This is a genomic window from Kribbella polygonati, assembly GCF_050320105.1.
GTDB lineage: Bacteria > Actinomycetota > Actinomycetes > Propionibacteriales > Kribbellaceae > Kribbella.
In genome coordinates, this window is record NZ_CP190129.1 from 8,045,624 (window position 1) to 8,100,484 (window position 54,861).

The following is a 54,861-nucleotide window of genomic DNA, read 5'->3' on the forward strand; positions in this document are numbered from 1 at the left end:
GGCGGCGACTGGGCCAAGCGCAAGGGCCGCGCCCGCAAGGCGGTCCGCCAGATCGCCGGCGAGCTGATCAAGCTGTACGCCGCCCGCCAGGCGACCAAGGGCCACGCGTTCGCGAAGGACACCCCGTGGCAGCGGGAGCTGGAGGACGCGTTCCCGTTCGTGGAGACACCCGACCAGCTGGCCACCATCGACGACGTGAAGCACGACATGGAACGCGTCATGCCGATGGACCGGATCGTCTGCGGCGACGTCGGGTACGGCAAGACCGAGATCGCCGTCCGGGCCGCGTTCAAGGCGGTGCAGGACGGCAAGCAGGTCGCCGTACTCGTGCCGACGACGCTGCTCGTGCAGCAGCACTACGCGACGTTCGCGGAGCGGTACGCCGCGTTCCCGGTGAACGTGGCGCCGCTGTCGCGGTTCCAGACCGACAAGGAGTCGAAGGCCGCCATGGACGGTCTGGCGGACGGGTCGATCGACGTCGTGATCGGTACCCACCGGCTGCTGTCCGGCGAGGTGCAGTTCAAGGACCTCGGGCTGGTGATCGTCGACGAGGAGCAGCGGTTCGGCGTCGAGCACAAGGAGCAGCTGAAGCGGCTGCGGACCGCGGTCGACGTGTTGACGATGTCCGCGACGCCGATCCCGCGGACCCTGGAGATGTCGATCACCGGGATCCGCGAGATGTCCACGATCGCCACCCCGCCGGAGGAACGGCACCCGGTGCTGACGTTCGTCGGCGCGTACGACGAGCACCAGGTGACCGCCGCGATCCGGCGCGAACTGCTCCGCGAGGGCCAGGTCTTCGTGGTCCACAACCGGGTGAACACGATCGAGAAGGCGGCCGCCAGGATCCGCCAGCTGGTGCCCGAGGCGCGGGTCACGGTCGCGCACGGCCAGATGAACGAGCACACCCTGGAGAACGTGATCCAGGGGTTCTGGGAGAAACAGTCCGACGTCATCGTCTGTACGACGATCGTCGAGTCCGGCATCGACATCTCGAACGCGAACACGATGATCGTCGAACGCTCCGACCTGCTCGGCCTGTCGCAGCTGCACCAGCTCCGCGGCCGGGTCGGGCGTGGTCGCGAGCGGGCGTACGCGTACTTCTTCTTCCCGCCGGAGAAACCGCTCACCGAGACCGCGCACGACCGGCTCGCGACGATCGCGCAGCACGCCGATCTCGGCGGCGGGATGGCGGTCGCGATGAAGGACCTGGAGATCCGCGGCGCCGGCAACCTGCTCGGTGGCGAGCAGTCCGGGCACATCGCGGACGTCGGGTTCGACCTGTACGTCCGGCTCGTCGGCGAGGCGGTCGCGGAGTACCGCGGCGACACCCAGGCCGAGGAGCCCGAGGTCAAGATCGAGCTGCCGATCGACGCGCACCTGCCGCACGACTACATCCCGTCGCAGCGGCTGCGGCTGGAGATGTACCAGCGGCTGGCCGCCGTACGTGACGAGGACGGCATCGCCGAGCTGGTCGAGGAGCTGCACGACCGGTACGGCGACATCCCGGCCGCGGTGCTGAACCTGATCGAGGTGGCGAAGTTCCGCAACCACGCCCGCCGGGCGGGGCTGCACGACGTCACGCTGCAGGGGAACCTGATCAGGTTCGGGCCGGTCGAACTGCCCGATTCGAAGGTGCTGCGGCTGAACAGGCTGTACCCGAAGAGTCTGGTGAAGCCGCAGTTGCATACCATTCTGGTACCGAGGCCTGCCACCCGGCAGATCGGCGGGCAGCCGCTCCGTGACCAGGAGCTGCTGCAGTGGTGCACCCGGTTGATCGACGACGTGATCGCCGAACCTATTGTGGTGCCGGCGTAGACCATCAGTGAGATACGAGGAGATTCGGTGAGCACACGGCTTCGGGCACTCGGTGCGGTGGCGGCGATCGTGCTGCTGACCGGCGGTTGCGCGGCGGGTACGCACCCGGGCGCGGCGGCCGTGGTCGGCAAGACCGAGATCAGCGTCAGCGACGTCGACAACACCTCGCGCGCGGTCAGCTCCGCGCTCGGGCAGAACTTCAGCACCGTCGCGGCCCTGAACATCCTGGTCAGCAACACGCTGGTCTCCGAGATCGGGCAGCAGAAGTCGATCACGGTCACCCCGGCCGAGACCGCCGCCGCGGCACTCAGCTCGGTCGGTGAGGACGACTCGATGTACCAGAAGTTCCAGGGCTCCGCGGACACGCGCGACTTCCTGAACGCGGTCGGTACGGCGTCGGTGATCACGGTCAAGCTGGCCGGCGGCACCATCAAGGACCTGCAGAACCAGGCCAAGCTGCAGCAGGGCGTGCTCGCGGTCCGCGAGGCCTCGAAGGGCATCGACGTCTCGGTCGCCCCGCGGTTCGGCAAGTGGAGCGACGGCACCCTCGACAACACGATCTCCGGATCCCTGTCGAAGGAGTCCGACCAGACCGCCGCCAAGCGCAAGGCCGCCGAGAACGCCGCCCAACAGGCCCAAGGCCAAGGCCAGGGCCAGGGCTGAGCCTGCCCCCGTGACCGACGTACGACCGGCGGGCCGGATCACGCTCCTGGTAACCAGCCCGCGCGTAGCCCCCGGCCTCCTCACCCGCGCCGCCTGGCAATCCCTCGAAACCACCAACGAAATCGCCGCCGGCCGCACCCCGACCACCAGCGCCTCCGCAGGGGGTGTGCGGGGGGACGTGGAGGCGGTGGTTGGTTCTGGGTTGGCTGTGACTGAGGTGGAGGGTGGCGTCGCGGACCACTGGAGTTGGTTGGCGTCTGCTGCCGAGGCTGGGCGTGATGTTGTCTGGCTGGTCGGCGACGACGGGGAACCGGAGCTGCTGAGGGTTGTCGCCGCGCAGGTCGCACGTGACCCGCGTCCGCCGTACGAGGTCGAGATCCTGCACGGGTCGTACGACGTACCCGGGGCTCGGCTGATCGATCTGGTGCGGGTGATGGACCGGGTCCGCCGCGAGTGCCCGTGGACGCAGCAGGAGACGCACGAGAGTCTCGCGAAGTACCTGCTGGAAGAGACGTACGAGACCCTCGAGGCGCTCGACACCGGCGACCGCACCCACCTCCGCGAGGAACTCGGCGACCTGCTCCTCCAGGTCGCCCTGAACTCCCGCATCGCCGAGGAGGACCCCGACGACGGCTTCACGATCGACGACGTGGCCGCCGGCATCGTCGAGAAACTGATCCGCCGCCACCCCCACGTCTTCGCCGCGGTCGACGCCACCGACGCAGCCACCGTCGAAGCCAACTGGGAAGCCATCAAGGCCGCCGAGAAGCAGCGCACCTCCGTCCTCGAAGGCATCCCCCTGGCCCTCCCAGCCCTCGCCCTCGCCGACAAGGTCCTCGGCCGCGCCGCCAAGCTCCTCCCCGAAGGGCTACCCGCAGCCGACCCCGCCAACGACACCGACCGCATCGGCCGACGAGCCCTGGAGCTGGTCCTCGAGGCACGCAACCTCGGCGTCGACACCGAGCAGGCAACCCGCAACGCCGTACGCCGCCTGACCGACGAGATCCGCGCCGCCGAGAAGGCCGGTTAGGTCACACCCGGTCCGCTGCCACCACCGCGACCCGCGTCTCGTCGCCGACGAGTGCCTTGAGATCACCGGGATCGGACGTCGCGATCACCACCGGCCCCGCCTCGGCCAGTGCCGTGGCAACCAGGATCGCGTCGACGGCCTGCCCGGAGCCGAGGCGCGCCGCCCCGATCAACTGGCCGGCCCGTTCGCCGACCGCACGACTCACAGGTTCGACAACGATCCCGGCCAGCACCCGATACACCGCTGCATCCCGGCGCTCACCGCGCAGGGCCTCGGCCAGGATCGCCGCCGACGTGAGCACACGTCGGCCATCGGCGTGCGCAGCGTACAGCCGCACGTACATGGAACGGTCCGTCGCAGCCCGGGACAGGCCTTCGTTGTCGAGGACAAGGGTCCCCTGGGCCGACGTACGTACGCGCTTTCGAGGGCTCACGACTGCGGCCACTCCGCCCGGCCACGAGCGAGCTCGTCGTCCGTCACCGGACCATGCGTTTCCGCCAGCTCGTGCAGAAGGTCACCGAGCCGATCGTGTTCCAGTTGCCTGACCAGTGCTTGAGTTACGTACGCGGACACGTTGCCGCGGCCGGCCCGGGAGCGCAGTTCCTCGGCCAGGTCGGTCGGAATGGTCACGGACAGCTTGTCCGTGTGGGCAGGCCCGCTCATGCCTCGATCCTACTCCTGGTGGGATTGGGGAATCCAGCTACTGCGGACCGTCCAGAAGGGCGCGGAGGGCTTCGCGGTGGGCGGTGTAGGCGCGTTCGCCGGCCTTTGTCATCCGGTACGTCGTGGTGGCGCCGCGGCCGTGGCCGGACTTGGTGGTGGTGATGTAGCCGGCGGTCTCCAGGGCGGACATGTGTTTGGAGAGGTCGGAGTCCGCGAGCTCCAGGTAGTCCTTGAGGAAGCGGAACGTGACGGTGGTCGCGTTCGCCAGGACCGCCATCGCGGCCAGGCGTTTCGGGGCGTGGATGATCGGGTCGAGTCCGTCGATCACCCGAGACGCTCCCGGACCTTTGCGGCAGCGACCGCGTACCGGCGTTCGTAGTACCAGATCCCGGCCGTCACCAGCACGAACGCGCTCACCGCGGCCGCCGGTACGCCGGCCACCCACCAGATCGCGGCGACGACCACGACAACCACGACGACGCCGGCGAAGTACCCCTTCCAGATCCGCCCGATCTCGCGCGGCGGCTTGCCCCGCCCGGGGAACGGCATCGCGCCGTGGCGGCGCTGCATCCACACCAGGAACGCGATCTCCAGCCCGATCAGCACCACCAGCGCCGGAAAGAACAGCGCCGCGCTGTCCCGCCACCACGTGAACACGCCGATCAACGCGGCCACCCAGAGCCCGATCACCGGCGCGTACCACCCCGGCGTCTTCGGATAACTCACGTACGGCGCCGCCTCGGCCCGCTCGATGATCCGCAGCTGCTCCTCCGCATCACTTTCCATACCAGAAAGCTACCCGATCACTTTCCACTTCCGCAAGTGGAAAGTTCCGGGACCGGTGCGGGGTTACCGTGGGCTGCGGCTGCGCATTCGGCCGCAAGGGTCGTCAACGACTGGGGATGGTGGGGTTGATGAGGAGACTTGTCGCGCTCATGGGGCTGGTGGCGCTGGTTGTCGCAGGTGCTGCGAATCAGGCCTCGACTCCGACGGCCGCCGAGCCTGGATGCGTGATTATGGCGCAGTGGTGCTGACGGGCCGCTGAATCCCGCGGCGCCCGGGGAGGCGGCAGTGACCGCTCGCCGGGAAATGCGTGTGCGGTCGGGTCCTTCGGCTGGCAGGCTGCGCGGGTGGATGTTGCCGAGGTGCTGCGGGAGCACTGGGATCTGAAGGTTTCCGGGCTGGAGGTGCTGACCGGGGGGATGAACTCGGCCACCTGGTTGGCGAGCTGTGGTGCGGATCGGGTTGTGTTGAAGGCGGTCGGTGTCGACGACGAGTCGTTCGGGCCGGGGCTGGAGGTGGCGCGGCGGTTGGACGACGCGGGCGTGACGACCGGGCGGCCGCGGGCGAGCAAGCGCGGGCGGTTGGTGGAGCTGGTCGACGGGCGGCAGGTCGCCGTACTGGAGTATGTCGACGGGGCTGAGCTGGTGCCTTCGGATCAGGTTGAGATCGGGGATGTGCTGGGGCGGGTGCATTCAGCGGCGCCGCTCGAATCCGGGGAGACCGCTGATTGGCTGCGGTTCCTGCTGCCGTTCGAGGACTCGCTGGACCTCGAGCCGTGGATTCGGCCGGCCGTCTCGGCCGCGATCGCGGACGCGGTTGCGCTGGGGCCGGTCTCGTGGGCGTGGCTGCACGGGGACCCCGCCGCGGAGGCGTTCCGCCGGCAGGCAGACGGGCGGGTCGGGTTGATCGACTGGGGGAGCGCGATGCGCGGCCCGATCCTGTACGACGTGGCGTCGGCGGCGATGTATGTCGGCCGCGGAGTCGTACCCGCTTACCTGGCCCGCCGCCCTGACCTGACGGAGGAGGTCCGGGACGGCCTGGACGTCTACCTCCGCGTCCGGTACGCCGTACAGGCCGGCTACTTCGCCTGGCGGATCACCACCAACCTCCTCACCGGCATCTCCGGCCCCGCGGACAACCAGAAGGGCCTAGCCGACGCCCGCCGCTCCTTCGGCCTGTAGATCCCGCAGCACCGCGGCTTCGGTGGCCACCCAGGTCTTGAAGAGGTAGCGGTGGGGGACGACCGGGGTGATCGCCGCGATCACGTCCGGCTTGTCGTCGACGAAGTACGTGATGCCGAGGTCGGCACAGTGGATCGCCTTCTCCGGGCGACGGAGGCAGAAGCGGACGTGCGCCGGTGGGATGCCCGTGCGCTCGAAGAAGCGGTGATGCAGCAACCAATCCACCGACCGCCGCTGGATCCGCGGCCCACACTTCGACACCAACCACGTCTCGCTGAAGAGCGGCACGAGTCGCGCGATCGCCTCGAAAGCGCCTGGTACGGCGGGTGTGCGCAGCATCGCGGCGGTGTCGCCGGAGAAGAACGACGTGTCACCCGCGTCGGACCCGCCGGCGATGATCACCCGGCCGATGTCGATTCCCAATCTGTTCATGCTTCCAGCGTCGAGGTCTGAGTTATCCAGCAGAACTAGTTCTTATCGACATAGCTATAGTTTTCAGTGATGGAGTTGATCGCGGAGGATCTGCAGGCATTCGCGGTGTTCGCGCGGCACCGGAACTTCACACGTGCCGCCGAGGAGCTGCATGTGAGCCAGCCCGCGCTGCACACCCGCATCCGCAAGCTGGAGACGCGGCTCGGTTCGCGGTTGTACGAGAAGCAGGGCCGGCAGTTGCTGCTGACCGGCGCGGGCGAACGGCTGGCCGCCTTCGCCAATGACACGCGGGATCGGACGGCCGACTTCCTGCGGACGCTCGACGCCGCGCCACCGCGGCCGCTCGTGCTGGTCGCCGGCTCCGGTGCCTACCTGTATCTGCTCGGCGACTCGCTCAGGCGCGTGCTCGGCCGGGGGCTCGAGCTCCGGCTGCGCACCGCCGACGCCGCCGGGACCCTGGCCGCGGTCCGGGGCGGCGAGGCGGACGTCGGCGTCACCGCGCTCGGCGTGCCGCCGGACGACCTCGACTGCGAACTCCTCGCGCAGGTCCCGCAGACGCTCATCGTCCGCAACGACCACCGCCTCGCGGGCCGCCGTACCGTCCGTCTGAGGGACCTCCAGGACGAGGCCCTCGTCGTACCGCCCAAGGACCGCCCCCATCGGCAGCAACTGGAGCGCAGCATGCTCGACCACGGCATCCGTTGGTCCGTCGCCGTGGAAGCGGAAGGGTGGGAACTGCTGGTCCACTTCGTGCGTCTCGGTATCGGACCCGCCGTCGTCAACGGTTCGGTCCGTACGACGACCGCCGTCCGGAAGATCCCGGTGAAGGACCTGCCGCCGATCAGGTACTACGTGATCACCAGATCAACCCGCGACGCCCGGGTGGACACGCTGAGGAGGGCACTGCGATGAGCCGGGACAGCCGCGCCATCTCCAAACTCCTCCGCCACACGGCAGGTGAACGCCACCTCACGATGAGTACGGACGGTTGGACCGCGATCACCGACGTACTACGGATCCTCGAACTGACCCGTGAGCGCCTGGACGTCGCCGTACGGGAGAACGACAAGCAGCGGCTGCAGGTCGACGGCGAGCGGATCCGTGCGTGCCAGGGGCATTCGCTTGCCGGGATGCCGGTCACACGTGAAGCGTTGGAGAACAGTTGGGAACGGGTTCATCCCGAGGGCCTGCTCTGGCACGGGACCACTCGCGCCGCGCTGCCTGCAATTCGGCAGGAGGGTCTCAAACCGGGAAGGCGTACACACGTGCATCTGGCCGCGGCGAAGGACAGTCGGGTGGGGCGGAGGACGAGCGTAGAAGTCTTGCTGGGTGTGGATCCGGGGAATCTGGAGGTCTGTCGGGCGCCCAACGGAGTGTTACTGACGCGGGAGGTACCTCCGGATGCGATTGTTAGGTGTGACGCGGTCCACTGAGCCCGGTGGTCTGGGGGCTAGGCTCGGGAGCGATTCGTCATCGAGAACTTGGGAGTCAATGTGGCCACCATCGAGGCCGTCGGCGCGCGCGAGATCCTCGACTCGCGCGGCAACCCCACTGTCGAGGTCGAGGTTCTGCTCGACGACGACACCATCGCCCGCGCGGCCGTCCCGTCGGGCGCGTCCACCGGCCAGTTCGAGGCCGTGGAACTGCGCGACGGCGACAAGGAGCGGTACGGCGGCAAGGGCGTACAGAAGGCCGTCACCGCGATCCTCGAGGACATCGACAAGGAGATCGTCGGGTACGACGTCCACGAGCAGCGGCTGATCGACCAGGCGCTGCTCGACCTGGACGGCACCCCGAACAAGGCCAAGCTCGGCGCGAACGCGATCCTCGGCGTCAGCCTCGCGGTCGCGAAGGCCGCCGCGGACAGCTCCGGCCTGCCGCTGTTCCGCTACGTCGGCGGCCCGAACGCGCACGTCCTGCCGGTGCCGATGATGAACATCCTGAACGGCGGCGCGCACGCGGACAGCAACGTCGACGTGCAGGAGTTCATGATCGCCCCGATCGGCGCCGCGACGTACGGCGAGGCGCTGATGCAGGGTGCGACCGTCTACCACGCGCTGAAGGCGGTGCTGAAGGAGCGCGGCCTGTCCACCGGCCTCGGCGACGAGGGCGGCTTCGCGCCGAATCTGGACAGCAACCGGGCCGCCCTGGACCTGATCGCGGTCGCGGTCGAGAAGGCCGGCCTGCAGCTCGGCAAGGACATCGCGCTGGCGATGGACGTGGCCGCGAGCGAGTTCTACACCGAGGGCGTGTACGCGTTCGAGGGCGGCAAGAAGTCCGCCGACGAGATGATCGCGTACTACGCGGACCTGGTCTCGGCGTACCCGATCGTCTCGATCGAGGACCCGCTGAACGAGGAGGACTGGGACGGCTGGAAGGCCATCACCGGTGAGCTCGGCGGCAAGATCCAGATCGTCGGCGACGACCTGTTCGTCACCAACGTCGAGCGGCTGCAGCGCGGCATCACCGAGAAGTCCGCGAACAGCCTGCTGGTCAAGGTGAACCAGATCGGCTCGCTGACCGAGACCCTGGACGCCGTCGACCTGGCGCACCGCAACGGTTTCACCTGCATGATGAGCCACCGTTCGGGCGAGACCGAGGACACCACGATCGCCGACCTCGCGGTGGCGACCAACTGCGGCCAGATCAAGTCCGGCGCCCCGGCCCGGTCCGACCGCACCGCGAAGTACAACCAGCTGCTCCGGATCGAGGAGGAGCTCGACGACGCGGCGACGTACGCCGGTCGCTCGGCCTTCCCGCGGTTCCAGGGCTGATCTCAGGAGGTTTGCCGTATGCCGTCCCGTCGGGAAAGTGGTGCACGACCCGGCTCGCGTCCGTCGAGCCGGACCCAGTCGCGTCCACCGGCCCGGCGGGGCGACCAGCCGAAACGCCGTACGGCGGGGACCACGGCGGAGCCGTCGCGGACCCGCGGGTCGCGCAACCTGACCGGCCGGGCGGCCGTCGTACTGCTGGTGCTGGGCGCGCTGATCGTGTCGTACGCGCAGAGCCTGCGGGTGTGGTTCGACCAGCATCAGCAGATCAGCGCGCTGAACCAGCAGATCCGCGACCGGGAGAAGCGCGTCGGCGAGCTGAACGACGAGATCGCCCGCTGGCAGGACGACGCGTACGTGAAGGCGCAGGCCCGGCAGCGGCTCGGCTGGGTGATGCCGGGCGAGGTCGGGTACCGCGTGATCGGCGCGGACGGGAAGCCGGTCGGCGCCCCGCCGGAGCCGTCGACGCCCGCGGACGGTACGGCGGACGCGCAGAAGCCGACCTGGTACACCAAGCTCTGGGGGAGTGTGGAGGGCGCCGGCAACCCACCGGTACCGGCGTCACCTAAGGTGACCAAGTGAGTGTCAGTCCTTCCGACGAAGAAGCAGTCAGCAAGCAACTCGGCCGGACCGCCCGCGGTATCCGCTCGATCGCGCACCGCTGCGGCTGCGGCCTCCCCGACGTGGTCGAGACGGAGCCGCGACTGCCGGACGGTACGCCGTTTCCCACGACGTACTACGTGACCTGCCCGCGGCTCGCGTCCGCGATCGGGACCCTCGAGGCGTCCGGGCTGATGAAGGAGATGACCGACCGGCTGGCGGAGGACGAGGACCTGGCGGCCCGGTACCGCGCGGCCCACGAGTCGTACCTCGCGCACCGTGAGTCGATCGAGCACGTCGAGGAGATCGCCGGCATCACCGCCGGTGGGATGCCGACCCGCGTGAAGTGCCTGCACGTCCTGGCCGGCCACTCGCTGGCGGCCGGTCCCGGGGTCAACCCGCTGGGCGACGAGACCCTGGAAGCCCTGGAGGACTGGGGCCGCCGAGGCCCGTGTGTCTGACCCCAGGACGCCTGACGCCGGGACGCCTGCCGTCGGCGGTCCGGTGCGGGTGGCCGCTGTCGACTGCGGCACCAACTCGATCCGGCTGCTGATTGCCGACGTCGCTGACGGTCGGCTGACCGAGGTCGACCGCCGGATGACGATCGTCCGCCTCGGCCAAGGGGTGGACGCCACCGGCGCTTTCGCACCAGAAGCCCTGGCCCGCGTCTTCGCGGCCACGGAAGACTTCGCCTCCGTCATCCGTTCCAGGGCCATCAGTAGGATCCGCTTCGTCGCCACCTCCGCGGCTCGCGACGTCAGCAACCGCGACGAGTTCCTCACGGGCATCGAGCAGCGTCTCGGCGTACGTCCGGAAATCATCTCCGGAGACGAGGAAGCCGAACTCAGCTTCCGCGGCGCCACCACCGGCATCGACCTCCCCGAGCCTTACCTGGTGACCGACATCGGCGGCGGCTCCACCGAGCTGGTGCTGGGCGACAGGACCGGCGTACGGGCGGCCCAGTCCCTCGACCTCGGCTCCGTCCGCCTCACCGAGCGCCATGTCACCACCGACCCGACCGCCCCGGCGGAACTGGCCGCGATCGCGAAGGACATCGACGCGCTCCTGGACACCACCACAGTCCCGCTCCGCGAGGCCCGCGCCCTGATCGCGGTGGCCGGCACCGCCACCACCGTCGCCGCGGTAGCCCTCGATCTCCCGGAGTACGACCGCACCGCCGTACACCACGCGACCCTCACCACGGCTCAGCTCCGCGAAACAACCACCTGGCTGACCACCTCAACCCACGCCGCCCGAACCGCGGTCCCCTCGATCCACCCCGGCCGCGTAGACGTCATCGGCGCCGGCGCCCTCATCCTCCAACACCTCACCGACCGCCTCCAGGTCACCACCTTGACCGTCTCCGAACACGACATCCTCGACGGAGTCGCCCTCTCCCTCGGGTAACTCGACCAGGCCGCGGAGGGCAAGGTCCGGCCTGCCGTGCGGCCTGGCTACCGGCCGCGGATGCGGGCAGGTGACGGCACCGACAAGTTGGGCGACTCCCTCGCCGCACTGCGCGACGAGGAGCGTTGGTGACGCTCTATTACGTCGACACCTCTGCCGCTCTGAAGTTGCTGGTCGAGGAGACGCACTCCAAGGCGTTCGCGACGTTCTATGACGAGGCTGCGGGTGCCGCTTGGGTCAGCTCGGCGTTGCTGCGGATCGAGGTGATGCGGGCGGTCACACGGGTCGTCCCGGCCTTGCTACCGGATGCCCGCGACCTGCTGCTCGCGTTCGACTTCATCAGCATCGACGACGACATCGTGGATGCCGCCATGAACGAGCCGGATCGCATGCTGCGCTCGCTGGAGGCGATCCATCTGGCGACCGCTCGGGTGCTGGGTACGGACCTGACGGCGGTGGTCACGTATGACGACCGTCTTGCGGAGGCGGCGGAGGACGCCGGGTTCGAGGTTGTCAGCCCGCGCGGCTGAATGCTTTACCTGGCGCGGACGCCGTCCAGGGCTATGTTGAGGACTCGGTCGCGTTGGGGCTGGTCGACGAAGCCGGCGGCGGTGAGGCCGCTGACCATGCGGAGGAGGTCGTCGAAGGAGACGTCCGTGCGGGCCTCGCCGGACTGCTGGGCGCGTTCGAACAGCGGGGTGCCGGCGGCGTACATCGCGGCGCGGGCGGTCTTGAAGCTCTCGGACTCGCGGTTCAGCGACTCCCAGATCGCGCGCTTGGTGGCGGCGTACTCGACGAAGCGGTGCAGCCAGGTGGTGAGGGCCTCCCACGGCGGTAGGCCGGCCGCGTCCTCGGCGGCGATGCAGAGCTCCTCGATCTCGCCGAAGTACACCGCGTTCAGCAGGTCCTGACGGGTCGGGAAGTTCCGGTACAGGGTGCCGATGCCGACCCCTGCCTGCCGGGCGATGTCCTCCAGCGACGCCTCGACGCCCTTGCTCGCGAACGCGTCCCGGGCAGCGGTGAGCAGTGCGTCGAAGTTCCGCCGCGCGTCCGCCCGCTGCGGCCGCCGTACGTCGACCTGCAGCGCAGGCCGGATCTGCTCGCTCATCGGATCACCTTAACCAGCTTGGTACCGGAGGTACCCCTCCGCTATAGTGGAGGCATACCTCGACTTTATCAGGCCGAGGAACTCCGCCGCCGGATCCCGGCGAGCGACACCCCTTTGACGAAGGACTTCGGCATGCCTGAAATCAGGTCTGGCAATCCACGACTGACCCTGGCGGTTCTCGCCACGGTGGTCGCTTCGTTCTCCATGCTGCAGTCGCTGGTCAGCCCGGCACTGCCCGTCATCCAGCACGACCTGCACACCACCTCGGGCACGGTCACCTGGGTCTTCACCGCGCTCCTGCTCTCGGTCTCCGTCGCCACCCCGCTGCTCGGCCGGATCGGCGACCTGGCGGGCAAGGAGCGCACGATGTTCGTCGCACTGGCCGCGCTCGCGGTCGGTTGCCTGGTCGCGGCCCTCGCGCCGAACATCGGCGTACTGATCGCCGCCCGGATCTTCCAGGGGGTCGGCGGGGCCGTGTTCCCGTTGGCGTTCGGGATCATCCGCGACGAGTTCCCGGCCGAACGGGTGCCGTCCGTGGTCGGCGTGGTCTCGGCCGTCATCGCCGCCGGCGGCGGGCTCGGCATCGTGCTGGCCGGCCCGATCGTCGAGTGGCTCGGCTGGCGCTGGCTGTTCTGGATCCCGATGGCGGTCGTCACGGTCGCGACGGCGTTGGTACGCCGGTACGTCCCGGAGTCGCCGAACCGCGTCCCCGGGCGGATCGACTGGCTCGCCGCCGCCTTCCTGTCCGGCTGGTTGATCGCGTTGCTGCTGCCGTTGAGCACCGGGCGTACGTGGGGCTGGGGTTCGGTGCGTACGGTCGGCCTCTTCGCGCTGGCAGCCGTACTGCTGGCCGGCTGGATCGCGGTCGAACTGCGCTCGCGGAACCCGCTGATCGACATGCGGATGATGCGCCGGCCGGCGGTGTGGACGACGAACTTCGTCGCGCTGCTGTTCGGGGCCGCGATGTTCGCGGTGTACGCGTTCGTGCCGCAGTTCCTGCAGATCCCGAAGGCGGCCGGGTTCGGGTTCGGGGCGAGCGTGACCCAGGCCGGGCTGCTGATGTTGCCGATGCTGGTGACGATGGCGCTCGCCGGGTCGTTCAGCGGCCCGCTCGCGGCGCGGTTCAGCGCGAAGGCGCAGGTCGTGTCCGGGTCGTCGGTGATCCTCGTCGGGGCGCTGATGTTCGCCGGGTTCCATGACGCGCGCTGGCAGATCGCACTGTCTACGGCGCTGTTCGGCCTCGGGCTCGGCCTCGCGTACGCGGCGATGACCAGCCTGATCGTGCAGAACGTCCCGCGCGAACAGACCGGTGTGGCGACCGGCATGAACACCAACATCCGTACGATCGGCGGCTCGATCGGTACGGCGCTGGCCAGCTCGATCATCACCGGTCACCTCCAGCCGTCCGGCCTCCCGGCCGAGTCCGGCTTCACCGACACGTTCGTGCTGCTGTCGGCCTTCGCGGCGGCAGCCGTCGTACTCGCCCTGGCCATCCCCGCTCGCCAGGTCACCCGGACACCGCTGCCAGAATCCGCCCCCACGGCAGTGCACGCCCGTCGGTAGCCCGCGGTTCCAGCAGCTCCCACTCCACCAGCACCACCCCTGCCGCCCGCAACGTCGCGAGATGCCCGGCCCACGCCGGGTGTCGCGCCTCGCCGGGGCGGCGGGGATGAGAGCGCACCGGGAACTGCGTCAGCCGTTCAAGCTCCCACCGCTCGGCCGGCGCGAGCCACTCGGCCGCCGTTGGGGTGAGGGTGATCGCGACCTGGTGGCCGCGGTGCAGCAGCGGTACGACGAGGCCCTCGCGCAACTGCTCCACCCCGCCGGCGGCGGAGGCGACGACTCCTATCGTGCTCATGTCTCTAGTGTGGAGGGATGAAGCTGCGGCATCCGTTGACGGGGGAGTTGTTCGAGAGTCCGGTGCCGGCGGGGACGGGCTGGCCGGAGGACCCGGCTGAAAGAGAAACTCCGGTCGCGCGGGACGCCCGGGAAGTGGTCGAGCTGGCGGGGACGGGAGAGTTGCGGGAGCTGGAGGCGCGGGTTTCCGTGTGCAAGGCCTGTCCGCGGTTGGTGGAGTGGCGGGAGGACGTTGCCGTCAGCAAGCGGAAGTCGTTCGCGGACCAGCCGTACTGGGGCCGCCCGATCCCGGGCTGGGGCGTGCCGGACCCGAAGATCCTGCTCGTCGGCCTCGCCCCGGCCGCGAACGGCGGGAACCGGACCGGCCGCGTCTTCACCGGTGACCGGTCCGGCGACTGGCTGTTCGCCGGCCTCTACCGCGTCGGTCTCGCCAGCCAACCCACCAGCGAGCACGCGGGCGACGGCCTGCACCTGTTCGGCACCCGGATGATCGCCGCCGTCCGCTGCGCCCCGCCCGCCAACAAGCCGACCCCGGCCGAACGCGACACCTGCGCCCCCTGGTACCGCCGCGAGCTCGAACTCGTCCTCCCCAGCACGCGGGCGATCGTCTGCCTCGGCAAGTTCGCGTACGACGCCCTGCTCACCGCCCTGGTCGCCCTCGGAGCCGACGTACCGCGTCCTCGCCCGAAGTTCGGGCATGCCGTGGAGTACCGGATCCCCACGCCGTACGGCGAGGTCACCGTGCTCGGCTGCTTCCACCCGAGTCAGCAGAACACGTTCACCGGCAAGCTCACCGAGGAGATGCTCGACGCGGTACTGATCCGCGCCAAGGAGTTGTCCACAGGCGGGCCGAACGGGAGTTGACCATGCCCCCCGCCGTAATGGAGGCTCTTCACCATGCGAACGGGCGCTTATGAGTCGTGACAACCTGCCCGAGCAGTCTCGGGGCTTTCCGGCCGCGCAACGACCCGCGGGTGGCGGCGTCGAGCGCTCGACGGGCGGACCGGCGATGGCCGGCGCGCACGAGGCCAAGCAGCTGGGCTGGAAGGTGCGACCGGACCGGTTCCACTACTGGGCCGAGCTGTCCAACAGCGTGAAGGCGCACGTCGAGCGCCAGGTCGGGCCGGCGGTCGAGTGGTGGGCCGACTGGGACGACCGTGACCGCGACCGTCCGTACGCCGTGGTCCTCGGCCCGAAAGGGCTGGCCGTCACCACTCCGAAGGTGAACCAGCACGGGCAGCGGACGCAGAGCGTGCACGTCGACGCGTTCGTGCTGTCGAGCCTGAAGCATGCCGTCGTGCAGCAGCACGCGACGCCGCCGCGCTCCGGTCTGCGTTCGCTCATGTCGCGCGGCGGTCCTCAGCAGCCGCCGCCGGCCGCGCCGCAGCTCGCGCTCACCGAGAAGATGCGCGGCGTGCTCGGCAACCTGCCGCTGGAGGCGCAGCAGCGCCTGCAGACGCCGTTCCTCGGTTCGCAGGCGATCAAGCACTACAAGATGTACTACTTCGGCGGCGACGAAGAGCTCGACCTGTGGATGTACCTGGCCGGCGACCGGACGGTCACGTTCGTCAGCGGCCACCGGACCCTGCCGGCCGGCGCCGCCCCGCAGCAGGCGGCGTGGCGACTGGTCTGCTACCAGGCGGACGTCGCTCGATGAGCGGGGCCCGGGACTTTCGGGACCTCGACGGAGCCGATCCCTGGAAGTTGCTCGGCGTACGCCGGGACGCGGACGCCGACGAGATCCGCCGCAGCTACCGCAAGCTGTCCCGCACCACGCACGCCGACGTCGGAGGCAACTCGGCCGAGCAGGCGAAGCTGAACCGCGCGTACGAGGTGCTGTCCGACCCGGTCCGCCGCTCCGACTACCTGAGCCTGCTGAACGGCCCACCGAAGCCGCCCGAGCAGCCGGAGCCGGACGAGCCCGCCGAGGACCAGTTCGAGTGGTCCTCCGGCCCGTACACCCAGCAGACGCAGACGCCCCCGCGCCAACCGGGCCCGCAGTACCAGGACCCGTACACCGCGCCGACCTACCAGGATCCCTACACCGCGCCGCAGTACCGGGACCCGCACACGGCGCCGCAGTACCGGGATCCTCACACGGCGCCGCAGTACCGGGATCCTCACACGGCGCCGACGTACCGTGGCCCCTACGCGGACCCGTCCCGGAGCGGTCAGAAGCCAGGCGTGAACCGGTTCGCGATCGCCGCGCTGCCCACCGTGCTGATCTGCATGCCGATCTCGATCGGCCTCGCCATTCGGGCGCTGCGCACCATCCGCCGAACCGGCGAGCGCGGCAAGATGCTCGCCTGGCTCGCGCTGCTCCTCGACGCGCTCGTCATCGCGTACTACCTGGGTGTGTTCAGGAAGTAGCCGACCACAGTGCCCGGGACGGGATTCGAACCCGTACGCCTGTGAGGGCCAGGAGGTTTAAGCTCCCTGCGTCTGCCGTTCCGCCACCCGGGCTCCGGGGACGAGAGTACGTTACTGGTACGTCTTCCGCGGGTACACGGCGTGCGCCCCGGCGACCCGGTCGAGGAACAGTTTTCCGGCGCAGTGGTCGATCTCGTGCTGCAGGGCGCGGGCCTCGAACGCGTCGGTGGTGATCGTGACCTGTTCCGTCGTACCGGGCAGGATCCCGGTGACCGTCAGCCGGGTCGCGCGTTTCACGTCGCCGGTGAAGTCCGGCACCGACATGCAGCCCTCGCGGGCCTTCTCGTTGCGGGAGGCCTCGACGACGACCGCGTTGCAGAGCACGAAGACGCCGTGGCAGGTGCGCGTCTTCGGGTGCCCGGTGACGTCCAGCGAGAACATCTGCGCCGCGACGCCGACCTGCGGCGCGGCCAGGCCGACGCAGCCGGGGGAGACGCGCATCGTCGCGACCAGGTCCGCGGCGAGCTGGATCATCTCCGGGTCGAGCGGGTCCACCGGCGCGCTCTCGGTCGCCAGCACCGGATGCGGGGCGCGGACGACGTCGAGGATCGCGCCCTCGACGTCCAGCCGGGCGGGGGACCAGTCGGTGATCACAGGTCGTCGCTCTCGGCCGGTCGCAGCGTGACGCCGACCCCGAGCTCCTCGGCGGTGATCTCGAGCGCCCGGTTCAGCATCTCCAGCTCGGCCGCCGGCGGCAGCTCGACCTCGGCGGTCAGCACGTACAGCCCGCCGCTCAGCCGGGTCGACATGTCGGTCACGGTGCCGCCCGCGGAGGCGATCATCCGGGTCACCGCGGCCACGATCCCCGGCCGGTCCGCGCCGTGCACGCTGAGCATGTACGGCGCCCCGAGCGGCGCGTGCTCGTGCTCCGGGCCCATCTTCCGGACCGTGATCACGAGCTCGCCGCGCAACGGCTCGAGCGCCGACCTCACCTCGTCGAACGGCCCGGCGCAGACGATCATCATCGCGAAGTGACCGCGCAGCAGCGTCATGGTCGAGTCCTCGAGGTTGACCCCGGTACCGACCAGGGCCTCGGTGACGTCCGCGATGATGCCCGGGCGGTCCGGGCCGATGACGGTGACAGCGAGCTGACTCATGCCCGGAAACCTACCGGTCGACCTAAGTACCCCCGGCAGTGACTTCGGTATCCGGACAGCCGCCGAAGCCGTGGAGAACGCTTACACACCGCTACATTCGTCCTATGGGCCCGAAGCGCAGCACCCGCGACTGGATCGTGGACAGTGTCGCGTTCGTGGTCGCGGTCCTGATCGCGCTGTTCACCTACAGCGACGGCGAGTCCGACCCGGTGCCGCGGCTGCTGCTCGCGTTCGACTTCTGGACCGGGATGGTGCTGTGCCTGACGCTCTGGTTCCGCCGCCGGTGGCCGGTGCAGCTCGCGTTGATCGCGTGCCTGCTGTCGACGTACTCCGACTCGGCGGCCGGCCCGACGCTGGCGCTGATCATGACCGTCGCCGTCCACAAACCGTGGCGTACGTCGGTGTGGGTCTTCGCGGCGAACTTCGCCGCCACCGTCGTCTACGCCCGGGTCCGGCACGTCCAGGACTGGAAGACGCTGCTCGTCATCGCCGCGATCCTGTACGTCGCCGTCGCGGGCTGGGGGCAGTACATCCGCTCCCGCCGGCAACTCCTGCAGACGTTGCGGGACCGGGCCGACCGCGCCGAGACGGTGGCGAAACTGCAGGCGGAGCAGGCGCAGCTCCGGGCGCGGGAGGAGATCGCCCGCGAGATGCACGACGTACTCGGGCATCGGTTGTCGCTGCTGAGCGTGCATGCCGGCGCGCTGGCGTACCGGCCGGACGCGTCCACGGCGGAGGTCGCCGGCGCCGCGGAGATCATCCGCGCCAGCGCTCACCAGGCGCTGCAGGACCTCCGCGAGGTGATCGGCGTACTGCGGGCGCCGGTCGGGGAGCTGCCGCAGCCCGCGTTCGCGGACCTGCCCGAGCTGGTGGAGGGGTCCCGCGCGGCGGGGATCCCGGTCGAGCTGACGCTGGACGCGGACGGGCCGATGCCCGAGCACGTCGGGCGTACGGCGTACCGGATCGTCCAGGAGGGACTGACGAACGCGGTGAAACACGCTCCCGGTGAACCCGTGACGATCAGTGTGGTCGGTGCCCCGGGCAACGGCCTGTCGGTCGAACTGCGCAACCCGGCCCCGCACCGCCGCCGCGGCGACGGCCAGGGCCTCAAGGGCCTCACCGAACGCGCCGCCCTCGTCGACGGCCACCTCGAACACGGCCGCACCCCCGACGGCGACTTCCGCCTGCACGCCTGGCTACCGTGGCCCGCATGACCATTCGGGTATTGATCGTCGACGACGATCCGCTGCTGCGGGCCGGGCTGAAGTTGATGCTCGGTGGCGCCGAAGAGATTCGGGTGGTCGGCGAGGCGGGGGACGGGTCCGGGGTGCAGGGGCTGATCGACCGGCTGGCGCCGGACGTGATCCTGATGGACATCCGGATGCCCGGCACCGACGGCCTCACCGCGACCGAGGCGGTACGCCGGCGTCCCGGCGCGCCCGAGGTCGTCATCCTGACCACCTTCGACGCCGACGAGCACGTACTGCGGGCGCTCCGCGCCGGCGCCGCCGGGTTCATCCTGAAGGACACCCCGCCCGCCGAGATCGTCGAGTCGGTACGCCGGATCGCGGCCGGCCAGCCCGTCCTGTCGCCGGCCGTCACGCAACGGCTGATCACCCGCGTCGCGGACTCCGGCCAGGACAGCCGCAGGTCCAAGGCCGCCGCCCGGCTCGCCGGGCTGAACGACCGGGAACGTGAGATCGCCGTCGCGGTCGGCGAGGGCAAGTCGAACGCCGAGATCAGCGCGTCGCTCTACCTCAGCGTCCCGACCGTGAAGACGCACGTGTCCCGCATCCTCACCAAGCTCGACCTGAACAACCGCGTCCAGATCGCCCTCCTGGTGCACGACGCCGGTCTCCTCCACGAATGAAGGAGGCCGGGCCTCCGGCGAGTTGGAGGCCCGGCCCGATCTAGGTGGTGCTGCTACGACTGCGTCGCCCGGCGGAACTCCTCGTTCGGGGTCTGCAGGCTGCCCAGGCTGGTCACCTCGCGCCGGAAGAACAGCGCCAGCGTCCAGTCCAGGATCACCCGGGCCTTCCGGTTCAGGGTAGGCACACGGGACACGTGGTACGTCCGGTGCAGGAACCAGGCCAGCCAGCCCTTCACCTTCACGCCGTACAGCTGGGCGACGCCCTTGTGCAGGCCGAGGCTCGCGACCGAGCCGACGTACTTGTGCTTGTAGTCCTGCGGCGGCTGCCCGTCGACGACCCGGAGGATGTTCGCCGCGAGGCGGTTGGCCTGCCGGACGGCGTGCTGCGCGTTCGGGGCGCAGTACGCACCGGTCTCGCTCGTCAGGTCCGGTACGGCGGCGTTGTCGCCGGCGGTCCAGGCGTCCTCGAGGCCCTCGATCCGGAGGTTTGCCAGGGTCTTGATCCGGCCCTTCTCGTCCAGCGGGAAGTCCGTCGCGGCGAGCGCCGGGTTGGCCTTCACGCCGGCCGTCCAGACGATCGTGTCGGCGTCGAACTCGTCGCCGTCGCTGAGGATCACGCGGCCCTTCTCGCAGGACTCCAGCCGGGTCTCCAGCCGGATGTCCATGTTCCGCTTGCGGAGCTGGTCCACGGTGTACTTGCCGAGGTCCTCGCCGACCTCCGGGAGGATCCGGTTGGTGGCCTCGACCAGGACCCAGTGCATGTCCTCGGGCTTGATGTTGTCGTAGTACCGGGTGGCGTAGCGGGCCATGTCCTCGAGCTCGGCGAACGCCTCCACGCCGGCGTACCCGCCGCCGACGAAGACGAACGTGAGCGCGGACTTGCGCAGCGCGGGGTCGGGCTGGGACGACGCGACGTCGAGCCGGTCCAGCACCTTGTTGCGCAGGGCAATGGCCTCTTCGACGTTCTTGAAACCGGTCGCCTCCTCGGCCAGGCCGGGGATCGGCAGCGTCCGGGCGATCGAGCCGAGCGCGACCACGATCTGGTCGTAGGCGAGCTCGTACTCCGGGCCCTCCTCGGGCATGACCCGGGCGACCTTGTGCGCGTGGTCGATGCCGGTCACCCGGCCGGTCACCACCCGGCAGCCCTTGAGGGTCTTGCGCAGCGGCACCACGACGTGCCGCGGCTCCACCGATCCGGCCGCGGCTTCCGGCAGGAACGGCTGGTAGGTCATCACCGACCGCGGGTCGACCACCGTCACGCGGATCCGCCCCTGACGGGCGGCGCGGCGCAGGCCGTACGCGGTGTACATCCCGACGTAACCGCCTCCGACTACGAGGATGTGCGGCACCTGGGCTGTCATTCGGTTCACTCTCCCTGAGTGGGTCTCCGACTTCATGTTCACTTCAACGCTAAACGCTCGTGAAAGATTTCACAAACCCCCTCGCGAGTGATCTCACCCACCGAACATCCCCCACCCGAGGGATCCCTTCACCCCCTCATGGTGCGGCTCCCACCCCCACGCCCACCACCCCCGCCCGACAACGGCTCGCTTACTCCGTGGGCCCCTCGAGTGCCAACCGGTACCCACTAGGCGTCCGCAACAACAGCCGCCGATAGGTCCAGTCCGCCGCCGGCGCCTGCTGGATGCCGAAGTGCACCGTGTCGGTGCCGAACGCGATGAAGTCCGGGTACTCCGGTCCCTCGTAGATCACGGGTAGGCCGAGCTTCTCGTAGAACGCCCGCTCGGCGGTGAGGTCGGAGACGTTGAGGACAGGTGCGAGACGGGTGAACAGCGCGTCGGAGGTCACCTGTCCCAGCTTGGGCTATGCGCCGGCGAGGCGGTAGACGGAGATGTGGGAGGGGGAGTCGGCGGTGAAGGGGGTGTTGGACCAGTCGGCGTGGCGGGATTCGAGGGTGAAGCCGGCGAGTTGGGCCATCAGGTCGAGTTCGGCGGGCCAGATGTAGCGGTGCGGGGTGCGGCCGAGTGTGGCCTCGGTGCCTTCGCCGAAGTGGAAGTGGTGGGAGACGACGTGTTGCCGCAGTACGTCGTACGTGTCCAGCAGGATGTAGCCGGGGTCCGCGATGCCCACCGTGGCGGGGATGCCCGGTGGGAGGCGGCGGAGTTCGGGAACCCAGAGTTCGATCACGAAGCGGCCGCCGGGGGAGAGGTGCCGGGCGGCGTTCCGGAAGCAGGCGACCTGCTCCTCCTGGGTGAGCAGGTTCGAGATCGTGTTGTACACCAGGTAGACGAGCGTGAACTCGCCCGGCGCCCGCGTCGTCGCCATGTCGCCGACCGCGACCGGGATGGACCCGTTCTTGGCCCGCAACTGGTCGAGCATCGCCGTCGACAGCTCGATCCCACTCACCGGGACACCGAGCTCAGCCAGTGGTACGGCGACCCGCCCGGTGCCGATCGCGAACTCGAGCGCACGGCCGCCCGCCGCCAGCTCCTTCAACCGGTCGACGGTCGGTCCGATCACGTCCGCCGCGAACATCCCGGTGTCCGGCGTGTCGTACCTGGCCGCGACGTCCGCGTTCCAGAGCCGGTTCTGCTCCACGCCCTTCGTCCAGCGCAGGACGTCCTCGGCACCTTCCTCGCCGACCTTGACGAAGCCGAGGCGTTCGTACAGGCGGCGCGCATTCGGGTTGTCGCGTTCGACGGAGAGCTGCAGCGGTACGCCGCGACGTACGGCGTCCTCCTGCAGCGTGGTGATGATCGCCGTACCGATCCCGCGGTTCTGGACGTCCGGGTGCAGCTGGATCCCGTTCAGTTCAACCACTTCCGGCGTACGACTGACCCGCAGCCGCCCGGCGGGCCGCTCGTCCACCTCGACGACGTACAGCTCCGTCCCCGGGTCCTCGATCGACTCGAGCGTCCACTCGGCGAACCCCTGCCGCCACTCCAGCTCGTCGAACCCGTCGCCCAGCCGCCCCTGGGCCCGCGTGGCGCTCAGCACCACCTCAGCCAGGAACCCCGCATCGGACGCCACCGCAGCACGAAGTCGGTACATGTCCCGCAACCTACGCAGCCCCTGAGCCGGCAGCCACCGGTTATTCGCCGACCGAACCACGACAGATGTAACAGACTCCTGTGAGAACTGTTGATCCGGGGCGGGGGTGTGCGCGTCAATAGGGGTGTGGAGAACTACCGCGCCCCGGTCCTGACCGCTTCGCTGCTGGCGCCGCCGGCGGTTTGTGCGTTGCTGATCCCGTTCCGGGAACATTTCGACAACGCGAACGCCGCGCTGGTGCTGGTCGTCGTGATCGTCGCGGTCGCGGTGTTCGGCATCCGGCTGGCCGGGGTGCTCGCGGCGGTGTCGAGCGCGGTGTGGTTCGACTTCTTCCTGACGGTTCCGTACGACAGCTTCACGATCAACAGCAGCAACGACGTGGAACAGGCGATCCTGCTGCTGGTGATCGGTATCGCGGTCACCCAGATCGCGATCTGGGGCCGTCGGCAACAAGCGAAGGCGTCCCGGCGGCGCGGGTACCTGGACGGCGTGATCACCACCTCCCAGGCGGTCGCGACCGGCGCCTCCGCCGACGACCTGATCGAACAGGTCCGCGCGGAACTCACCGCCGTACTGGGCATCGACGGCGTCAAGTTCGTTGCCGGAAGCAAGCAGACGGCAGGCCCGCGGCTGAACCCGGACGGCTCGGTCACCCGCGGCTCCCACGTCCTCAAGGTGGAACGCGACGGCCTCCCCACGAACGCCGAGATCGAACTCCCCGTCCAGCACGCCGGCGTCCCCCGCGGCCGCTTCCTCCTCACCGCCGCCACCCGCATCGCCCGCCCGGACCTCGAACAGCGCCTGGTGGCCGTAGCCCTCGCCGACCAGGTAGGCGCCGCCCTCACCACCCAGGAACCCGCCCGCCCGCACGTCTGAATTCCATCAACACCCGATACAACCCCTGGATTTACAGGGGTTTCGGTTGGGAAACATCAGGGTGGATTCTCAGATTGTGTTCAGGATGGGGTCGTAGGATCTTGATACGGCCCCGGATGTGGGTCATCAGGAGGAAACATGCAGAGCAGTAACCCGGTGCTGAACCGGTCGAGTGCGTTCGCGCCTGGCCACGGGCAGGCCTATCCGGGGGCCGCTCCGTACGGTCAGCAGGCTCCCAACGGCTACGGGTACGGCGGGTCGGGGATGCCCCCGCAGCAGTACCAGGGGGCTCCGGCCGCCAGCCGGCCGATGACATTGGACGACGTGATCGTGAAGACCGCGATCACCCTGGGCGTTGTCGTGGCGGCGGCCGCGGTCGCGTGGTGGATGGTCCCGGCGACGCTGGTCACGCCGGCGTTCCTGGCCGGGATGCTGGTCGCGTTCGCGATCGCGATGGTGCTGTCGTTCTCCCGCAAGGTGAACCCGGCGCTCGTGATGGTGTACGCCGCCGCCGAGGGCGTGTTCCTCGGAATCGGCAGCAAGTTCATCGCCCACTGGGTCGGTGACTCCGGCATCATCGTGCAGGCGGTGCTGGCCACGATGGTGACGGCCGGACTCACGCTGGCGACGTACAAGTACTTCGCGATCAAGGTCACGCCGAAGTTCACCAAGATGGTGGTCATCGGCACGATGGGCTTCGCCGGCGTGCTGCTGATCAACCTGCTGCTGAGCCTGTTCGGCGTCAGCACCGGGATCGGCGGGATGGGCCCGATGGGGCTGTTGTTCGCCGCGATCGGCGCGGGCCTCGCGGTGTTCAACCTGATCCTCGACTTCGACCTGGTCGAGCAGGGCATCCGTCAGGGCGCCCCGCAGAACGAGGCCTGGCGGGCGGCGTTCGCGCTGACCGTCACGCTGGTCTGGCTGTACTGGAACATCCTGCGCATCCTCGCCATCCTGCGCGGCGGCGACTGATCCAGCTGACACGACGGAAGGGCCGGTCCAGGTGGGCCGGCCCTTTCGTCGTTCTCACCCTGCGTACTGCGTGTACAGCGCCGTCGTGTCCTCCGCGAGCCGTCGGGTGCCGTCGAGCAACCACCCGGACGGCAGCGTTCCGACGAACCGCCGCGCGTCCCGCAGGTGGTGCGGAACGGCCCCGTGGACGTCGGCAGCCGCGCGCGCCATCGACGTCAGCACCAGCTCGACCGCCCGCGGCCGCAGCGACTCGATCGTGATCCGCTCGACGTCCGGCGACAGCCCCCGCAGTTGCCAGCCGGCGATCCGGCGCATCGGATCCGGCCCGCGCAGCGTCCCGAGGATCCGCCCGTACAGCAGATCGTCCGGCTGCAGCCCGACGTCCACGTAGTCGGCGGTCGGCGGACCGACGACCTTCACCTCGCGGGCAACGTCGTCACCGACCGCGACTATCCGCGGATGCCCGAGCGACCCGGTCCCGGCCTGCCGGCGGTGCCACGACGCGTCCGGGACGTTCACGGCCTTCCGTACGGCGGCCGGCAACGTCGACGGGTCCGCGGCCGCCGCCTCCCGGAGCTTCCCGTAGTACCGCGCCGCACTCGGCGGCTTCGGCACCAGCGCCCGCAGGTGCTTCGCGCCGGAGTCGGCCAGATCGACGGCCCGCCCCGGCTTCGCCGTCGACCACGCGTCCAGCAGCACCCGGCAGATCCGCTTCGGGCTGATCGCCACCTCCGGCGTCAGTACGGCGGACACCGCGAGCCGGAGCAGGTCGATCGTCGGCGGCCCCCACGCCAGCTCGTCCAAGTCGTTCACGCCCCACCGCCGTACGCCGCGGTGATCGCGCCAGGTCCCGAAGTTCTCCACGTGCAGGTCCCCGACCGCCGGCACCTGCGGGCCCTTCAGCAGATCAGGCGTCAGTACGGCGACCCGCTGCAGCCACAGGTAGTACGTCCCGCGCAGGAACCGCAGCGGATCACCCGCCAGCTCGTGATGCTTGAGCGCCAGATCCTCCGGTACGAGGGGAATCCTGTCCGCCAGCCACTTCTCGTACGCGGCCGTCTCGGCCTGTACCGTCATTTCGTCGCCACCAATCCACGCCGTACGGCGATCCCGCCCGCGACCGCGCTGACCGCGATCGTGACGAGTGCGCCGAGGATCAACGCGGACGGCTCACCCGGCTGGAGCACGTGCAGCGACGTACCGACCGTCGCCGCCGCGACCGGGACACCGAGCTGTGCCGCCGCGAGTGCGCCGATGCTCAGCGGCTGCCGGGTGAGTTTCCCGGACAGGTGGCTGAGGACGGCGCCGGCACCGAGCGCGGCGCCGAGACCGATGAACGCCGGCTTGGTGCCGAGTTCGCGCAGGTCGAGCGACGCACCGAGCCAGACGAAGAAGACCGGGCCGAGGAACCCCTCGGTCAGCGCGAACAGCTGCCGCGCGAGCCGTCGTGGCTCGCCGACCGCCGCCACCGCGAGCCCGAGCACGAACCCGGCCAGCATGATCGACACGTGCGTCGCGGTCGCCAGCCCGGCCAGCGCGAACAGCACCATCAGGCTGATCCGCAGCTCGGCCGCGAACCGCCGCTCCTCCGACACGTCGTGCAGGCGGTGCCGGGCGCCGGACTGTTCGGCCTTGTTCAGGCCGAAGAACACCACCACGCCCGCCGCGATCACCGCGAGCGCGCCGAGCGCGGCCCGGCCGGCGTGCGGCGGGTCGATCGCGAGCGGCAGCGCCACGATGCAGGCGGCGTCCGCGATCGCGACCTGCGGGAGCAGCTCGACCACCGACCGCCCGCCGAGCCCGAGCGAGTCGACGATCGGCAGCACCAGCGCCGCCGACGAGGACGACATCAGTACGGCGTACAGCGGCACGTGGCCGGTGTGGAAGATCGCGTTCAGCCCGAACGCGAGCGCGGTCGCGACGACCCCGGTGCCGACCGCGCGGAGCAGACCGGGCCGGATCGCCCGCCGCAGGCTGTCGTCCCGGACCGGGACATGGGTGCCGGCCACGAACATCACCAGCCCGAACCCGATGTCTGCGAGGAACGTGAAGCTCGGGTCGGCGGCCTTCAGGTAGCCGATCCCGGTCTTGCCGAGGAGCACGCCCGCGGCCAGCTCGCCGAGCACGACCGGGATGTGCCAGCCGCGCCGCAGCGCGAGCAGCGGACCGGCCAGTCCGACCGCGACGACCACCGCCAGCATGGTGAAGCTCACCGAGCGCTCCTTTCCCCAGAGCGTCATTGTGCCCCCGGGAAGCTGAGGAACAGCGACGGCGTTCCGGACGCGGGTCGTCCGGTTCCGGTTCTACCGTGGTCGCATGCAGACTGCCTGGTACGACGCTCCCTCACACACGGCCGGCGCCGCCCTGGCGGCCGCCGTGAAGGACGCCGACGTGCGGGCGACCGGCGTACTGGTCCGCGCCGACGACCTGTCCCCGGCCTCGGCGGCGGCCCGGAAGCTCGGGCTGACCGAGGGTACGGCCCGCACGCTCTCCGCCTCGATCGAAGCGGCTGACCCGCCCACGATCCAGGCCTTCTGGGACCAGGTCGTTGGCGCCCCGCTCTTCCCCGTACGCCGCCTCGACGAGCCGCGACCGCTCCGGAACCGCATCCACGTCGACGTGGTCCGCCCGTCCGACGAAGCACTCCGCGCCCGCGGCGACCGCGAGCCGTCAGGCCCGTACGGGGTGATGCTGGCCGACGACGAGGGCAACGAGGTCGACCTGGTCCCGGGCGACCTCGTCCCCGGGACCACCGACTGGTACGCGTTGTTCAGCCCGATGGTGCACTACCCGAACGCGCCGGCCGGGTTCGTCACCGCGGTCGCCGAGCTGGCCGACGCCGCGGGCATCCCGCTCCGACTCGACGTACGGACGGAAGGCCTCACGATCGCGGGCCGGAAGGACGCGTGGGAGACCGATCCGGGGTTCGTCGTACTCGCCCGGCAGATCGAGGGTGCGGCCAAGGATCTCGGGCTGCGGCCGGATCCGGCGTCGTTGCGGTTCGTACAGTTCGGCATCGACGCGTCGGACGTGCCGGCGGTACGGGCGTTCTGGGCCGGCTTCCTCGGCTACGAGTTCGACAGCAGGACGGACATCACCGACATCTACGATCCGCGCGACCTCAACCCGGTGCTGTTCTTCCAGCAACTACAGGAGCCACGGCCGCAACGGAACCGGATCAGATTCGAGCTGACCGGCCGCAATCCCTTGCTGGTAACGGATCCGGAGGGCAACGAGATCCTCGCCGGAACGTGAAAGACCTGCCCCTCCACCTGAAAGGGCAGGCCTTCGAGTTGTCTCCTTTGCGGCTCAGCCCATTCGCCGGTGCGCCTTGACCAGGTCGAACTCGTGGACGATGGCGGTCGCGTGCCCATGCGCGAGCGCGTACTCGCTGGAGAGCCATCGAACTCTGTCGTCGAAGCGCAGGAACGACGGTCCGTCGTTCATCAGCTGGAACCACTCGGTCATAGCGCGTCCGGTGCATCTGGGCACGGCCTCCACCAAACGCTGATGCGTCTCCTCGGAGTGGTTCAAGCCCATCTTCGCCTCCCGTCATCGGGGTACCGCGTGGTTATCGACTGTGCACCACCCGGCCGCCCGGAGGCAAGACTCCCGACATGAAAGTCGCCGCTCAGCGGACGCACAACCTCAACAACTATTGACCGACGGGCACGGTTTCCGGATTTTCCGCGGCACTTTCCGCCGCGGTCTCCTCGACCCGGTCGACCTCGGCCTTCGGGTGCCGGCGGCGGTGCCGCAGGGCCGCCCAGCGGCCGCGTGGTCCGCGCTCCCGGCCGGCCACCTCGGTGGCCGCGACCTCGGTGCCGGCCCGGCGGGCGGCCTGGACCGCGGCCTGCGCGATCGGCAGGATCGCCTCGCCGCGGAACGGCTCCGGGTGCACGAACGACTCCGGCCCGACCCCCATCGCGGCCGCCACCGACGGCAGCAGTGCGGCGGACGCGGCGGCGTACCCGGTGGCCGACGGGTGGAAGTTGTCCCGGCCCCACATCGACGGATCGGTGCGGAACACCTCGCCGAGCAGCGAGCCCAGCGACACCGACCGGCCGCCGGCCTCGACGACCGCGATCGTCTGGGCCGCGGCGAGCCGGTGGCTCCACGAGCGGGCGACCCAGCGCAGCGGCGGCACGATCGGCGGGACCACGCCCAGGTCCGGGCAGGTTCCGACGACGACCTCGCAGTTCGCGGCGCGCAACCGGCGTACGGCAGTGGACAGCAAGCGGACGGACGTCGACGGCGGCATCTTGGCCTTCACGTCGTTCGCCCCGATCAGGATCACCGCGACGTGCGGCCCGGCCTGCAGCGCGGTGTCCACCTGCGCGGCCAGGTCGGTCGACTTCGCGCCGGTCTTCGACACGTCGACCAGCCGCACCGGTCGCTCGGCGAGGTCCGCCAGCCCGGAGGCGATCAGCACCCCGGGCGTCTCCTGCGGCGAGTCGGTGCCGTAGCCCGCGGCACTCGAGTCGCCGAGCATGGCGAACGTGATCGGATGTCCTGGATACCGGCCGTACAGACCGTTGCCCGGAGTCGGGTAGTAGCGCATCGGTCCGATCACGCGCTTCGCGTACTCGGCCTCAGCGGTGAGTACGCCGTACAGCGTGGCACCGATGAGTCCGAGACCCCCACCCCCGAAGGCTGCGGCCTGGGCCAGCTTCTTGGCTGCCCCAGCTTTGCTCATGTCACAAGGATTACACGCTGTTATCGCGACGCAAGTGAAAATAGGGCAAAGCGTCCTGTATCACTACAGTAAAGATCGTGCGCTACGCAGAATCACTCCTGGACCTCGTCGGCAACACCCCGCTGGTGAGGCTGACCAAGACCACCGACGGGGCCAAGCCCCTCGTCCTCGCCAAGGTTGAGTACTTCAACCCCGGCGGCTCGGTGAAGGACCGGATCGCGGTCCGGATGATCGAGGCCGCGGAAGCCTCCGGTGAGCTCAAGCCCGGCGGCACGATCGTCGAGCCGACCTCCGGCAACACTGGCGTCGGGCTCGCGATGGTCGCCCAGCAGAAGGGCTACAAGTGCGTCTTCGTCTGCCCCGACAAGGTCAGCGAGGACAAGCGGAACGTGCTCAAGGCGTACGGCGCCGAGGTCGTCGTCTGCCCGACCGCGGTCGCGCCCGAGCACCCGGACTCGTACTACAACGTGTCCGACCGGCTGGTCCGCGAGATCGAGGGCGCCTGGAAGCCGAACCAGTACGCGAACCAGAACAACCCGCGCTCGCACTACGAGACCACCGGACCGGAGCTCTGGGAGCAGACCGACGGCAAGATCACGCACTTCGTCGCGGGCGTCGGCACCGGCGGCACGATCAGCGGCACCGGGAAGTACCTGAAGGAGGTCTCCGGCGGCCGCGTGCAGATCATCGGCGCGGACCCGGAGGGTTCGGTGTACTCCGGCGGCACCGGGCGGCCGTACCTGGTCGAGGGCGTCGGCGAGGACTTCTGGCCGGAGACGTACGACCGGGACATCTGCGACCGGGTGATCGAGGTGTCGGACGCGGACTCGTTCGCGCTCACCCGGCGGCTGGCGCGGGAAGAGGCGATGCTGGTCGGTGGCTCGGCCGGGATGGCCGCCGCCGCGGCGATTCGGCTCGCGCACGAGCTGGACGACCCGGACGCGGTGATCGTCGTACTGCTGCCGGACGGTGGGCGTGGATACCTGACGAAGGTGTTCAACGACGACTGGCTGGCGCAGTACGGGTTCCTCGCGCACGCGAAGGCGGGGACTACGCTCGGTGACGTACTGGCCGGGAAGGACGGCAGCCTGCCGCCGCTGGTGCACACCCACCCGCACGAGACGATCGCCGAGGCGGTCGCGATCCTGCGCGAGTACGGCGTCTCGCAGATGCCGGTCGTCCGGGCCGAGCCGCCGGTGATGGCGGCCGAGGTGGCCGGCGCGGTGTCGGAGCGGACGCTGATGGACGCGCTGTACTCCGGCAAGGCGCGACTGGCCGACATCGTCGAGCAGCACATGGACCCGGCCCTGCCGTCCCTCGGCGCCGGCGAACCGGTCACCAAGGCGGTCGAGCTGCTCGAAGGCCGCGACGCCCTGATGGTGCTCGACGACGGCAAGCCGGTGGGCGTACTGACCCGGCAGGACCTCCTGGTCCATCTGTCCGCCGACTGAGCTTGTTCTAGCGGTCCACGACTGACGGGATGATGGCGATCAGCGCGGTGATCACGATACCGATCACCACGACGGCCGCTCCTGCGATCTGAAGAATGTCCATGCCTCAAGAGTCCTGCACCGACGCATCTGAGACATCGGCCTCCGGATCGGTCTTCCCCTCATCCCAAGGTCGTACGCCGCCCTGCCCCACCTCCTACTAGAGGAGTCCGGGTAATCACCTAGTGGACCACAAAGGACACCGCTCCGCGGCGGCTGCCTGATGGCCGCCTTCGGCGGCGTGCTGCCGCCGCCGGGTGGGGGGTACACGTGGTGGGTGGCTGTTCCCGCGCGCAATGGGCACCGCTTCGCGGCGGCTGGCTTTCGGCCACCTTCGGCGGGTGCTACCGCCGTCGGGGGAGCGGCTTCGCCTGGAGCAGTTGCTCCGCGGGGGAAGGTAGTCGCTGCAAGGAGACCAGCCGCGCTGCGGCGTGGCTGGATGTCCGCGGTCTGCGGTGCGTGCTCCTGTCCCGAGGCGGGAACGCGTCGATGCCCTCCTGCACCTGTTTCCGGGTCGGCGCTTCGCGGTGACTGTTGTTGGCCGCGTCCGGCGGCGCGGTGCTGCCGAGGGGACCGTATGCGCGGTGGGTACCTGTTCCGGCGGAGCTGAACACGCAGGATCGGCCGGATGGTGCCGTCGGGTTGGTGTTCCTGCGCAGAGGACCCGTGGGGAGGCTGTTTGCTGGCCGCGTTCGGCGGTGGGTAGGGGCTCCTGCGTGGGTTCGCGGCGGTCCGTTCCGCGCGTCGGTCGCGGCTCGGGCAGCGCGGGCGTCAGTGGACGACCGCGAAGTCGGATGGGTTGAGTTTTCGGGTGCGGCGCCAGTAGGTGAAGGTCCAGGCGGGCCAGATGGTGGAGTTTCGGCCGGTGGGGTCCAGGTACCAGCTGGTGCAGCCGGATTGCCAGACGGTGTCGTCGAGGTCGGTCTGGACGTCGGTGACGAACTGTTCCTGGGCCTCCTCGCGGACCTCGACATACGTCGCGTTGCGCCGGCGGAGGAGGTGGAGGGCCTGCATCACGTAGCGGACCTGGGCCTCGATCATGAAGACCATCGAGGAGTGGCCGAGGAGGGTGTTCGGGCCGACGAGCAGGAACAGGTTCGGGTAGCCGGCGACCGTGATGCCGAGGTGGGCGCCGATGCCGTCGCGTTTCCAGTGGTCGGCCAGGTCGATGCCGTCCCGGCCGCGGATCGGCATCCGGGTGAGGTTCGCGGAGACGTCGAAGCCGGTGCCGAGCACGATGGTGTCGCAGGACCGTTCGGTGCCGTCGGCGGTGACCACGCCGGTCGGGGTGACGCGCGCGATCGGGGTGCTGATCACGCTGACGTTGGGCCGGGCGAGGGCCGGGTAGTAGTCGTTCGAGATCAGGATCCGCTTGCAGCCGATCTGGTAGTCCGGGGTCAGCTTCGCACGCAGTTCCGGGTCGGTGACCTGCTTGTGCAGGTGCCGTTTCGCCTGGATTTCCAGGCCTTTCATCAGCTTCGGGTTCCCGGCGAAGCCGGCGCCGCGACCCTCGAGCCCCCAGTAGATCGCGTTCCGGATCGTCCGTTGCGCGGCCGGGAACCGTTCGTGCAGCGTGCGTTCCCAGCCGCCGATCGCGCGGTCCGGCTTCGGCGTCACCCACGGCGCCGTCCGCTGGTACACGTCCAGTTGCGCCACCTGCGGCGCGATCCGCGGTACGAACTGGATCGCCGACGCCCCGGTCCCGATCACCGCGACGTTCCGCCCGCGGAGGTCGCGGTCATGATCCCACCGCGCCGAGTGGAACGCCGTACCGCCGAACGAGTCCAGGCCGGGGATGTCCGGCAGCTTCGGCTGGTGCAGGCTGCCGACGCCGGCGACCAGGGCCTGGGTCTCGATCGTCTCGTCGTCGTTGACCGTGACGGTCCAGTGCCCGGACCTCTCGTCGAACTCCGCCCCGGTGACCTCCGCGCCGTACCGGATCTTGTCCGCGACGCCGTACTTGTCCGCGCAGTGCCGCAGGTAGGCGAGGATCTCGTCCCACGGCGCGAACATCCGGGTCCAGCGCGGGTTCTGCTCGAACGAGAACGAGTAGAGGTACGACGGGATGTCGCACGCGCAGCCCGGGTACGTGTTGTCCCGCCAGGTGCCGCCCAGGTCGTCGGCGGCCTCCAGGACGACGAAGTCCTCGCAGCCGGCCTGCTTGAGCTTGATCCCCATGCACAGTCCGGCGAACCCGGAGCCGATGATCATGACCTCAGCCATAACAGCCGAGGTTACCGGCCGGTCACCCCGCGACGGAAGCCTTCAACCGGTAGAGGGTCTCGCCGGCGTTCGGTACGACGAACGTGTCGGCGTCGGCCTCGTACGCGTCCAGGTCGACGGTCGCGGGGTCGGCGTACCCGAGGTTGGCTCCCCGTACGACGTCCTCGGGGATGCCGGTGGCGAGCGTGACCTGGACGCGGAGGTGCTCGCCGCTCACCGGGTCCCAGGTGCCGGCGCCGCGCAGGTGCGTCGAGTGCGCGAGCACACCCCAATGCAGGTCGCGGAACTTCTCCCACTGGCCGAGGAAGTAGTCGCGGCAGTGGTACCCGATCTGCTCGATCTCCGGGTGCATCGCGGCCAGCTGGGTGACGTGCGGCGCGTACAGGATCACCTCGCCGCCGTCGGCGACCACCGGCTCGAGCTTGTAGAACCCCTTCGCCGCGGTCCAGATGTCGGCGTACTTCGGTGGCATCACCGACACCACCCGCCGCACCGGGCGGTCCAGGTACCGGACGTGGGTCTGCGCGGAGATCTCCGCGGCGGCCCGCCACGACTCGACCGTGTCGCCGAACGCGATCGCGTGCAGCGAGTCGGTGCCGGACCGGGCGACCACGGACAGCGCGAGCTTCTCGGCCGGGATCAGCGCGGCGGCCTCGTCGATCAGCGCCCGGACCGGCGTGATCCCCGGCGTACCGATGATGTTCGCGCTGGTGATCAGCGCGCCGAGCCAGTGCGAGAAGTCGATCACCTCCTGGCCGGCGACGCCCGGGAAGAAGTACTTGTTGCCGCCGGAGAACCCGACCACCTCGTGCGGGAACACCGGCCCGACGACCAGCGCCACGTCGTGCTCGACGACCGCCCGGTTCAGCCGGACCGGCACCTCGTCGCGGAGCATCTCGGCGGAGATCTCGCCGACCCGGTCGGGGCCGATCGTGCCGAGGTCCGCGAACGTCTCCGGCTTCCACCACTCGTGGTTGATCACGTTCGGGTAGTCGTCGCCGAGGTGCTCGCGGAGCTGCTCCGGCGTCATCGCCGCGTGGGTGCCGAGGGCAACCAAAATCGTGACCTGGCTGCCCTTCAGTGCCTGGGTGACCGCCTTCAGGAGCAGGGGGAGCGGGCAGCTGCGGGTCGCGTCCGGGACGATCACACAGACGCTCTTCCCCTCCAGCCCGGCACCGGCCAGGGCGTCGCCGACGAACGCCGTCACCTCGTCCTCGGTCAGGACCTGACCCGCACCACCGATCACCACCGCATTGGTCACACCTCGACCTTAGAGGTCGCGCGGGACCATTGCACTCCCGCGATCACGGCGTACGCGATCCCGCCCGCCGGGACCGCCCAGAAGCGGAAGAACGGGAGCTGCCCCGAGAACGCGGTCGCCGCGAACACCGCGCCGTACGTCGCGACGCCCGCAACCGTCCCGCGCCGCCGCGAGTCGAGCGCGGTGCTCGGCAACGGACCCATGTGCCGGTCGAGAACCGCGCCGAACGCGCTCAGGCCGACGAGCGACGTGAGGATAATCAGTACGCCGCCGGGCAGGCCGCCGAAGACGATCGCGGCCGCGTTCAGGAAGGTGATCAGTGCGAACGCGACCGCCATGTCCAGCGCGCCGAACGTCAGGTGCGACCGGCGCCGGCGCTTCAGGTCGACGTCGTCGCCGGTACGGACCGGGCCGGGGTCGCCGGAGAGCCGCCGTACGGTCAGGATCAGGCCGGTCGCGAGGACGAGCAGGAGCAGTACGCCGAGTATCGACAGCGTGACGGTGCGCGTCGTCGACATGTACTGGTGGACGACGCCGTCGTCGGACACGCAGCTCGCGGACGGCGGGAACCAGCGGGTCCGCGGTACGGCGTTCACCGCGCCGAGCTTGCGCGCGCAGTCCTCGTCCGGGTCGTACCAGTTCGGCTGGGACAGCGTGACCGCCGACGCCCACACCAGGCCGCCGATCAGCCCCAGTCCCAGCAGAGAACCCGCCCGCCGCCGTACCCAGTCCACGGCTCTACCCTCTCATCCGTGGATCCTTACCTTGCCGAGCTCCGTCGCGCCGTGGGTTCCCGGTTGTTGCTGTTGCCGGGCGCGCAGGTGCTGGCGATCGACGCCGACGACCGGATCCTGCTCCAGCGGAGCCGCGACACCGGTCTGTGGGAGCTGCCGGCGGGCGGGGCCGAGCCTGGTGACAGCTTCCGCGGTACGGCGGCCCGCGAGTTCTCGGAGGAGACCGGGCTGGTGGTGCGCGAGGAGGACCTGGTGCCGTTCGCGAGCGTGTCCCGGGCCGACGTACACACACTCACCTATCCGAACGGCGACGTCGTCCAGTGCTTCGCCCTCTGCTTCGAGGCCCGCACCTGGACCGGCGCCCTCCGCCCCGCGGCAAACGAAGTACTCGAAGCCGGCTTCTTCACGGAACCACCCGGCCCGCTGCATCCGCCGACCGAACTGGTCCTACGCCTCCACACCACCTACCGGAAAACCGGCCTGTTCCAGGCCTACTGAATGCGCTAGATGACAGTTGCCGTTGGCAAGTACAGGAAAGAATGGGATATTGCTGGGATGGGCGTGACCGTGGCGGAATTGTCCGACGGGCTTCGGCGGTTGGGGCTGGGAGAGGCGTCTGAGGTGGTGGTGCACTCGTCGTTGAGTGCTTTCGGGTACGTCGACGGTGGGGCGGAGGCGGTGTGTGCGGCGTTGGCGGAGGTGTGTGGGACCGTGCTGATGCCGGCCGGGACGTGGGATCTCACCGGGTTGCCGGCGCCGCCGGGGATGGTGCGGCCGCGGAACGCGTTCTGGAACGCGGGGAGCTGGCCGGAGTTCGACGAGAAGTTGTCGGAGGCAACCAGCTTCCGGGTGGACCTGCCGGTCGACCGGTGGCTCGGGCGGATCCCGGAGACCTTCCGGCAGACCCGCGATCCGTTGCGGAGCGAGCATCCGCTGTTCTCCTACCAAGCCGCAGGACCCGCCGCCGAGCGCATCCTCGCTGCCCAGCGCCCGGACTGGCCGCTCGGGCCGATCGAGGCGCTCGACGGTGACGTGCTGCTGCTCGGCGTCACGCACACCTCGAACACCACGATCCACCTCGCCGAGCAGTACCTCGGCCGCTCCCGGTTCTACCGGTACGCGAAGTCCGCCGACGGCCTGTGGGTCGAGTACCCGAACGTCCCCGGCGCCAGCCACATGTTCGACGCGATCGAGCCGGTACTGCGTCCCGCGACCAAGGAGGTCCGGATCGGTCAGGCGCGCGTACGCCGGATCCCGAAGCAGGCCGTCCTGGACGCGACCCGCGACCTGATCGAGTCCGACCCGACCGCGCTGCTCTGCACCGACGACCCGACCTGCCGCTGCGCCGCCGCACTCCAGCAGCGACTCGCCGCCTGGGAACCGCTTTAGCTGACGTCGATCAGCACCTTGCCGACGATGCTGTTCTCCACCGCGGCGTGCGCCTCGGCGGCCTCGTCGAGCGCGTAGTGGAGCAACGGGATCCCGGCCTCCGGCCCGACCCGGATCGCCCCGGCCGCGACCGCCGCCGCGACGTCACCCAGCCCACGCGGCCGCCACGAGTCCGGCGCCGTGTACAGCAGCACGAACTGCCACCGCGCGTTCGGCACCATCGACGCCCGCACCGGGAGCTCCATCGTCGCGCCGCCGTCGGTCGCGTACACCGCCACCGACCCGTGCGTCGCGATCACCGCCGCGTCGATCGCCGCGTTCGCCGCCGGGGACACCTCGACGATCGTGTCGACCCCGCCCGGAGCAATCGCCCGTACCTCGGACACCACGTCCTGCTGCCGGTAGTCGATGACGTGATCCGCGCCGGCCAGCGCGGCGAGGTTGCCCTTCTCCGGGCTGCTCACGGTCGTGATCACGGTCGCGTCGGACCACCGCGCCAGCTGGATCGCCGCGTTCCCCACCGCGCCCGCGCCGCCGGCGACCAGCACGGTCCTCCCGGCGAGCTTGCCCGGCCCGAGGTGCACCGGCCCGTCCTCGGTCACGGTCAGGCAGCGGTGCGCGGTCAGGAACGGTACGCCGAGCGCAGCCCCGAGGTCGTACGACGCCTCGTCGGGCAGCGGCACCACATGCCGCACCGGCACCACGGCGTACTCCTGCGCCGTACCACCCGACGGTCGAAGGTAGGCCGCCTCCCAGAGCCACACGCGCTGCCCGCGGAGCCCCGCGTCGACGCCCTGCCCGACCGCGTCGACGACGCCGGACCCGTCCTGGTTCGGCACCTGCGCCGGGTGCACCGGCGTACCGGGCTCGCTGCCGCGGCGCGTCTTCCAGTCGGTCGGGTTGACGCCCGACCGGTGGATCCGCACCCGCACTTCCCCCGGCGCCGGCTCGGGCATCGGCCTGTCCACGAGGGTCAGGACGTCAGGATCACCGGTCACGGAGTACTCGACAGCTCGCACCCCACCGACGCTACCGCAGCTGCTTGGTGAACATCAGGGTCGCGGCGTCGTCGTTCCGGACCAGCTCCATCGGCGGCACCTGGTGACCGTCGTAGATCAGCCCGCGTCCGTCGGGGAGGTACCCGCGCCGCACGTACATCCGCTGCGCCTGCCCGTAGTCCGCGTACAGCCCGACGCCGATCCCCACCACGGCAGACCTTTCCGCCACCAGCGCCTCGGCCGCGTCCATCAACGCGGAGCCGATGCCCTGCCGCCGGAGCTTCGGCAACACGTTGAAGTCCTGGATCTCCGGGACGTTCCCGAAGTACGGCGACTTCCACCGCACTGTCACGTATCCGGCGTACGCGCCGCCGACCGTCGCCACCAGGACGTCTCGCGTCCCAGCGGCCTGCTCGGCCAGGTACCGCTCGTACTGCGCGACCGGCTTGTCCCAGCCGAGCTCGGCCATCGCCCCTGAGATGATGTCCGGGTCGTCGTCCCGCAGCGGCCGGATCTCCATGGTCGCCAGGGTGCTGGAGACCCGGGCTGTCCCGCAAACGGATTTCTGCCGGAGGGCGCCGGGGACGGCGCCCTCCGGCGGGCGTCACGGGGTCGGGTCCGGGTAGCTGCCGCCGAGGATGTCGGTGTTGCCGAAGGTCGCCGGGCAGGTCCCGAGGACGTCCGGAGCCGGCGCGGCCGGTCCGCCGTAGAACGAGTCGCGGTACGCGTTGACCGACGGGCAGACGCCCGCGTCGTGCGCGTCGTTCCACACCGCGACCGCGCGGTCGTTCGTTGCCGCGGCGTACACGTAGTCCCCGAGGAACTCCGCGGTCAGCGAGTTCGTGCTGCTGCCCCGCGGATCGCCGCCCGGGGTGCGTTCGAGCGTGGTCCACCCGGACGGTACGCCGTTCACCACGTCCGCGTGCTGTACTTCGCCGACGAGCCCGCGTGGGTCCGTCGTGTTGTCGCGGTAGGGCGTCGTGAACGAGTTGTGCACCACGTACAGGTCGGCGCCGTCCGGGGACACCGCCGGTGCTGTGTAGACCGGGCGATCGCCGGGCGCGAGGCTGAGCGGGGACGGCGTGGACCAGGACGTGCCGCCGTTCCGCGACCAGGTCAGCATCAGCTGCTCGTGGTTCAGGCCGGCCCGGCCGTCGGACCAGGTCATGAAGATCTCGTTGGTCGCGCCAACGCCACTGGGGCGTCCGTTCGCAATGTCGACGTTCGGCCCGCCGGCCAGGTCGACACGGGCGCCGGCGATCCCGTCCATCACCGGGCGGCCCTGGGCCGGGTCGAGCACACCCGGCTCCACGACCGGAGCGACCGTGGCCGGGCCGGTGAAGTGTGCGCCGCCGTCGGTCGACTTGTACATCAGTTCCAGGTTCGCGCCACCACGGAGGCCGACGCCGAACACGTAGACGTTGCCCGTGCTGTCCGTGCGTACGACGCAGCCGTCGGGCTGCTGGCTGATGCCGTTGTTCGTGGCCGGGCCGAGCTGATTCGTCGTCCACGTCCGGCCGCCGTCGGACGAGCGCGCCACCATGAGCGGCACGGGGAGCGCCTGGCCGTGGCTGTTGCTGCGGAAGCTGGCCCAGCAGGTGTACACGTTGCCGAAGAACCGGCTGCTCGCCGCGTTGTCGGCGTACAGTTGCTCCTTGTCGGAGAACGTTGTCGACGACTGCCTCGAGATGATCACCGGCGCGGTCCAGGCGGACGCGTCGTTCCGCGCCGCGGCGCGGACGTCGTCGGTCGTCGACACCGCGATCGCCTCGGCGCCGCGGAACGTCTCCAGTTGCCGTACGGCGGAGAAGTTCGAGGTCAGGTTCGCGTAGTACAGCCGGGAGCCGTTCGACCAGGAGAACTTCCCGTCCGGACCGGGGCGCGGACCGAACGCGACGGCCGGGTCACCGTCCGAGACAAGGCCGGCCTCGAAGTAGCGCGGCAGTGTGCCGATCTTGCCCACCCCTGGCGTACAGGCCGCCGGGCCGAGGCAGTCGCGCGCGGTCCAGCCGCTGTACGTCGGTTGCGTCCAGGTAGTGCCGCTGTCGAACGAGAAGTACACGCCGGACACGCCGACCCCGGGGGTGAACGGGCAGGTGCTCGGGTCGCCCGCGGCGCACGACTCCATGTCGATCTCCTCGTTCACGCCCGCGACGACGACCGACGGATCGTGTGCGTCGATCGCGACCGCCGGCTCGTTCTGCTTGTTCTGCGAGAACGGCGTCGGCGGGCTTCCGACCGTCACCTCGTTGGCAGGTGCCGCGTAGGCAGCGACCGCGGCGCCGCAGAGGGCGGCTGCGAAGGCAGCGACGGAAGCGATGACAAGGCGTGGCTGGGCCATGATCCCTCCCCAGGACGGCCCGCCGGACCGGGACCGGTTCCCGGCCCGAGTGGCGTCTCGACTCTGCTCCTGCCGAGGGCGGCTCACAACATCTCGCGGCCGAATTCAGTAGCGGTCAATACCTGGCCGCTATTGGAGGTTAAGGTCTGGGCATGACGACGAACGAGCAGACCCCGGCACCGGAGCGCGCCGACATCCTGGACCTTCTCGCGACCCGCCGGCACTTCCTGCGGCACACGGCGCAGGGCCTGACCGACGAGCAGGCGAGCACCCGCAGCACCAAGAGTGAACTTACGGTCGGCGGGCTGATCAAGCACGTCATGACCGTCGAGCAGCACTGGGCCGACTTCGCCCGCGGCAAGGTCGGCACCACGCCGACCGAGTACACGCCGGAGGTGATCGCGGCCTGGCAGGACCAGTTCCGGTTCGTCGACGGCGAGACGCTCGCCGACGTGCTCGCGGCGTACGAGAAGGTCGCCGAGGAGACCGCGGAACTGGTCCGCACCCTAGATCTGGACGACAAGTACGAGCTCCCGGCCGCGCCCTGGCAGCCGCCGGGCGTGTTCTGGTCGGTCCGGATGGCGTTCCTGCACATCGCCTCCGAAACCGCCCAGCACTCGGGCCACGCGGACATCATCCGCGAGACCATCGACGGCCAGAAGACGATGGGCTGACGCTTGACGTTTTGTGATACGAGCGTGTTAATGTCCGAGGTATATTGACACGCTCGTGTTACAACCTCGGAGTACTACGTGATCGTGCTGCTGGCCGCGTTGGGGTGGGTGCTCTGCAACGTTCTGGTGCTCGTGGTCGCGAAGGGCAGCCTGCCGTTCGACTGGCCGGACGCGGCGTCGGGCAGCCCGGTCGACCGGCTGGTGAGCGCGAACCTCGGCCTCGTCGAGGTGCTCCTGCTGGCCGCGCTGGTGTTCTGGATGACCCGCAAACGGCGCACTCTGAACCTGGCCGCCCGCGCACCTGAACGCTCCGTGGCGGCCCGCGAGACGGCGTTGCTCCTGCTGTACGGCGTTGGCGGCCTGATCGTCGGGTTCCTCATGGCGCGGTTGCTCGGCTGGCACCCGTTCGGACTGCACCTGGCCGGCTCGCTGTACGGCACGCACGCACACGTCGCCCCGGCGGAGGCGATCGTGTGGGCCGTCTACAACCTCGTCGTGTACGCCGTGATCCCGCTGCTGTACTTCCGGCGGCGCTACTCGTCCGAGGCGCTCAACCTCCGCTCGTCGAACCGGCGCGCGGACGTCGTACTGATCCTGGTGGTGCTCGCGATCGAGTCCGCCGTCCAGATCGCCGCGCTCGACCCCGGGATCTTCGAGCTCACCGGCCGCCAGTTCGCGATCGGCGTACCGCTGACGTTCGTGCTGTACCTGGCCGGCGCCGTACTGCCCGCGATGGTCTTCATCTACGCGATCCTGGTACCGCGGTTCCTCCGCCTCACGGGATCGGTCGCGGCGACGGTCGTCCTCGGCGGGCTGACGTACACGGTGCTGCACGTGTGGGACGCGTGGACGCTCTTCAACTCACCCGGGAACGCCGTACTGTCGATCGCGTTTCTGCTGCTGACGTACTTCGCGCCCGGGATGTTCAAGACGGTCCTCACGGTGCGGACCGGCAACGCGTGGGTGCACGTGTGGGCGTATCACGCGTTCGTACCGCACACGCTGGTCGATACGCCCAACATCGTTCGCATCTTCCGGATCACCTAGCCGCGCGGAGCTTGCCGAACGCCGTCGGCGGGCCGTCGTCCAGCCGTTCGTGGATCGCCTTCGCGCAGTCCTCCGGGGACAGGTGCTCCGAGTCCACTTCCACGTCGTACACGCCGTGGTCGTGGACGAGGGGGAACTGCAGCGCGGCGCGGCCGATCGTGCGGTTGCCGCGTTCCCGTTCGCGGCGTTCGAGTTCCGCGAGCGAGCAGCGGACGCCGACGAACAGGACAGGCAGGTCCTCGAACGCGGTCAGGCAGTCGTCGAGCCGCCAGCGTTCGCCGAGGATGTGGTCGACGACCACGTCGTTCCCGGCCGACGCCATACCGGCAACGGCGCGATGGAAGCCCAGCACGGTTCGCTGGAAGATCGGCAGGAACTCGTCGTCGCTCCACTCCCCCCGGCTCCGGATGTGGTGGAAGTGGTCGATCTTCAGCAGGTACCACGCGCCGTCGAGCGTCTTCATCAACTGCTCGGCGATCGTCGACTTCCCCGAACTCGACGTCCCGTTCAACAGAATCACCCGCCCCGCTCCGGCGGGCGTGGCCTCGGTCAACTCATGCGTTGCAGTGATCGACACCGCCCCATCATCCCTTCCCGAGACCGCCCGCCGACGTACGGGGTGGTCAGCTCTGCCGGACCCGCGGTACCTGGAAGCGGCTCACCTGCTGCGGCCACCCGCACGCCGCGGCGATCTTCCCCGCCCAGTACCGCGCCTGCTCCTCGTCGTCCACCGTCAGTACGGCGAACCCGCCCAGATGCTCCTTCGACTCGACGTACGGCCCGTCCGTGAACATCGGCGTACCGCCGGCCGCATCCACGCTGAACACCGGCGCATCCGGATCCAGCCCCCCGGTGAAGATCAACACCCCCGCCTCCCGCATCTCCGCCAGCAACGGCTTCAACGCCAGCGACTTGGCCATCAACTCCTCATCCGTATGCTCCGGCACCCACTCGTCGTTGAAGGCAACGAGGTACTCACCCATAACAACCTCCTCAACCAGGCAGCCCAACGCCGCCCTCCACCTTCACCACGAACCGACAGGCCCCAATCCGACAACCCGGACAGGGGTTTCTCCAAGGAACGCTACCGCTACCGAGTACTCGCACGGGCCCGGGTGACACCACCTAGACGCCTTGGCCCGTGGCCTTCTCGAAGCGTAGGCGGGCGGCGATGCCGACGGTCATTGTTTCGTCGATGTACTGGTGGGTGGAACGGATGAGGAATCGCAGGTCAGGGTTCTCGATCTCCCGGTAGGTCGCCGGGGTCTCGCCGGTGGACGCGCCTTCGCCACGGATCCAGGAGGCCACCGCGGTTCCCTGCGCCCGGGCTGAGGTCCACCGCGCCCGGGTCATCGGTCCCATCCGGTCCTCGATGGCCGCCACGACCTCGCCCGGCGTCTCCGGCCAAGAGCACCAGTCGCTCAGCACTTCGATGAGACCCAGCGTGAGTGCCTGGTCGAGCGCGGCATTGGGCTCGTCGCCGGCCAGGGCCTCTTCGGCGATGGTCAGCGACATCATCGCCGGCCCTGCGTTGCCCCGGTCGATCGCAGGGCACAGCCGGTGCTGGGACAGGTGACCGAGTTGCTCCTGCGTCGTGGGCGCGTCAGCCTCCGAAGGCCGGAACCACCGCAGACGCCTGGACAACCGCCGCAGCACCTCTTCAGCGGGGTCGGCCGACCGTCGAAAGATCCTCACCGGCCAACCTTATTCACCCTGACCGTCCTCCGCTGGACAGGCTTCCCCGCCGCCACATATCTGAGCCAGGTATGCCGTGGCTGCTGGCTACTCACCGTGCAGCCACAACAGGCTGCGGGATGCGTGGACCGCTCCATTGAAGACGACCGGGATCTTGCCGTACGACGTGATCGCAGTCGCCGTGCCATTGGTCCTGCCGAAGGTGTACTGGTAGCCGGAATCGGTGCTGTGGTCGATGCCCACGACAACGGAGCCCATGCTGTCGCCGCAATGCTCGACCAGGAGCGACTCGAACGAGGACCAGCCGGACTTGCGGATCAGCTTGACGACCGGCTTCGCGTTGGCGGTGATCGGGATGTGGATCGTGTAGAGCGCGCCTGCCGTGGTCGTCATCAGCAGCGTGTCGTACGTCCGCGTCTGGCTGATCATCGCCATCGTCTTGAAGCTCTTGAACCCGCCGAACGCGCCGTACGCCCGGTAACCCGCACCGCTCGCGGCATACCGGTACAGGTACCCGTTGGCGTTCAGACCGTACAGATACGAATGTGTGCCCGCGATCGAGTCGTTGTAGGTGGAGGTCGCGATCGTCTTGAAGTTCTTCCACCCGCCCCCGAGCTTGGTGGTAGTCACTCGCGCCTGACTGCCGACCGGGGTGATGGTGGAATGCCGGTACAGGTTGTCGCCCTGAAGCAGCAGCCCGTAGAAGTACGGCTGGCCCTGCCGGGTCGTCGACGGGTACCAGCTCGACATCGCCCGGACCGGAACGAAGCCCGCAAGCTGGAACTGGACCACCAGCTGCGGCGGTCTCGCGACGGCGACATCGGCCTCTATCACCTTGTTCCCGCTGTCCGTCCAGAGAATCTGGTTGTAGAAGGGCGACGAACCAACAGCCGCCCGCGCACCACCCACCGGCCCCGCCAGCGCACCAGCCACCAATATCCCAACCCCAGCCAGAACCACCCCCAGCCGCCGCACGCCCATCCGCCCCGCCCCTCCACGATCCCCAATCCCGAACCGCTGACGATAGCGCCCCCTACCGACAAACCCACCCCCGTTGCCACTTCCTGCAAACGCCGGTGTTGCTTTGGCTGCGGTAGCCGGTGGGGTCCTTCGGACAGAACGCGACACGGAGGCTGTCTCTGGCGGATGATCACCGCATGCGTGGAGAGCGAGCCGAAGTTGCTGGGTGGATTCCGGCTGTGCTGGGCGGCGTCCTGTTCGGTGTGGTGATGGGCGCCTTCACCAAGGACGACGGGTCGAGTTGGACTGCAGCCTGCGTCGGGGCGATCGTCACGGGTGTCCCGTTCGGATTGGCGATCGGTTGGTGGAGCGCCAGGTGGCAACGAGGGATGAAGGACGCAGAAGGCGACGTCCCCGAGGACAAGGTCCGCGTCGCTCATCGCGCTGCGATGGGTGGTCCCGTGCCTGACGATGAGGAGATCCGGTCGGCCGCGCTGCGCATCGCGTCGCGACACCTCGCCGACTACACGGGCCGGACTCGCTGGCTGGTGATCATCGTCATGGTGATGGTCCTGATCGGGAGCGTTGCCGGGGCGCTCGACGAGTCCCCACGGGCGTTGCTGGGTGCGATTGTTCCGGCTTTCACTTTGTTCATCCGGTGGTACTGGCCCAGACGTCTTCGGCGGCGGATCACCCTGCTCAGCGAGGGGAGAACGCAGTAGCCGCACTGACCGTCCGCGAGGGCCGGAAGACGGCCCTCGCGTCGGTGCGACCGATCAGTCGTCGGCAGGGAACTTGGCGCCGGTGTTGCTGTGGCAGCGGTAGCCGTTGGGGTTTTTGTGGAGGTACTGCTGGTGGTATGCCTCCGCGAAGTAGAAGGTGGTGGCGGGGGCTATTTCGGTGGTGATGTCGTCGTAGCCGAGGGGCTTGATGACGGGGGCGTAGAGGTCGCGGGTGCGTTCGGCTTCGGTGCGCTGGGCGTCGGTGGTGTAGTAGACGGCCGAGCGGTACTGCGAGCCGAGGTCGTTGCCCTGGCGCATACCCTGGGTCGGGTCGTGGGTCTCCCAGAAGACCTTCAGCAGGTCGGTGAAGGTGGTCTTGGTGGGGTCGTAGACGACGCGGACGGCCTCGGCGTGGCCGGTGCGGCCGGTGCAGACCTCTTCGTACGTCGGGTTCGGGGTGTAACCGCCTGCGTACCCGACGGCCGTGGTGTACACGCCCGGCTGCTGCCAGAAGATCTCCTCGGTGCCCCAGAAGCATCCGGTGCCGAACCAGACCTCCTCGAAGCCCTCGGGCGCGGCGGCGGTCTGCGGCGTGTGCAGGACGATGTTCTCGTCCGGTACGGCGAAGCCGGGAGTGGGCCGGCCGGGCAGTGCGGCCTGCGGCTCGACCATGGCGGTGTTGCGGGTGAAGAACGACATTCTCACGCCTCTCGCAGTGTGACTCTCATAGTCCCCCAACGCTCCCGCCAAGACGAACCTTCCCCGCACCCCTTACGGGGCGATGACGTGCGGACCGCCACCACTCACCAACACCCGCCCGACGGCGGTCACTGAGCGCGAACCCCCGCCAGGCGGGCTTGATGAGTGGTGGCGGTCCGCCAGGCCATCACAATCGGGCGATCCGCCCGGCTTCGCGCGGGGGCCGCGGCCGCCGGGCCGATTGTGATGGCCTGGGCGTCCGCCTTCACGCGATCATCACGCCGGGCCGGCGAGTCGGGGCGTCGGTGAGGGAGTCGTACGACGCGGCCAGGCGGTGGACGCCGTCCCGGAGCGCGTCCTCGTCCAGCGTGAACGGGAGGCGGATGAAGGACTCGAGGCCGCCGTCGGGGGAGAAGCGGGAGCCGGCGACGAGGAGCGCGCCGTTGCGTTGGGCGACGCCGACGAGGCTGGAGCCGACCGGTTCGGGGAGTTCGCACCACAGCGACAGCCCACCGGACGGCAGCCGGAACTTCCACGTCGGCAACTCCTCCGCCACGGCGGCCGCGAGCGCGTCGCGCCGACGGGCCAGCGAGGCGCGGCGTTCCGGGAGCAAAGTGGATCGCCGTCGCAGCAGATCCGCGACCACGAGCTGCTCCAGCACCGGCGCCCCGAGATCCAGCGACGCCCGAGCGTCCAGCACCCGCGCCACCAGCGCCGCCGGCACCCGCATCCACCCGATCCGCAGCCCGCCCCAGAACGACTTGCTCACCGACCCGACGGTGATCACCCCGTCCGGGTCGTACGACGCGAACGGCGGCGGCATCTCCTGCCCGTCCAGCGACAGCTCGAACAGCGTCTCGTCCACGATCGCCGTCGTCCGCGACCGCGCGAACGCCCGCGCCAGCCGCTGCCGGTCCGCCGCCGACATCAGGAAACCGGTCGGGTTCTGGAAGTCCGCGACCAGCCACGCGGCCCGCGGCGCGGTCTGCCGGATGGTTGCCTCTAGCAATGGCAGGTCCCAGCCGCCGGGCGACATCGGTACGGCGACCACCCGGCAGCCGCTGCGCCGGATCGCGTCCACCGAGTTCGGGTGGGTCGGACTCTCGGTGAGGACCCGGTCGCCGATCTGGGTCGTCGCCCGGACCGCGATCGACGTCGCCGCGAGCGCCCCGGCGGTGACGATGATCTGGTCGGGGGTGGTCGGCAGGCCGCGTTCGCAGTACGCCGCCGCGATCTCGGACCGCAGTACCGGCAAGCCCTGCGGGTGGTACCCGGGCGTCGCGAGGTGCAGCGGCAGTTCGAGCGCCGCGGCCGCCACCGCCGTACTGATGCCGGGCACCGCCGCCGGTGCCGCGCAGGTGAAGTCGTACAGCCCCTCGGTGTCGATGCCGGGCGCGTGGTGCCGCCCGAGCTCAGGCCCGACCTTCGACGGCAGTGCGGTCACGCTGCCGGATCCGCGCCGGCTGGTCAGGTACCCGCTGTCCCGCAGCTCGCGATAGGCGGATGCCACCGTCGTACGGCTGACCCCCAACGCGTCGGTCAGTTCGCGCTCGCTCGGCAGCCGCGAGCCGGGCATGATCCGCCCGTCCGCGATCAGCAGCCGGAGCCGCTCGGCCAGCACGCGGTACGCCGGACCGGGACCGCCGGCCCACTCGCCGAGCAGGCCGGTCAACGTACTTGCGGGGAGATAACGGGCTTGCATGCAGTCCACTATCGCGCAATTGGCTATCGAATACCAGGCCACTTCTTCCGGACACTGGGATACGTGACCGCCACCTCCGCTGCCCCGCCGCGCCAGCTCGCCCCGCTCAACCCGATCCAGCAACTGAAGGCAGGCCACCTGCCGCGCAGGCTCGTCCAGCTGTACGCCGGCCTCTCGCTGTACGGCGCCTCGATGGGACTGATGATCCAGGGCAATCTCGGCCTGGACCCGTGGGATGTGTTCCACTCGGGCATCACCAAGCACGTCGCGCTCAGCTTCGGGACCGTGGTGATCGCGATCAGCTTCGTCGTACTGCTCGCCTGGATCCCGCTCCGCCAGTGGCCCGGGCTCGGCACGATCAGCAACGCGATCGTGATCGGCCTGGTCACGGACCTCACGCTGGCCACGATCGACCGGCCGCACGCGCTCTGGCTGCGGATCGTGTTCATGCTGTCGGGCGTCGTCCTGAACGCGCTGGCCGGCGCGCTGTATATCGGCGCTCAGTTCGGCCCGGGTCCGCGCGACGGCCTGATGACCGGACTGGTCCGCCGTACCGGCCTAAGTGTCCGGCTCGTCCGCACGACCCTCGAGCTGACCGTCCTCGCGACCGGGTTCCTGATGGGCGGCTCGATCGGCGTCGGCACGGTCGTCTACGCGTTGTCGATCGGGCCGCTCGTCCACATCCTGCTGCCGATCTTCACGGTCCGGCTCAAGACGACCACCTAGCCGCCGGCCCGCGTGCGGGTGAGAAGGTGGTGTGGTGCTGACGAGTCGTGGGACGGTGCTGTGAGGGCTTATCGGTTCACGGCGCCACTGTGGTTGCATCCGGGGGAGGGCTCGTGGCACTTCGTCACGGTGCCGGAGGAGATCAGCGACGAGATCACCGGCCTGACCGAGGGGCGGCGGCATGGGTTCGGGTCGGTGCGGGTCGCAGTGACGGTGGGTGGGAGCAGTTGGCGTACGTCGGTGTTTCCTACCAAGGACGGGACGTACGTGCTGCCGGTGAAGAAGCCGGTCCGTGTCGCCGAGGCGCTGATCGAGGGCAGCCCGGTGGAGACGCGGCTCGAGCTCGTCGATCTCTGACAGCTCGGTCCTAGGGGCTCAGCGGCCGTCTCTGTTGGGCGACTGCTTCTGGGTGTCGTGGTGTGCACCGGTCCCGCTCTTGGTGCCGCCTTCGACCGCGGTCTTGACGTCGCCGGATTTCACGCTGCTGAGCGGAGGCTGCGCGTTCTGCAGCCGCGCCAACGCCGCCACATCATTAGCAGCCCCCGGCTGCCCACTGACCTCCGGCCGCTGCCCAGCCGCTTGAGGCTGCTGCCCGGTCGCCCCCGGCTGCCCGCTGACCTGCGGCTGCTGCCCAGCCGCTTGAGGCTGCTGCCCGGTCGCCCCCGGCTGCCCGCTGACCTGCGGCTGCTGGCCAGCCGCTTGAGGCTGCTGCCCGGTCGCCCCCGGCTGCCCGCTGACCTGCGGCTGCTGGCCAGCCGCCTGGGGCTGTCCCGTGACCTGCGGCTGCTGGGCTGTGGCCTGGCCGGTGACCTGGGGTTGTTGGGGCTGCTGGGTCTGGGGCGGTTGGGGCGTGTCGACGGTCGGGGCCTGGGGATCGGTGGCTGCGGCTTCGGCGGTTGCCTCCGGGGTGACGGTGGGGGTGGCTGCGCCTTCGGCTTCCAGGTCGTCGAAGGTCAGCTGCTCGTCGGCGACGGCGTTCTCGTCGAGTGCCGTCATCCAGCGGTCGGCCATCGACGGCTGCGCGGGCTCGGCGCCCCCGACCTGTGGCCCTTCGCCGGCAGCCTGGTCGCTGGTCTCCACCTCGCCGGACGTGTCGACCGCCGGCTCGTCACCAACCGTCTGCCCGTCAGCGCCCTCACCAACACCCGGCGCGTCGCCCTCGCCAACGGCTGGCGCGGTTTCGCCCTCGCCGACGGCTGGTGTGGTTTCGCCTTCGCCGAGGGCCGGTGCGGCGTTCTCGTCGGGGGACTGGTCGCCGCCGTTCTCGCCGAGGGCGCGTGGGTTTTCGGCTTCCGGGCCGGCGATCGGCGTCATGAACTGGACGTTGTCGTTGATCGGCTGACGCTCCGGCTGCTGGTCGAGCTCCGGGCCGGTCTGGCCTTGCCCCTGGTCGGCGACCTGCTGCTGGAGCTGCTGGATGCGCGTCTCGAGCAGCCCTTGGAGCTGCGCCTGTGCCTGCAGGTTCTGCTGCATCGCCGAGATCACGCGGGACTGCTGCTCGATGGTCTCCTGCAGCGTCTGGATCTGCTGTGTCATCCGATCGTTCAGCTGCTGAGCGGCCGCCGTCGGCTGCTGCCCTTGAACCTGCTGCCCCTGAACCTGCTGCCCCTGAACCTGCTGCCCTTGAACCTGAGGCCCCTGCTGCTGCGCAGGCACGTTCTGGAACCGGCCCTGCGGCCGGAACACCTCGTCCATCCGCCCGGAGGCGAGCGCCGCCAGATCGGACCGGTTGATCGTCGACCGCCCGATCGCGTACCGCACCGCCGGATCCGTGCGCTTCACGTCCCGGGCCGCCTGCGTGAACGCGGCCTTGAGCATCTTCGTGCCCTGCCGCGTGTTGCGCCACCGCGAATACCGGTTCGCGATCCGGCGCAACGGATTCCGGGTCTGCGCCGGCGTCGACGTACGTGCCGACATCGCCTCCCCGAGCTGCTGCGAGACCGCGCCGTACCGATCCGGCCGGAACTGCGCGTCCACATGGGTCCCGGCCAGCATCTGCAGGTCGGCGCGCGTCATGTTCGCGCGGCCGATCTGCTCGCGGACGGCAGGGTCCATCCGCTTGACGTCCCGGGCCGCCTGCGCGTACGCCGCCTTCAGCGTCTTGGTACCACGACGAGTCGTGTTCCACCGCGAGAACCGCTGGCGGATGCCGCGCGGGTTCTCCGGGTAGGACTGGCTCATGGGGTCTCCTAGTCGATGTACACGGCGTAGTTGACCCCGACAGACGTCGTCAGCGGGTCCTTGCTCGGCTTGGTGCTGTAGAGGTGGATCTGGGCCCCGGGCCGCAGCCAGACGGCCAGGTGCCGGCGGCCCGTCCCCGCACCGGGCTCCCACTCGTCCGCGAACGTCGGGCTGCTCTCGTCACCGACGTAGTCGGGCTGTCCCCAGTGCCGGGTGGCGAGCGCCAGGTGGTCCGGCCAGTGCGCGTCCAGGCCGGCCTCGGCGGCGGCGATGTCGGCCGGGCCGATCTCGTACGCCGACCAGCCGCTGTCCGGGCAGTCCGGGAACGCGAGCCCGTCGAACACGATCATCGTGGTCCCGCGCCGGGTGGTGAATCCCCACGAGACCATGTCGGCGGCGATCACCTCGCCGGCCTGCAGCGGCCACGGCTGCCAGGACGTCCTGCCCATCACCCGATGCACCAGCGCGCGCACGACCTCCGGCCCGGCCTCGTCGCCGTCCGGACCCGCGATCACGGTCCAGTCCGGGATCTCGGCGAGGTCCGCCATCGCCAGGTCGTCCTGGTCGAGCGGCCTGTCCTGCGTCTTCATCCGGCGCCGTCGTCCTTCCTGCCCGGTCCCACCCGTGGGTCTCCTGCGAGCAACCGTAGGCGGCGGGTGGGTCATTCCGCCAGCCGGTACGACGTACCTGTGGACAACTCGGTTCCGCCGATCCGCCGGGCTGTGGACGGGCTGCGGGCGTCCAGCAGACCAGGCCGTACGCTGGTCCGGTGAACACCGAACACCAGTACGGCTTCGAGACACTTGCCATCCACGCCGGGAACGAGCCTGACCCGACGACCGGAGCGGTGGTGCCGCCGATCTACGCGACCAGCACCTACAAGCAGGACGGCGTCGGCGGGCTCCGCAACGGGTACGAGTACTCCCGGTCGGCGAACCCGACCCGGACCGCGCTGGAGGAGTGTCTGGCCGCGATCGAGGCGGGCACCCGCGGCTTCGCGTTCGCCAGCGGCCTGGCCGCCGAGGACACGCTGATCCGGTCGGTGTGCGCGCCCGGCGACCACGTGGTGTTCCCGGACGACGCGTACGGCGGCACGTTCCGGCTGTTCTCCAAGGTGCTGAGCAACTGGGGTGTCGAGATGACCCCCGCCGCGGTCACCCACCCGGAGGCGATCCGGGCCGCGATCCAGCCCGGGAAGACCAAGGTGGTCTGGCTGGAGACCCCGACGAACCCGTTGCTGAACGTCGCGGACATCGCGATCGTGGCGCAGATCGCGCACGATGCCGGCGCACTGCTCGTGGTGGACAACACCTTCGCCTCGGCGTACCTGCAGCAGCCGCTCGAGCTCGGCGCGGACGTGGTCGTGCACTCGACGACGAAGTACATGGGCGGCCACTCCGACGTGGTCGGCGGCGCGCTGATCGTCCGGGACGCGGAACTCGCGGACAAGATCGCCTTCCACCAGAACGCGATCGGCGCGGTCGCCGGGCCGTTCGACTCCTGGCTGGTACTGCGGGGCATCAAGACACTCGGCGTCCGGATGGACCGGCACAGCGACAACGCCGAACGGGTCGTGGAGTTCCTGCAGCGGCACCGGTCCGTCAGCCAGGTGCTGTACCCGGGGCTCGACGGGCATCCCGGGCACGAGACGGCCGCCAAGCAGATGAAGCGGTTCGGCGGGATCGTCAGCTTCCGGGTCGCCGGCGGCGAGGCGCAGGCGCTGGACATCTGCAACAAGGCGGAGGTGTTCACGCTCGGCGAGTCCCTCGGCGGCGTCGAGTCGCTCATCGAGCACCCCGGCAAGATGACCCACGCCTCGGTCGCGGGCACCCCGCTCGAGGTCCCGGCCGACCTGATCCGGCTGAGCGTCGGCATCGAGACGATCGACGACCTCCTCACCGACCTCGACCGCGCCCTGTCCTGACCCCGCACCCTCCCGGCAACACGTCGACGCGAGGGGACAACCCCTCGCGTCGACGGTCCTCCGGTCCGGTGAAGGACAGAGGAGGGGCAACGCCAGGGGTTGTCCGCTCGCCTGGGCGTTCTCGGGTGCTGTGAGAGCGGAGAAGCGGCAACGCCGCGTACGTCGCCTCGCATTAACGTGGGCGCCTGGCGGCGCCCGGCCGGGCCGCGGCGTGGACGCGGGGCGGCGGGTGCGGAGGCGGCGCGGCGGGTGCGCGGGGGAGGGGCGAGGGCGCGGCTGGGCGGAGGCGCGAGAGCGCGCGGGTCGGGCGGGCCGTGGGAGCACGGCGGGGCGTGGACGGGAGTGCGGCGGGGTACGGCGGACGCGCTGCAGACGGCAGGCGGCGTGCGGACGGCGGGCGGGCAGACGCTGGGGCGGGCAGGCGGGCAGGCGGGTGGGGCGGGGTGGGGATGGCGGATTGTGGTGGGGTAGGGATGGTGGTTGGTGGAAGGGGAGTGCGGTGGGTTTGGTGGTGGCGGTGGACTTTGGGTCGACGTTTACCAAGGCGGTGGTGGTCGACGGCGGGTCGGGGGAGTTGGTTGCGCGGGCCGAGCACCGTACGACGATCGACACTGATGTCATGGACGGCTGGCACGCGTGTCGCGCCGTACTGGAGGACACCGACCGTGGTGTGCGGAACGCCGAGGTGCTCGCCTGTTCGAGCGCGGGTGGTGGGCTGCGGATCGGTGTCGTGGGCAACGAAGAGCTCGTCACCGCGGAAGCCGGTAAGCGGGTCGCGCTGTCGAGTGGCGGGCGCGTGGTGGCGGTCGTCAGCGGTGGGTTGACCGCGACGACCCAGAAGGAGCTGCGCAAGGACCGTCCGGACGTCGTGCTGCTGCTCGGCGGGACGGACGGCGGCAACTCGGCCGTACTGCTGCACGCCGCCGAGACGCTCGCGAAGTACAAGTGGCGGAAACCGGTCGTTGTCGCGGGCAACGTCGACGCCCGGGACGAGATTCTCGGCACGCTGACCGCGGCCGGTGTACCGCATGTGCCGGCCGACAACGTCGTACCGGAGATCGGGGTGTTCGCGCCGGACAGCGCGCGGGCGGCGATCCGGGAGATGTTCCTCGCGCACGTGATCGGCGGGAAGAACCTGTCCAAGGACCCGGCGTTCGCGCGGATGGTCCGGGCCGCGACGCCGGACGTCGTACTGCGCGGAGTCGAGGTGCTGGCCGGTCTGCACGGGGACGTCGCGGTCGTCGACATCGGCGGCGCCACCACCGACGTGCACTCGGTGATCGAGCTCGACCCCGAGGACGCGAACCTCGGGCGCGAGGTGGTCGCGACCCATCCCGTCACCCGGACCGTCGAAGGCGACCTCGGGATGCGGTGGAGCGCCGTACCGGTGGTGGACGCGGGCGTCGAGGCCGGGCTGATCGCGGACGTCGACGGGACCCGGGCGGCGGCGGAGCGGCGGCGCGCGGATCCGGCGTACCTGCCGGGCGATGCGCGCGAGGCGGCGTACGACGAGACGCTGGCGAGTGTCGCGGCGACGGTCGCGCTGCGGCGGCACGCGGGGCGGCAGCGGATCGTGTTCGGGCCTGGCGGGCGGGTGATCGAGCGGTCCGGGAAGGACCTGCGCGAGGTCGACCTGCTGGTCGGGTCCGGGGGAGTACTGCGGCACAACCCGCCGGAGGTGGCGGCGCGGATCCTCGGCGCGATCGGGACGAACGCGCGGGAGGAAGGGTGGCTGGTGCCGGAACGCGCGGAGGTGTGCGTCGACGCGGACTACGTACTCGCCGCCGTCGGCCTCCTCGCCGACGACGCCCCGAAGGCCGCCGAGGGCCTGGCCGCCCACATTCATCGAACCGGCCCCGCCGGGCACTAGGCTCCTGAACCAGGGAGGCCAGATGAGCGACGTGGGGCGGGACAAGGAACCGACGCACGACACCGCGCCGGCGGCGGACGACGGCGTCGCGGATGCCGGGCCGACGGACGACGAACAGGCGGACGACGGACAGGCGCAGGACGCGCCGGCGGCGCGCGCCGGGGCGCGGGGGAAGGTCGATCACGGGGTGACGCCGGCGATGGAGATCGCCAGTGCGTGGGCCTGGCGGTTCCTGGTGGTCGTGGCAGCCGTCGGGGTGATCGGGTACGCGATGCGCTACCTGTCCGAGGTCGTCGTACCGGTGACCGTCGGCATCCTGCTCACCGCCCTGCTGGTACCGGTGACGAAGGGCCTGCAGAAGCTCCGGATCCCCCGCGGTCTCGCCGCCGGCGTCACCGTCATCGCGACGATCATCGTGGTCGCCGGCCTGCTGACGCTGGTCGGGACACAGATCGCCGGGCAGTTCGAGGACCTGTCCAAGCAGGTCGGCGAAGGTGTGCAGAAGCTGCGCGACCTGGCCCGGATCAACTTCGGGCTGACCGACAGCGACATCACCAACCTGTTCAAGCAGATCCAGAAGCAGATCACGTCCGGCGGCGCGCTCGGTCAGCAGGCGGCCGCGGTCGGTACGACGGCGACGCACGTCGTGGCCGGTCTGTTCATCTCGCTGTTCTGCCTGTTCTTCTTCCTGTACCAGGGCGAGCAGATCTGGGCGTGGCTGGTCCGGCTGTTCCCGCGCCGCGCCCGCGACAAGGCGGACTCGTCCGGCCGCCGGGCGTGGGTGTCGCTGACCGCGTTCGTCCGCGCGACCGTGATCGTGGCCGCGGTCGACGCGATCGGCATCTCGCTCGGCGCCGCGATCCTTGGCCTGCCGCTGGTGAGCGCGATCGGCATCCTGGTGTTCGTCGGCGCGTTCATCCCGGTGGTCGGCGCACTGGTCAGCGGCATCGTCGCGGTCC

The 54,861-nt window shown here is 69.9% G+C and carries 61 protein-coding genes and 1 tRNA gene (2 of these 62 only partly in view); 31 read left to right on the top strand and 31 right to left on the bottom strand.

What is annotated here, in order from left to right; all coding sequences use genetic code 11:
• The 3 genes from mfd to ACQHIV_RS38715 all read left to right on the top strand — a co-directional run.
• On the top strand, positions 1-1,818 hold the 3' portion of the coding sequence (mfd, locus tag ACQHIV_RS38705; RefSeq protein WP_427889300.1) for a transcription-repair coupling factor. It extends 1,812 nt beyond the left edge of the window; only the last 1,818 of its 3,630 coding nucleotides appear in the window; its start codon lies beyond the left edge, outside the window; it ends in the stop codon at positions 1,816-1,818.
• 27 nt (positions 1,819-1,845) lie between these two features.
• Complete coding sequence (locus ACQHIV_RS38710; RefSeq protein WP_427889301.1) at positions 1,846-2,481, top strand: hypothetical protein; 636 nt, start codon at positions 1,846-1,848, stop codon at positions 2,479-2,481.
• 208 nt (positions 2,482-2,689) lie between these two features.
• Entirely contained in the window at positions 2,690-3,511 is an 822-nt protein-coding gene (locus ACQHIV_RS38715) for a MazG family protein (RefSeq protein ID WP_427889302.1), read from the top strand.
• A gap of 1 nt (position 3,512) precedes the next feature.
• On the opposite strand, the gene ACQHIV_RS38720 is transcribed toward ACQHIV_RS38715, so the two are convergent.
• From ACQHIV_RS38720 to ACQHIV_RS38735, 4 genes are read right to left on the bottom strand one after another with little or no spacing between them, the layout of a single operon-like run.
• Positions 3,513-3,944: a type II toxin-antitoxin system VapC family toxin gene (locus ACQHIV_RS38720; RefSeq protein ID WP_427889303.1), complete on the bottom strand. Its 432-nt coding sequence runs from the start codon at positions 3,942-3,944 to the stop codon at positions 3,513-3,515.
• Positions 3,941-4,174 carry a hypothetical protein gene (locus ACQHIV_RS38725; protein WP_427889304.1) on the bottom strand — a complete coding sequence of 78 codons (234 nt, stop codon included), beginning with the start codon at positions 4,172-4,174 and terminating at the stop codon, positions 3,941-3,943. The genes ACQHIV_RS38720 and ACQHIV_RS38725 overlap by 4 nt, the downstream gene beginning before the upstream one ends.
• A gap of 37 nt (positions 4,175-4,211) precedes the next feature.
• A complete protein-coding gene (locus tag ACQHIV_RS38730; protein ID WP_427889305.1) occupies positions 4,212-4,502 on the bottom strand; it encodes a transcriptional regulator in 291 nt (96 codons plus the stop codon).
• Complete coding sequence (locus tag ACQHIV_RS38735) at positions 4,499-4,960, bottom strand: hypothetical protein (RefSeq protein WP_427889306.1); 462 nt, start codon at positions 4,958-4,960, stop codon at positions 4,499-4,501. The genes ACQHIV_RS38730 and ACQHIV_RS38735 overlap by 4 nt, the downstream gene beginning before the upstream one ends.
• Before the next feature lie 344 nt (positions 4,961-5,304).
• Between ACQHIV_RS38735 and ACQHIV_RS38740 the strand changes: the two genes are divergently transcribed.
• Positions 5,305-6,138 (top strand): phosphotransferase enzyme family protein, encoded by an 834-nt coding sequence (locus ACQHIV_RS38740; RefSeq protein ID WP_427889307.1) that lies wholly within the window; start codon positions 5,305-5,307, stop codon positions 6,136-6,138.
• Here ACQHIV_RS38740 and ACQHIV_RS38745 read toward each other — a convergent pair.
• Entirely contained in the window at positions 6,106-6,570 is a 465-nt protein-coding gene (locus ACQHIV_RS38745; protein ID WP_427889308.1) for a hypothetical protein, read from the bottom strand. The two genes, ACQHIV_RS38740 and ACQHIV_RS38745, sit on opposite strands and share 33 nt — an antisense overlap.
• A gap of 69 nt (positions 6,571-6,639) precedes the next feature.
• On the opposite strand from ACQHIV_RS38745, the gene ACQHIV_RS38750 reads away from it, so the two are divergent.
• The 7 genes from ACQHIV_RS38750 to ACQHIV_RS38780 all read left to right on the top strand — a co-directional run bounded on the left by ACQHIV_RS38750 (position 6,640) and on the right by ACQHIV_RS38780 (position 11,878).
• A complete protein-coding gene (locus ACQHIV_RS38750; RefSeq protein ID WP_427889309.1) occupies positions 6,640-7,482 on the top strand; it encodes a LysR family transcriptional regulator in 843 nt (280 codons plus the stop codon).
• Positions 7,479-8,003 (top strand): RNA 2'-phosphotransferase, encoded by a 525-nt coding sequence (locus tag ACQHIV_RS38755; protein WP_427889310.1) that lies wholly within the window; start codon positions 7,479-7,481, stop codon positions 8,001-8,003. Before ACQHIV_RS38750 ends, ACQHIV_RS38755 begins: the two co-directional genes overlap by 4 nt.
• A gap of 60 nt (positions 8,004-8,063) precedes the next feature.
• Complete coding sequence (eno, locus tag ACQHIV_RS38760) at positions 8,064-9,344, top strand: phosphopyruvate hydratase (protein ID WP_427889311.1); 1,281 nt, start codon at positions 8,064-8,066, stop codon at positions 9,342-9,344.
• Positions 9,345-9,362: 18 nt separating this feature from the next.
• Entirely contained in the window at positions 9,363-9,923 is a 561-nt protein-coding gene (locus tag ACQHIV_RS38765; protein ID WP_427889312.1) for an FtsB family cell division protein, read from the top strand.
• Positions 9,920-10,402: a DUF501 domain-containing protein gene (locus tag ACQHIV_RS38770; RefSeq protein ID WP_427889313.1), complete on the top strand. Its 483-nt coding sequence runs from the start codon at positions 9,920-9,922 to the stop codon at positions 10,400-10,402. Before ACQHIV_RS38765 ends, ACQHIV_RS38770 begins: the two co-directional genes overlap by 4 nt.
• On the top strand, positions 10,395-11,348 hold the full coding sequence (locus tag ACQHIV_RS38775) for an exopolyphosphatase (RefSeq protein ID WP_427889314.1): 954 nt from the start codon (positions 10,395-10,397) through the stop codon (positions 11,346-11,348). Before ACQHIV_RS38770 ends, ACQHIV_RS38775 begins: the two co-directional genes overlap by 8 nt.
• Positions 11,349-11,476: 128 nt before the next feature.
• Positions 11,477-11,878, top strand: coding sequence for a type II toxin-antitoxin system VapC family toxin (locus ACQHIV_RS38780; protein WP_427889315.1), 402 nt, complete (start codon positions 11,477-11,479; stop codon positions 11,876-11,878).
• 5 nt (positions 11,879-11,883) lie between these two features.
• Here the strand turns inward: ACQHIV_RS38780 and ACQHIV_RS38785 are convergent, their stop codons facing one another.
• Positions 11,884-12,456 (bottom strand): TetR/AcrR family transcriptional regulator, encoded by a 573-nt coding sequence (locus ACQHIV_RS38785; protein ID WP_427889316.1) that lies wholly within the window; start codon positions 12,454-12,456, stop codon positions 11,884-11,886.
• 132 nt (positions 12,457-12,588) lie between these two features.
• On the opposite strand from ACQHIV_RS38785, the gene ACQHIV_RS38790 reads away from it, so the two are divergent.
• Positions 12,589-14,019: an MFS transporter gene (locus ACQHIV_RS38790; protein WP_427889317.1), complete on the top strand. Its 1,431-nt coding sequence runs from the start codon at positions 12,589-12,591 to the stop codon at positions 14,017-14,019.
• Here ACQHIV_RS38790 and ACQHIV_RS38795 read toward each other — a convergent pair.
• Positions 13,964-14,314, bottom strand: coding sequence for a hypothetical protein (locus ACQHIV_RS38795; RefSeq protein WP_427889318.1), 351 nt, complete (start codon positions 14,312-14,314; stop codon positions 13,964-13,966). The two genes, ACQHIV_RS38790 and ACQHIV_RS38795, sit on opposite strands and share 56 nt — an antisense overlap.
• A 17-nt stretch (positions 14,315-14,331) precedes the next feature.
• On the opposite strand from ACQHIV_RS38795, the gene ACQHIV_RS38800 reads away from it, so the two are divergent.
• Genes ACQHIV_RS38800 through ACQHIV_RS38810 form a run of 3 tightly spaced genes read left to right on the top strand, consistent with a single transcriptional unit; the run spans position 14,332 to position 16,683 of the window.
• The gene (locus ACQHIV_RS38800; RefSeq protein WP_427889319.1) at positions 14,332-15,177 is read left to right on the top strand and encodes a uracil-DNA glycosylase; all 846 of its coding nucleotides are present in this window, start codon (positions 14,332-14,334) and stop codon (positions 15,175-15,177) included.
• Between the two features lie 49 nt (positions 15,178-15,226).
• Entirely contained in the window at positions 15,227-15,970 is a 744-nt protein-coding gene (locus tag ACQHIV_RS38805) for a hypothetical protein (protein ID WP_427889320.1), read from the top strand.
• Entirely contained in the window at positions 15,967-16,683 is a 717-nt protein-coding gene (locus ACQHIV_RS38810) for a DnaJ domain-containing protein (protein ID WP_427889321.1), read from the top strand. Before ACQHIV_RS38805 ends, ACQHIV_RS38810 begins: the two co-directional genes overlap by 4 nt.
• Before the next feature lie 10 nt (positions 16,684-16,693).
• On the opposite strand, the gene ACQHIV_RS38815 is transcribed toward ACQHIV_RS38810, so the two are convergent.
• The 3 genes from ACQHIV_RS38815 to ACQHIV_RS38825 all read right to left on the bottom strand — a co-directional run bounded on the left by ACQHIV_RS38815 (position 16,694) and on the right by ACQHIV_RS38825 (position 17,840).
• Positions 16,694-16,776: transfer RNA gene (locus ACQHIV_RS38815), tRNA-Leu, on the bottom strand.
• Between the two features lie 18 nt (positions 16,777-16,794).
• Positions 16,795-17,337, bottom strand: coding sequence for a peptide deformylase (def, locus tag ACQHIV_RS38820; protein WP_427889322.1), 543 nt, complete (start codon positions 17,335-17,337; stop codon positions 16,795-16,797).
• On the bottom strand, positions 17,334-17,840 hold the full coding sequence (locus ACQHIV_RS38825; protein WP_427889323.1) for a glycine cleavage system protein R: 507 nt from the start codon (positions 17,838-17,840) through the stop codon (positions 17,334-17,336). Before ACQHIV_RS38825 ends, def begins: the two co-directional genes overlap by 4 nt.
• 104 nt (positions 17,841-17,944) lie before the next feature.
• Here ACQHIV_RS38825 and ACQHIV_RS38830 point away from each other — a divergent pair, with 104 nt between their 5' ends.
• On the top strand, positions 17,945-19,054 hold the full coding sequence (locus ACQHIV_RS38830) for a sensor histidine kinase (RefSeq protein WP_427889324.1): 1,110 nt from the start codon (positions 17,945-17,947) through the stop codon (positions 19,052-19,054).
• Positions 19,051-19,710 carry a response regulator gene (locus ACQHIV_RS38835; RefSeq protein ID WP_427889325.1) on the top strand — a complete coding sequence of 220 codons (660 nt, stop codon included), beginning with the start codon at positions 19,051-19,053 and terminating at the stop codon, positions 19,708-19,710. Before ACQHIV_RS38830 ends, ACQHIV_RS38835 begins: the two co-directional genes overlap by 4 nt.
• Positions 19,711-19,763: 53 nt before the next feature.
• On the opposite strand, the gene ACQHIV_RS38840 is transcribed toward ACQHIV_RS38835, so the two are convergent.
• The 3 genes from ACQHIV_RS38840 to ACQHIV_RS38850 form a co-directional block, all read right to left on the bottom strand.
• Positions 19,764-21,071: an NAD(P)/FAD-dependent oxidoreductase gene (locus tag ACQHIV_RS38840; protein ID WP_427889326.1), complete on the bottom strand. Its 1,308-nt coding sequence runs from the start codon at positions 21,069-21,071 to the stop codon at positions 19,764-19,766.
• Between the two features lie 190 nt (positions 21,072-21,261).
• The gene (locus ACQHIV_RS38845) at positions 21,262-21,519 is read right to left on the bottom strand and encodes a hypothetical protein (RefSeq protein WP_427889327.1); all 258 of its coding nucleotides are present in this window, start codon (positions 21,517-21,519) and stop codon (positions 21,262-21,264) included.
• Positions 21,520-21,534: 15 nt separating this feature from the next.
• Positions 21,535-22,722, bottom strand: a complete 1,188-nt coding sequence (locus ACQHIV_RS38850; protein ID WP_427889328.1) for a GNAT family N-acetyltransferase — start codon at positions 22,720-22,722, stop codon at positions 21,535-21,537.
• Positions 22,723-22,848: 126 nt separating this feature from the next.
• On the opposite strand from ACQHIV_RS38850, the gene ACQHIV_RS38855 reads away from it, so the two are divergent.
• On the top strand, positions 22,849-23,598 hold the full coding sequence (locus ACQHIV_RS38855) for a DUF4118 domain-containing protein (protein WP_427889329.1): 750 nt from the start codon (positions 22,849-22,851) through the stop codon (positions 23,596-23,598).
• Positions 23,599-23,736: 138 nt separating this feature from the next.
• Complete coding sequence (locus ACQHIV_RS38860) at positions 23,737-24,570, top strand: Bax inhibitor-1/YccA family protein (RefSeq protein ID WP_427889330.1); 834 nt, start codon at positions 23,737-23,739, stop codon at positions 24,568-24,570.
• A 54-nt stretch (positions 24,571-24,624) separates the two neighbouring features.
• Here ACQHIV_RS38860 and ACQHIV_RS38865 read toward each other — a convergent pair whose 3' ends face one another.
• Together ACQHIV_RS38865 and ACQHIV_RS38870 are read right to left on the bottom strand one after the other, a co-directional pair.
• Entirely contained in the window at positions 24,625-25,647 is a 1,023-nt protein-coding gene (locus ACQHIV_RS38865) for a DUF2252 family protein (protein ID WP_427889331.1), read from the bottom strand.
• Positions 25,644-26,783 (bottom strand): cation:proton antiporter, encoded by a 1,140-nt coding sequence (locus ACQHIV_RS38870; protein WP_427889332.1) that lies wholly within the window; start codon positions 26,781-26,783, stop codon positions 25,644-25,646. The genes ACQHIV_RS38865 and ACQHIV_RS38870 overlap by 4 nt, the downstream gene beginning before the upstream one ends.
• A gap of 103 nt (positions 26,784-26,886) precedes the next feature.
• Between ACQHIV_RS38870 and ACQHIV_RS38875 the strand changes: the two genes are divergently transcribed.
• Positions 26,887-27,825 (top strand): VOC family protein, encoded by a 939-nt coding sequence (locus ACQHIV_RS38875; protein WP_427889333.1) that lies wholly within the window; start codon positions 26,887-26,889, stop codon positions 27,823-27,825.
• Between the two features lie 54 nt (positions 27,826-27,879).
• Here the strand turns inward: ACQHIV_RS38875 and ACQHIV_RS38880 are convergent, their stop codons facing one another.
• The gene (locus ACQHIV_RS38880; RefSeq protein WP_380193634.1) at positions 27,880-28,110 is read right to left on the bottom strand and encodes a DUF4287 domain-containing protein; all 231 of its coding nucleotides are present in this window, start codon (positions 28,108-28,110) and stop codon (positions 27,880-27,882) included.
• A 115-nt stretch (positions 28,111-28,225) separates the two neighbouring features.
• Positions 28,226-29,266: an SGNH/GDSL hydrolase family protein gene (locus ACQHIV_RS38885; RefSeq protein WP_427889334.1), complete on the bottom strand. Its 1,041-nt coding sequence runs from the start codon at positions 29,264-29,266 to the stop codon at positions 28,226-28,228.
• A gap of 77 nt (positions 29,267-29,343) precedes the next feature.
• Between ACQHIV_RS38885 and ACQHIV_RS38890 the strand changes: the two genes are divergently transcribed.
• Positions 29,344-30,717 (top strand): cystathionine beta-synthase, encoded by a 1,374-nt coding sequence (locus ACQHIV_RS38890; RefSeq protein ID WP_427889335.1) that lies wholly within the window; start codon positions 29,344-29,346, stop codon positions 30,715-30,717.
• Between the two features lie 810 nt (positions 30,718-31,527).
• On the opposite strand, the gene ACQHIV_RS38895 is transcribed toward ACQHIV_RS38890, so the two are convergent.
• The 3 genes from ACQHIV_RS38895 to ACQHIV_RS38905 are packed head-to-tail and all read right to left on the bottom strand — an operon-like array spanning position 31,528 to position 34,974.
• On the bottom strand, positions 31,528-32,979 hold the full coding sequence (locus ACQHIV_RS38895; RefSeq protein WP_427889336.1) for a flavin-containing monooxygenase: 1,452 nt from the start codon (positions 32,977-32,979) through the stop codon (positions 31,528-31,530).
• Positions 32,980-33,001: 22 nt separating this feature from the next.
• On the bottom strand, positions 33,002-34,240 hold the full coding sequence (locus ACQHIV_RS38900) for a lactate racemase domain-containing protein (protein ID WP_427889337.1): 1,239 nt from the start codon (positions 34,238-34,240) through the stop codon (positions 33,002-33,004).
• Positions 34,237-34,974 carry a hypothetical protein gene (locus ACQHIV_RS38905; RefSeq protein WP_427889338.1) on the bottom strand — a complete coding sequence of 246 codons (738 nt, stop codon included), beginning with the start codon at positions 34,972-34,974 and terminating at the stop codon, positions 34,237-34,239. The genes ACQHIV_RS38900 and ACQHIV_RS38905 overlap by 4 nt, the downstream gene beginning before the upstream one ends.
• An 18-nt stretch (positions 34,975-34,992) precedes the next feature.
• On the opposite strand from ACQHIV_RS38905, the gene ACQHIV_RS38910 reads away from it, so the two are divergent.
• The gene (locus tag ACQHIV_RS38910) at positions 34,993-35,472 is read left to right on the top strand and encodes an NUDIX domain-containing protein (protein ID WP_427889339.1); all 480 of its coding nucleotides are present in this window, start codon (positions 34,993-34,995) and stop codon (positions 35,470-35,472) included.
• A gap of 57 nt (positions 35,473-35,529) precedes the next feature.
• A complete protein-coding gene (locus ACQHIV_RS38915) occupies positions 35,530-36,363 on the top strand; it encodes an AAC(3) family N-acetyltransferase (protein WP_427889340.1) in 834 nt (277 codons plus the stop codon).
• Here ACQHIV_RS38915 and ACQHIV_RS38920 read toward each other — a convergent pair.
• From ACQHIV_RS38920 to ACQHIV_RS38930, 3 genes are all read right to left on the bottom strand, one after another.
• The gene (locus tag ACQHIV_RS38920) at positions 36,360-37,382 is read right to left on the bottom strand and encodes an NADPH:quinone reductase (protein ID WP_427889341.1); all 1,023 of its coding nucleotides are present in this window, start codon (positions 37,380-37,382) and stop codon (positions 36,360-36,362) included. The two genes, ACQHIV_RS38915 and ACQHIV_RS38920, sit on opposite strands and share 4 nt — an antisense overlap.
• 10 nt (positions 37,383-37,392) lie before the next feature.
• Positions 37,393-37,881, bottom strand: a complete 489-nt coding sequence (locus ACQHIV_RS38925; RefSeq protein WP_427889342.1) for a GNAT family N-acetyltransferase — start codon at positions 37,879-37,881, stop codon at positions 37,393-37,395.
• Between the two features lie 84 nt (positions 37,882-37,965).
• Positions 37,966-39,702 carry a hypothetical protein gene (locus ACQHIV_RS38930; RefSeq protein WP_427889343.1) on the bottom strand — a complete coding sequence of 579 codons (1,737 nt, stop codon included), beginning with the start codon at positions 39,700-39,702 and terminating at the stop codon, positions 37,966-37,968.
• A gap of 152 nt (positions 39,703-39,854) precedes the next feature.
• Between ACQHIV_RS38930 and ACQHIV_RS38935 the strand changes: the two genes are divergently transcribed.
• Both ACQHIV_RS38935 and ACQHIV_RS38940 read left to right on the top strand, forming a co-directional pair.
• Positions 39,855-40,376, top strand: a complete 522-nt coding sequence (locus tag ACQHIV_RS38935; RefSeq protein ID WP_427889344.1) for a DinB family protein — start codon at positions 39,855-39,857, stop codon at positions 40,374-40,376.
• A 78-nt stretch (positions 40,377-40,454) separates the two neighbouring features.
• Complete coding sequence (locus ACQHIV_RS38940; RefSeq protein ID WP_427889345.1) at positions 40,455-41,423, top strand: hypothetical protein; 969 nt, start codon at positions 40,455-40,457, stop codon at positions 41,421-41,423.
• On the opposite strand, the gene ACQHIV_RS38945 is transcribed toward ACQHIV_RS38940, so the two are convergent.
• The 4 genes from ACQHIV_RS38945 to ACQHIV_RS38960 all read right to left on the bottom strand — a co-directional run bounded on the left by ACQHIV_RS38945 (position 41,416) and on the right by ACQHIV_RS38960 (position 44,051).
• A complete protein-coding gene (locus tag ACQHIV_RS38945; RefSeq protein ID WP_427889346.1) occupies positions 41,416-42,000 on the bottom strand; it encodes a chloramphenicol phosphotransferase CPT family protein in 585 nt (194 codons plus the stop codon). The two genes, ACQHIV_RS38940 and ACQHIV_RS38945, sit on opposite strands and share 8 nt — an antisense overlap.
• A gap of 46 nt (positions 42,001-42,046) precedes the next feature.
• Positions 42,047-42,406: a YciI family protein gene (locus tag ACQHIV_RS38950; RefSeq protein WP_427889347.1), complete on the bottom strand. Its 360-nt coding sequence runs from the start codon at positions 42,404-42,406 to the stop codon at positions 42,047-42,049.
• A 142-nt stretch (positions 42,407-42,548) separates the two neighbouring features.
• Positions 42,549-42,941: a hypothetical protein gene (locus ACQHIV_RS38955; RefSeq protein WP_427889348.1), complete on the bottom strand. Its 393-nt coding sequence runs from the start codon at positions 42,939-42,941 to the stop codon at positions 42,549-42,551.
• A gap of 264 nt (positions 42,942-43,205) precedes the next feature.
• Positions 43,206-44,051: a hypothetical protein gene (locus tag ACQHIV_RS38960; protein WP_427889349.1), complete on the bottom strand. Its 846-nt coding sequence runs from the start codon at positions 44,049-44,051 to the stop codon at positions 43,206-43,208.
• A 266-nt stretch (positions 44,052-44,317) separates the two neighbouring features.
• On the opposite strand from ACQHIV_RS38960, the gene ACQHIV_RS38965 reads away from it, so the two are divergent.
• Entirely contained in the window at positions 44,318-44,800 is a 483-nt protein-coding gene (locus ACQHIV_RS38965) for a hypothetical protein (protein WP_427889350.1), read from the top strand.
• A gap of 54 nt (positions 44,801-44,854) precedes the next feature.
• Here the strand turns inward: ACQHIV_RS38965 and msrA are convergent, their stop codons facing one another.
• On the bottom strand, positions 44,855-45,499 hold the full coding sequence (gene msrA / locus ACQHIV_RS38970) for a peptide-methionine (S)-S-oxide reductase MsrA (protein ID WP_427896649.1): 645 nt from the start codon (positions 45,497-45,499) through the stop codon (positions 44,855-44,857).
• 265 nt (positions 45,500-45,764) lie between these two features.
• The gene (locus ACQHIV_RS38975; protein WP_427889351.1) at positions 45,765-47,201 is read right to left on the bottom strand and encodes a PLP-dependent aminotransferase family protein; all 1,437 of its coding nucleotides are present in this window, start codon (positions 47,199-47,201) and stop codon (positions 45,765-45,767) included.
• Between the two features lie 63 nt (positions 47,202-47,264).
• Here ACQHIV_RS38975 and ACQHIV_RS38980 point away from each other — a divergent pair, with 63 nt between their 5' ends.
• Both ACQHIV_RS38980 and ACQHIV_RS38985 read left to right on the top strand, forming a co-directional pair.
• Entirely contained in the window at positions 47,265-47,927 is a 663-nt protein-coding gene (locus tag ACQHIV_RS38980) for a YczE/YyaS/YitT family protein (RefSeq protein ID WP_427889352.1), read from the top strand.
• A gap of 60 nt (positions 47,928-47,987) precedes the next feature.
• Positions 47,988-48,284 carry a DUF1905 domain-containing protein gene (locus tag ACQHIV_RS38985; protein WP_427889353.1) on the top strand — a complete coding sequence of 99 codons (297 nt, stop codon included), beginning with the start codon at positions 47,988-47,990 and terminating at the stop codon, positions 48,282-48,284.
• Positions 48,285-48,302: 18 nt separating this feature from the next.
• Here ACQHIV_RS38985 and ACQHIV_RS38990 read toward each other — a convergent pair whose 3' ends face one another.
• Both ACQHIV_RS38990 and ACQHIV_RS38995 read right to left on the bottom strand, forming a co-directional pair.
• On the bottom strand, positions 48,303-50,108 hold the full coding sequence (locus tag ACQHIV_RS38990) for a hypothetical protein (RefSeq protein ID WP_427889354.1): 1,806 nt from the start codon (positions 50,106-50,108) through the stop codon (positions 48,303-48,305).
• Between the two features lie 8 nt (positions 50,109-50,116).
• Complete coding sequence (locus ACQHIV_RS38995; RefSeq protein ID WP_427889355.1) at positions 50,117-50,698, bottom strand: hypothetical protein; 582 nt, start codon at positions 50,696-50,698, stop codon at positions 50,117-50,119.
• Between the two features lie 179 nt (positions 50,699-50,877).
• Here ACQHIV_RS38995 and ACQHIV_RS39000 point away from each other — a divergent pair, with 179 nt between their 5' ends.
• The 3 genes from ACQHIV_RS39000 to ACQHIV_RS39010 all read left to right on the top strand — a co-directional run.
• Positions 50,878-52,032, top strand: coding sequence for a cystathionine gamma-synthase (locus ACQHIV_RS39000; RefSeq protein WP_427889356.1), 1,155 nt, complete (start codon positions 50,878-50,880; stop codon positions 52,030-52,032).
• A 499-nt stretch (positions 52,033-52,531) separates the two neighbouring features.
• A complete protein-coding gene (locus ACQHIV_RS39005; RefSeq protein WP_427889357.1) occupies positions 52,532-53,902 on the top strand; it encodes a glutamate mutase L in 1,371 nt (456 codons plus the stop codon).
• 22 nt (positions 53,903-53,924) lie between these two features.
• Positions 53,925-54,861: the 5' portion of an AI-2E family transporter gene (locus tag ACQHIV_RS39010; protein ID WP_427889358.1), read on the top strand. It continues 302 nt past the right edge of the window; the window shows 937 of its 1,239 coding nt (coding positions 1-937); the start codon lies at positions 53,925-53,927; the stop codon falls past the right edge of the window.

Bases quoted from the DNA above. Each gene is read 5' to 3' on its own strand.
- ACQHIV_RS38725 (WP_427889304.1), bottom strand. From the start codon at position 4,174: ATGAGCGGGCCTGCCCACACGGACAAGCTGTCCGTGACCATTCCGACC.
- ACQHIV_RS38735 (WP_427889306.1), bottom strand. From the start codon at position 4,960: ATGGAAAGTGATGCGGAGGAGCAGCTGCGGATCATCGAGCGGGCCGAG.
- ACQHIV_RS38745 (WP_427889308.1), bottom strand. From the start codon at position 6,570: ATGAACAGATTGGGAATCGACATCGGCCGGGTGATCATCGCCGGCGGG.
- ACQHIV_RS38750 (WP_427889309.1), top strand. From the start codon at position 6,640: ATGGAGTTGATCGCGGAGGATCTGCAGGCATTCGCGGTGTTCGCGCGG.
- ACQHIV_RS38755 (WP_427889310.1), top strand. From the start codon at position 7,479: ATGAGCCGGGACAGCCGCGCCATCTCCAAACTCCTCCGCCACACGGCA.
- ACQHIV_RS38765 (WP_427889312.1), top strand. From the start codon at position 9,363: ATGCCGTCCCGTCGGGAAAGTGGTGCACGACCCGGCTCGCGTCCGTCG.
- ACQHIV_RS38785 (WP_427889316.1), bottom strand. From the start codon at position 12,456: ATGAGCGAGCAGATCCGGCCTGCGCTGCAGGTCGACGTACGGCGGCCG.
- ACQHIV_RS38790 (WP_427889317.1), top strand. From the start codon at position 12,589: ATGCCTGAAATCAGGTCTGGCAATCCACGACTGACCCTGGCGGTTCTC.
- ACQHIV_RS38795 (WP_427889318.1), bottom strand. From the start codon at position 14,314: ATGAGCACGATAGGAGTCGTCGCCTCCGCCGCCGGCGGGGTGGAGCAG.
- ACQHIV_RS38800 (WP_427889319.1), top strand. From the start codon at position 14,332: ATGAAGCTGCGGCATCCGTTGACGGGGGAGTTGTTCGAGAGTCCGGTG.
- ACQHIV_RS38805 (WP_427889320.1), top strand. From the start codon at position 15,227: ATGAGTCGTGACAACCTGCCCGAGCAGTCTCGGGGCTTTCCGGCCGCG.
- ACQHIV_RS38810 (WP_427889321.1), top strand. From the start codon at position 15,967: ATGAGCGGGGCCCGGGACTTTCGGGACCTCGACGGAGCCGATCCCTGG.
- ACQHIV_RS38825 (WP_427889323.1), bottom strand. From the start codon at position 17,840: ATGAGTCAGCTCGCTGTCACCGTCATCGGCCCGGACCGCCCGGGCATC.
- ACQHIV_RS38830 (WP_427889324.1), top strand. From the start codon at position 17,945: ATGGGCCCGAAGCGCAGCACCCGCGACTGGATCGTGGACAGTGTCGCG.
- ACQHIV_RS38835 (WP_427889325.1), top strand. From the start codon at position 19,051: ATGACCATTCGGGTATTGATCGTCGACGACGATCCGCTGCTGCGGGCC.
- ACQHIV_RS38840 (WP_427889326.1), bottom strand. From the start codon at position 21,071: ATGACAGCCCAGGTGCCGCACATCCTCGTAGTCGGAGGCGGTTACGTC.
- ACQHIV_RS38850 (WP_427889328.1), bottom strand. From the start codon at position 22,722: ATGTACCGACTTCGTGCTGCGGTGGCGTCCGATGCGGGGTTCCTGGCT.
- ACQHIV_RS38860 (WP_427889330.1), top strand. From the start codon at position 23,737: ATGCAGAGCAGTAACCCGGTGCTGAACCGGTCGAGTGCGTTCGCGCCT.
- ACQHIV_RS38865 (WP_427889331.1), bottom strand. From the start codon at position 25,647: ATGACGGTACAGGCCGAGACGGCCGCGTACGAGAAGTGGCTGGCGGAC.
- ACQHIV_RS38875 (WP_427889333.1), top strand. From the start codon at position 26,887: ATGCAGACTGCCTGGTACGACGCTCCCTCACACACGGCCGGCGCCGCC.
- ACQHIV_RS38880 (WP_380193634.1), bottom strand. From the start codon at position 28,110: ATGGGCTTGAACCACTCCGAGGAGACGCATCAGCGTTTGGTGGAGGCC.
- ACQHIV_RS38885 (WP_427889334.1), bottom strand. From the start codon at position 29,266: ATGAGCAAAGCTGGGGCAGCCAAGAAGCTGGCCCAGGCCGCAGCCTTC.
- ACQHIV_RS38895 (WP_427889336.1), bottom strand. From the start codon at position 32,979: ATGGCTGAGGTCATGATCATCGGCTCCGGGTTCGCCGGACTGTGCATG.
- ACQHIV_RS38915 (WP_427889340.1), top strand. From the start codon at position 35,530: ATGGGCGTGACCGTGGCGGAATTGTCCGACGGGCTTCGGCGGTTGGGG.
- ACQHIV_RS38925 (WP_427889342.1), bottom strand. From the start codon at position 37,881: ATGGAGATCCGGCCGCTGCGGGACGACGACCCGGACATCATCTCAGGG.
- ACQHIV_RS38930 (WP_427889343.1), bottom strand. From the start codon at position 39,702: ATGGCCCAGCCACGCCTTGTCATCGCTTCCGTCGCTGCCTTCGCAGCC.
- ACQHIV_RS38935 (WP_427889344.1), top strand. From the start codon at position 39,855: ATGACGACGAACGAGCAGACCCCGGCACCGGAGCGCGCCGACATCCTG.
- ACQHIV_RS38950 (WP_427889347.1), bottom strand. From the start codon at position 42,406: ATGGGTGAGTACCTCGTTGCCTTCAACGACGAGTGGGTGCCGGAGCAT.
- ACQHIV_RS38955 (WP_427889348.1), bottom strand. From the start codon at position 42,941: ATGATGTCGCTGACCATCGCCGAAGAGGCCCTGGCCGGCGACGAGCCC.
- msrA (WP_427896649.1), bottom strand. From the start codon at position 45,499: ATGTCGTTCTTCACCCGCAACACCGCCATGGTCGAGCCGCAGGCCGCA.
- ACQHIV_RS38975 (WP_427889351.1), bottom strand. From the start codon at position 47,201: ATGCAAGCCCGTTATCTCCCCGCAAGTACGTTGACCGGCCTGCTCGGC.
- ACQHIV_RS38990 (WP_427889354.1), bottom strand. From the start codon at position 50,108: ATGAGCCAGTCCTACCCGGAGAACCCGCGCGGCATCCGCCAGCGGTTC.
- ACQHIV_RS38995 (WP_427889355.1), bottom strand. From the start codon at position 50,698: ATGAAGACGCAGGACAGGCCGCTCGACCAGGACGACCTGGCGATGGCG.